This window comes from Buttiauxella sp. S19-1, assembly GCF_022134725.1.
Classification (GTDB): Bacteria; Pseudomonadota; Gammaproteobacteria; order Enterobacterales; family Enterobacteriaceae; genus Buttiauxella; species Buttiauxella ferragutiae.
This window is the reverse complement of sequence record NZ_JAHWLU010000021.1, coordinates 1-53,355: the sequence shown is the minus strand read 5'-3', so window position 1 is coordinate 53,355 and position 53,355 is coordinate 1. Positions and strand designations below refer to the sequence as shown.

The 53,355-nt window shown below is 50.9% G+C and carries 58 protein-coding genes and 3 pseudogenes; 28 read left to right on the top strand and 33 right to left on the bottom strand.

What is annotated here, in order from left to right; all coding sequences use genetic code 11:
* Window positions 1-443, bottom strand: a 443-nt coding sequence (locus tag MES37_RS07635; RefSeq protein ID WP_237930863.1) for a hypothetical protein, incomplete at its 3' end; no start/stop codon positions are given.
* Window positions 444-1,238: 795 nt separating this feature from the next.
* Between MES37_RS07635 and MES37_RS24925 the strand changes: the two genes are divergently transcribed.
* The 3 genes and pseudogenes from MES37_RS24925 to MES37_RS07625 all read left to right on the top strand — a co-directional run.
* Complete coding sequence (locus tag MES37_RS24925) at window positions 1,239-1,310, top strand: ash family protein (protein WP_121815748.1); 72 nt, start codon at window positions 1,239-1,241, stop codon at window positions 1,308-1,310.
* Between the two features lie 65 nt (window positions 1,311-1,375).
* On the top strand, window positions 1,376-1,666 hold the full coding sequence (locus MES37_RS07630; RefSeq protein ID WP_237930860.1) for a helix-turn-helix domain-containing protein: 291 nt from the start codon (window positions 1,376-1,378) through the stop codon (window positions 1,664-1,666).
* 85 nt (window positions 1,667-1,751) lie between these two features.
* Window positions 1,752-2,039: pseudogene (locus tag MES37_RS07625) on the top strand (tyrosine-type recombinase/integrase); the annotation flags it as partial.
* A gap of 30 nt (window positions 2,040-2,069) precedes the next feature.
* Here MES37_RS07625 and MES37_RS07620 read toward each other — a convergent pair.
* The 3 genes and pseudogenes from MES37_RS07620 to MES37_RS24920 all read right to left on the bottom strand — a co-directional run bounded on the left by MES37_RS07620 (window position 2,070) and on the right by MES37_RS24920 (window position 4,747).
* Window positions 2,070-4,157, bottom strand: a complete 2,088-nt coding sequence (locus MES37_RS07620) for a YecA family protein (RefSeq protein WP_237930857.1) — start codon at window positions 4,155-4,157, stop codon at window positions 2,070-2,072.
* A gap of 277 nt (window positions 4,158-4,434) precedes the next feature.
* Window positions 4,435-4,656 (bottom strand): annotated as a pseudogene (locus tag MES37_RS07615) (phage polarity suppression protein); the annotation flags it as partial.
* Entirely contained in the window at window positions 4,625-4,747 is a 123-nt protein-coding gene (locus tag MES37_RS24920) for a hypothetical protein (RefSeq protein WP_425266231.1), read from the bottom strand. The gene MES37_RS24920 and the pseudogene MES37_RS07615, both read right to left, overlap by 32 nt.
* A 154-nt stretch (window positions 4,748-4,901) precedes the next feature.
* Here MES37_RS24920 and MES37_RS07610 point away from each other — a divergent pair, with 154 nt between their 5' ends.
* The gene (locus tag MES37_RS07610; RefSeq protein WP_064544212.1) at window positions 4,902-5,303 is read left to right on the top strand and encodes a hypothetical protein; all 402 of its coding nucleotides are present in this window, start codon (window positions 4,902-4,904) and stop codon (window positions 5,301-5,303) included.
* A 478-nt stretch (window positions 5,304-5,781) separates the two neighbouring features.
* Here the strand turns inward: MES37_RS07610 and MES37_RS07605 are convergent.
* The 9 genes and pseudogenes from MES37_RS07605 to MES37_RS07565 form a co-directional block, all read right to left on the bottom strand.
* Window positions 5,782-5,922, bottom strand: a pseudogene (locus tag MES37_RS07605) (IS630 family transposase); the annotation flags it as partial.
* Between the two features lie 201 nt (window positions 5,923-6,123).
* Entirely contained in the window at window positions 6,124-6,822 is a 699-nt protein-coding gene (locus tag MES37_RS07600; RefSeq protein WP_064544210.1) for an acylneuraminate cytidylyltransferase family protein, read from the bottom strand.
* Window positions 6,823-7,878 carry a nucleotidyltransferase family protein gene (locus tag MES37_RS07595; protein ID WP_064544208.1) on the bottom strand — a complete coding sequence of 352 codons (1,056 nt, stop codon included), beginning with the start codon at window positions 7,876-7,878 and terminating at the stop codon, window positions 6,823-6,825.
* A gap of 7 nt (window positions 7,879-7,885) precedes the next feature.
* Complete coding sequence (locus MES37_RS07590) at window positions 7,886-8,536, bottom strand: acetyltransferase (RefSeq protein ID WP_064544206.1); 651 nt, start codon at window positions 8,534-8,536, stop codon at window positions 7,886-7,888.
* Window positions 8,529-9,602, bottom strand: a complete 1,074-nt coding sequence (neuB, locus tag MES37_RS07585) for an N-acetylneuraminate synthase (RefSeq protein WP_133522921.1) — start codon at window positions 9,600-9,602, stop codon at window positions 8,529-8,531. The genes MES37_RS07590 and neuB overlap by 8 nt, the downstream gene beginning before the upstream one ends.
* Complete coding sequence (gene neuC, locus MES37_RS07580; protein WP_237930854.1) at window positions 9,599-10,756, bottom strand: UDP-N-acetylglucosamine 2-epimerase; 1,158 nt, start codon at window positions 10,754-10,756, stop codon at window positions 9,599-9,601. Before neuC ends, neuB begins: the two co-directional genes overlap by 4 nt.
* A 4-nt stretch (window positions 10,757-10,760) precedes the next feature.
* Window positions 10,761-11,906, bottom strand: a complete 1,146-nt coding sequence (locus MES37_RS07575) for a LegC family aminotransferase (RefSeq protein ID WP_237930848.1) — start codon at window positions 11,904-11,906, stop codon at window positions 10,761-10,763.
* 10 nt (window positions 11,907-11,916) lie between these two features.
* Window positions 11,917-13,113 carry a UDP-N-acetylglucosamine 4,6-dehydratase gene (locus MES37_RS07570; RefSeq protein WP_064544199.1) on the bottom strand — a complete coding sequence of 399 codons (1,197 nt, stop codon included), beginning with the start codon at window positions 13,111-13,113 and terminating at the stop codon, window positions 11,917-11,919.
* 13 nt (window positions 13,114-13,126) lie between these two features.
* Window positions 13,127-14,950, bottom strand: a complete 1,824-nt coding sequence (locus MES37_RS07565) for a hypothetical protein (RefSeq protein ID WP_237930846.1) — start codon at window positions 14,948-14,950, stop codon at window positions 13,127-13,129.
* A 121-nt stretch (window positions 14,951-15,071) separates the two neighbouring features.
* Between MES37_RS07565 and MES37_RS07560 the strand changes: the two genes are divergently transcribed.
* From MES37_RS07560 to MES37_RS07520, 9 genes are all read left to right on the top strand, one after another.
* Window positions 15,072-15,908 carry a flagellin N-terminal helical domain-containing protein gene (locus tag MES37_RS07560; RefSeq protein WP_064544194.1) on the top strand — a complete coding sequence of 279 codons (837 nt, stop codon included), beginning with the start codon at window positions 15,072-15,074 and terminating at the stop codon, window positions 15,906-15,908.
* Window positions 15,909-16,055: 147 nt separating this feature from the next.
* On the top strand, window positions 16,056-17,318 hold the full coding sequence (gene fliD, locus MES37_RS07555; protein ID WP_064544192.1) for a flagellar filament capping protein FliD: 1,263 nt from the start codon (window positions 16,056-16,058) through the stop codon (window positions 17,316-17,318).
* Window positions 17,319-17,334: 16 nt separating this feature from the next.
* A complete protein-coding gene (gene fliS, locus MES37_RS07550; RefSeq protein WP_064544190.1) occupies window positions 17,335-17,715 on the top strand; it encodes a flagellar export chaperone FliS in 381 nt (126 codons plus the stop codon).
* On the top strand, window positions 17,712-18,023 hold the full coding sequence (locus tag MES37_RS07545; protein ID WP_064544188.1) for a hypothetical protein: 312 nt from the start codon (window positions 17,712-17,714) through the stop codon (window positions 18,021-18,023). Before fliS ends, MES37_RS07545 begins: the two co-directional genes overlap by 4 nt.
* Window positions 18,020-19,216, top strand: coding sequence for a flagellar hook-length control protein FliK (locus MES37_RS24855; protein ID WP_133522917.1), 1,197 nt, complete (start codon window positions 18,020-18,022; stop codon window positions 19,214-19,216). The genes MES37_RS07545 and MES37_RS24855 overlap by 4 nt, the downstream gene beginning before the upstream one ends.
* A gap of 28 nt (window positions 19,217-19,244) precedes the next feature.
* The gene (locus tag MES37_RS07535; RefSeq protein WP_064544185.1) at window positions 19,245-19,700 is read left to right on the top strand and encodes a flagellar basal body-associated FliL family protein; all 456 of its coding nucleotides are present in this window, start codon (window positions 19,245-19,247) and stop codon (window positions 19,698-19,700) included.
* Window positions 19,701-19,713: 13 nt separating this feature from the next.
* The gene (gene fliA / locus MES37_RS07530; RefSeq protein WP_133522916.1) at window positions 19,714-20,445 is read left to right on the top strand and encodes an RNA polymerase sigma factor FliA; all 732 of its coding nucleotides are present in this window, start codon (window positions 19,714-19,716) and stop codon (window positions 20,443-20,445) included.
* Window positions 20,445-21,302: a flagellar motor stator protein MotA gene (gene motA / locus MES37_RS07525; protein WP_064544183.1), complete on the top strand. Its 858-nt coding sequence runs from the start codon at window positions 20,445-20,447 to the stop codon at window positions 21,300-21,302. The genes fliA and motA overlap by 1 nt, the downstream gene beginning before the upstream one ends.
* Window positions 21,299-22,258, top strand: coding sequence for a flagellar motor protein MotB (locus MES37_RS07520; RefSeq protein ID WP_237930838.1), 960 nt, complete (start codon window positions 21,299-21,301; stop codon window positions 22,256-22,258). Before motA ends, MES37_RS07520 begins: the two co-directional genes overlap by 4 nt.
* Window positions 22,259-22,369: 111 nt before the next feature.
* On the opposite strand, the gene MES37_RS07515 is transcribed toward MES37_RS07520, so the two are convergent.
* The 12 genes from MES37_RS07515 to flgB are packed head-to-tail and all read right to left on the bottom strand — an operon-like array spanning window position 22,370 to window position 32,554.
* Complete coding sequence (locus tag MES37_RS07515; protein WP_237930835.1) at window positions 22,370-23,449, bottom strand: hypothetical protein; 1,080 nt, start codon at window positions 23,447-23,449, stop codon at window positions 22,370-22,372.
* A gap of 4 nt (window positions 23,450-23,453) precedes the next feature.
* Window positions 23,454-24,377, bottom strand: coding sequence for a flagellar hook-associated protein FlgL (gene flgL / locus MES37_RS07510; RefSeq protein WP_064544177.1), 924 nt, complete (start codon window positions 24,375-24,377; stop codon window positions 23,454-23,456).
* 60 nt (window positions 24,378-24,437) lie between these two features.
* Window positions 24,438-25,799 (bottom strand): flagellar hook-associated protein FlgK, encoded by a 1,362-nt coding sequence (flgK, locus tag MES37_RS07505; protein ID WP_064544175.1) that lies wholly within the window; start codon window positions 25,797-25,799, stop codon window positions 24,438-24,440.
* Window positions 25,800-25,813: 14 nt separating this feature from the next.
* A complete protein-coding gene (locus MES37_RS07500) occupies window positions 25,814-26,260 on the bottom strand; it encodes a rod-binding protein (protein WP_133522914.1) in 447 nt (148 codons plus the stop codon).
* Window positions 26,261-26,271: 11 nt separating this feature from the next.
* Window positions 26,272-27,363, bottom strand: coding sequence for a flagellar basal body P-ring protein FlgI (locus MES37_RS07495; RefSeq protein WP_337927075.1), 1,092 nt, complete (start codon window positions 27,361-27,363; stop codon window positions 26,272-26,274).
* A gap of 14 nt (window positions 27,364-27,377) precedes the next feature.
* On the bottom strand, window positions 27,378-28,061 hold the full coding sequence (flgH, locus tag MES37_RS07490) for a flagellar basal body L-ring protein FlgH (RefSeq protein ID WP_064544170.1): 684 nt from the start codon (window positions 28,059-28,061) through the stop codon (window positions 27,378-27,380).
* A gap of 8 nt (window positions 28,062-28,069) precedes the next feature.
* Entirely contained in the window at window positions 28,070-28,855 is a 786-nt protein-coding gene (gene flgG / locus MES37_RS07485) for a flagellar basal-body rod protein FlgG (RefSeq protein ID WP_064544168.1), read from the bottom strand.
* A gap of 22 nt (window positions 28,856-28,877) precedes the next feature.
* A complete protein-coding gene (flgF, locus tag MES37_RS07480; protein ID WP_064544166.1) occupies window positions 28,878-29,615 on the bottom strand; it encodes a flagellar basal-body rod protein FlgF in 738 nt (245 codons plus the stop codon).
* Window positions 29,615-30,838, bottom strand: coding sequence for a flagellar hook protein FlgE (gene flgE / locus MES37_RS07475; RefSeq protein ID WP_064544163.1), 1,224 nt, complete (start codon window positions 30,836-30,838; stop codon window positions 29,615-29,617). The genes flgF and flgE overlap by 1 nt, the downstream gene beginning before the upstream one ends.
* Window positions 30,835-31,695: a flagellar hook assembly protein FlgD gene (locus MES37_RS07470; protein WP_064544161.1), complete on the bottom strand. Its 861-nt coding sequence runs from the start codon at window positions 31,693-31,695 to the stop codon at window positions 30,835-30,837. Before MES37_RS07470 ends, flgE begins: the two co-directional genes overlap by 4 nt.
* Entirely contained in the window at window positions 31,695-32,126 is a 432-nt protein-coding gene (flgC, locus tag MES37_RS07465; protein WP_064544159.1) for a flagellar basal body rod protein FlgC, read from the bottom strand. The genes MES37_RS07470 and flgC overlap by 1 nt, the downstream gene beginning before the upstream one ends.
* Before the next feature lie 41 nt (window positions 32,127-32,167).
* Window positions 32,168-32,554, bottom strand: a complete 387-nt coding sequence (gene flgB, locus MES37_RS07460) for a flagellar basal body rod protein FlgB (RefSeq protein ID WP_064544156.1) — start codon at window positions 32,552-32,554, stop codon at window positions 32,168-32,170.
* A 103-nt stretch (window positions 32,555-32,657) separates the two neighbouring features.
* Here flgB and flgA point away from each other — a divergent pair, with 103 nt between their 5' ends.
* From flgA to MES37_RS07385, 15 genes are all read left to right on the top strand, one after another.
* A complete protein-coding gene (flgA, locus tag MES37_RS07455; protein ID WP_237930832.1) occupies window positions 32,658-33,449 on the top strand; it encodes a flagellar basal body P-ring formation chaperone FlgA in 792 nt (263 codons plus the stop codon).
* A 141-nt stretch (window positions 33,450-33,590) separates the two neighbouring features.
* The gene (locus MES37_RS07450; RefSeq protein WP_064544153.1) at window positions 33,591-34,871 is read left to right on the top strand and encodes a motility associated factor glycosyltransferase family protein; all 1,281 of its coding nucleotides are present in this window, start codon (window positions 33,591-33,593) and stop codon (window positions 34,869-34,871) included.
* The gene (locus MES37_RS07445; protein ID WP_237930830.1) at window positions 34,868-35,119 is read left to right on the top strand and encodes a hypothetical protein; all 252 of its coding nucleotides are present in this window, start codon (window positions 34,868-34,870) and stop codon (window positions 35,117-35,119) included. Before MES37_RS07450 ends, MES37_RS07445 begins: the two co-directional genes overlap by 4 nt.
* A gap of 161 nt (window positions 35,120-35,280) precedes the next feature.
* Window positions 35,281-35,679, top strand: a complete 399-nt coding sequence (locus MES37_RS07440) for a flagellar biosynthesis anti-sigma factor FlgM (protein ID WP_064544150.1) — start codon at window positions 35,281-35,283, stop codon at window positions 35,677-35,679.
* A gap of 6 nt (window positions 35,680-35,685) precedes the next feature.
* Entirely contained in the window at window positions 35,686-36,117 is a 432-nt protein-coding gene (locus tag MES37_RS07435; protein ID WP_064544147.1) for a flagellar protein FlgN, read from the top strand.
* Between the two features lie 293 nt (window positions 36,118-36,410).
* Window positions 36,411-37,085 (top strand): response regulator, encoded by a 675-nt coding sequence (locus tag MES37_RS07430; RefSeq protein WP_064544146.1) that lies wholly within the window; start codon window positions 36,411-36,413, stop codon window positions 37,083-37,085.
* Window positions 37,086-37,173: 88 nt separating this feature from the next.
* Entirely contained in the window at window positions 37,174-38,493 is a 1,320-nt protein-coding gene (locus MES37_RS07425; protein WP_237930828.1) for an ATP-binding protein, read from the top strand.
* Between the two features lie 273 nt (window positions 38,494-38,766).
* Entirely contained in the window at window positions 38,767-39,651 is an 885-nt protein-coding gene (locus MES37_RS07420; protein ID WP_133522908.1) for a FliM/FliN family flagellar motor switch protein, read from the top strand.
* A 20-nt stretch (window positions 39,652-39,671) separates the two neighbouring features.
* Window positions 39,672-40,052, top strand: a complete 381-nt coding sequence (locus MES37_RS07415; RefSeq protein WP_064544140.1) for a FliM/FliN family flagellar motor switch protein — start codon at window positions 39,672-39,674, stop codon at window positions 40,050-40,052.
* 4 nt (window positions 40,053-40,056) lie between these two features.
* Window positions 40,057-40,794, top strand: a complete 738-nt coding sequence (fliP, locus tag MES37_RS07410) for a flagellar type III secretion system pore protein FliP (RefSeq protein ID WP_064544138.1) — start codon at window positions 40,057-40,059, stop codon at window positions 40,792-40,794.
* Window positions 40,791-41,060: a flagellar biosynthetic protein FliQ gene (locus MES37_RS07405; protein WP_064544136.1), complete on the top strand. Its 270-nt coding sequence runs from the start codon at window positions 40,791-40,793 to the stop codon at window positions 41,058-41,060. The genes fliP and MES37_RS07405 overlap by 4 nt, the downstream gene beginning before the upstream one ends.
* A gap of 1 nt (window position 41,061) precedes the next feature.
* On the top strand, window positions 41,062-41,841 hold the full coding sequence (gene fliR / locus MES37_RS07400; protein ID WP_064544134.1) for a flagellar biosynthetic protein FliR: 780 nt from the start codon (window positions 41,062-41,064) through the stop codon (window positions 41,839-41,841).
* Complete coding sequence (gene flhB, locus MES37_RS07395) at window positions 41,838-42,953, top strand: flagellar biosynthesis protein FlhB (protein WP_133522907.1); 1,116 nt, start codon at window positions 41,838-41,840, stop codon at window positions 42,951-42,953. Before fliR ends, flhB begins: the two co-directional genes overlap by 4 nt.
* A 90-nt stretch (window positions 42,954-43,043) precedes the next feature.
* The gene (locus tag MES37_RS07390; protein ID WP_406531262.1) at window positions 43,044-45,053 is read left to right on the top strand and encodes a flagellar biosynthesis protein FlhA; all 2,010 of its coding nucleotides are present in this window, start codon (window positions 43,044-43,046) and stop codon (window positions 45,051-45,053) included.
* Window positions 45,016-46,194: a transglycosylase SLT domain-containing protein gene (locus MES37_RS07385; RefSeq protein WP_064544127.1), complete on the top strand. Its 1,179-nt coding sequence runs from the start codon at window positions 45,016-45,018 to the stop codon at window positions 46,192-46,194. The genes MES37_RS07390 and MES37_RS07385 overlap by 38 nt, the downstream gene beginning before the upstream one ends.
* An 11-nt stretch (window positions 46,195-46,205) precedes the next feature.
* Here MES37_RS07385 and MES37_RS07380 read toward each other — a convergent pair whose 3' ends face one another.
* The 8 genes from MES37_RS07380 to fliF form a co-directional block, all read right to left on the bottom strand.
* A complete protein-coding gene (locus MES37_RS07380; protein WP_064544125.1) occupies window positions 46,206-46,607 on the bottom strand; it encodes a FliO/MopB family protein in 402 nt (133 codons plus the stop codon).
* A 43-nt stretch (window positions 46,608-46,650) separates the two neighbouring features.
* The gene (locus MES37_RS07375; protein ID WP_237930820.1) at window positions 46,651-47,370 is read right to left on the bottom strand and encodes a hypothetical protein; all 720 of its coding nucleotides are present in this window, start codon (window positions 47,368-47,370) and stop codon (window positions 46,651-46,653) included.
* Window positions 47,363-48,406 (bottom strand): plasmid segregation protein ParM domain-containing protein, encoded by a 1,044-nt coding sequence (gene parM / locus MES37_RS07370; protein WP_064544121.1) that lies wholly within the window; start codon window positions 48,404-48,406, stop codon window positions 47,363-47,365. The genes MES37_RS07375 and parM overlap by 8 nt, the downstream gene beginning before the upstream one ends.
* 81 nt (window positions 48,407-48,487) lie before the next feature.
* Window positions 48,488-48,916 carry a flagellar export protein FliJ gene (locus tag MES37_RS07365; RefSeq protein ID WP_064544120.1) on the bottom strand — a complete coding sequence of 143 codons (429 nt, stop codon included), beginning with the start codon at window positions 48,914-48,916 and terminating at the stop codon, window positions 48,488-48,490.
* Entirely contained in the window at window positions 48,913-50,244 is a 1,332-nt protein-coding gene (locus tag MES37_RS07360) for a FliI/YscN family ATPase (protein ID WP_064544117.1), read from the bottom strand. Before MES37_RS07360 ends, MES37_RS07365 begins: the two co-directional genes overlap by 4 nt.
* Before the next feature lie 4 nt (window positions 50,245-50,248).
* Window positions 50,249-51,010, bottom strand: a complete 762-nt coding sequence (locus MES37_RS07355; protein WP_166642080.1) for a FliH/SctL family protein — start codon at window positions 51,008-51,010, stop codon at window positions 50,249-50,251.
* 102 nt (window positions 51,011-51,112) lie between these two features.
* Entirely contained in the window at window positions 51,113-52,147 is a 1,035-nt protein-coding gene (locus MES37_RS07350; protein WP_064544113.1) for a FliG C-terminal domain-containing protein, read from the bottom strand.
* A 9-nt stretch (window positions 52,148-52,156) separates the two neighbouring features.
* On the bottom strand, window positions 52,157-53,355 hold a 1,199-nt coding region (gene fliF, locus MES37_RS07345), incomplete at its 5' end, for a flagellar basal-body MS-ring/collar protein FliF (RefSeq protein WP_237930817.1).

Genomic DNA, 53,355 nt, shown 5'->3' with positions numbered 1-53,355 from the left:
TTTTTTATAGAGGTTTGTGCCAGCATGGCTTGCTCTGGAGAAAGAAAAATCCCAGCCAAATTATTGCCTCCATCTATTGCATAGAACTGCACATCAGTACCCATGAGCTGCTTATTAACAATAAGAAAAAGGAAATAGGTTGCCCGTCCCCAGCTTTCCTTCTCTGAACCACTTTCCTCTGCGGAATAGACAATGTACTCATCGCCGTTGCACTGAATTGTATAGGCCGGCAAATCGGCATCCAGAATCTCGAATAATTCAGCAGGGTGACCAACATGTTCTCTGAGTGCAGGTAGTATCTGCTGATAAGCATCAGCGATGCCCTGCTCCGCAAGGTTCTCAGCATCAAGCTGAATCAATTTGTCATAATCAAGAGAGCCTGGATTCCTTGTATAACTACCAGCGCCAGCCTTTGAGAAAAATTTTGAGAGTAGCGAAAACATCAGATTTCTCTTTATAAATAAGTGATAACGACAATTAATCATAAAACGATTGATGCTGTCAGAGGATTTGATACTACATATCTGTGACGGTGAACAATGGACTGTTCACCCTTCACCGTATGATCACCACCTAACACCATGATTTTAAATCATAAAAATGCATGGTGAACAGAGTGAACAGTTAAATGGAAAAAAAGATTTTTTTATTAATCTCAAAAATGAAACGCAATGAAAATGATTAAAAATCAAACAAGCAACCACCCATTCCCAATATGACATTCCATAATTGGTACACGTTTAGGTACACACCTGAAACTTGAATTAGGTATAATCAATTAAAAACAAACAGTTACATTAATCATTCAGATTCCCCCAGCCCACCAAAATTCTTTGTTGATGGTCACCAGAACCTGATATGAAGTCCTGAAAGCCCGCACGGCGCAAGCCCTGCGGGCTTTTTTGTGTCTGTTGATTCAGCCGAACAGCCCCCTCTCCTGTGCAGAAGGCGATCGCCGGACAGTCCCCTCTCCTGTGGGAGAGGGTTAGGGTGAGGGCGTCCCTCTTTTGCAACACCTGCAACTTAAGAAATATGTCTGGAAAACAACTCGCATTCCGCCTATTAGCGGGTTGGTTAACACTGCCGATTTACGTTATAGTCAGCGCCGCTGCGGCAAAATCCGCAGCCGGGATTTGCACCCTGGATATCACAACGTCGATTTATAAATTCAGTTTATACGTCGAGGCATGCGCACACCTGTTGCCTGTTACAATTCAATGTAATAACGCAATTTTTCAATGGTGGCTCAGGCGGGGCAGCCTTCGGGCTGGCCGGCATCCGTTGTGACCGGTAGTGCAAACTCCGTCTGAGCTACCACCCAAGAGATTTGCACCTCCGGTGGTAGCAATCATCGCTTGCAACGGAGAATGCGAATATGACACTTTCACACAACCCCACTTTCCTGCCTTTTCAACAAGACTGGCATCAAGCCGACATCATCGCGGCACTACGTAAAAAAGGCACCTCACTGGCAGCCGAATCCCGCGCCGCAGGTTTAAGTTCTTCAACTCTCGCCAACGCGCTGAGCCGCCCGTGGGCAAAAGGGGAACTGCTAATAAGCAAAGCCATTGGTGTACCCGCCGAAACCATCTGGCCGAGCCGCTACTTTGATCCTCAAACGCACAAGCCTGTCGTTCGGCTAATGCGCACCCGTCATCCGAAATAAACCATTAGCGTCATCTGCCAGAAACTCTGTACGGGTGACGCTGTAATTAGCTTGAATGATTCAAGTTGAAGGGATGAAGGTTAGCCGTGAACATGTTTTTCCAGGCAGAAATGATCCAAAGCAAGCAATGAATAGCCAGATGGCAAATGCCGCTTTAAAACGTTTTGGCTATGGCGGAAAACTTGTTGCTCATGGCCTACTCTCTATCGCACGTACTGCAATGAATGAAGCTGGTTTCAATTCAGATGTCATAGAGTCAACATTAGCTCATACTGATAGAAATGAAGTTAGAAGAGCCTACAATAGATCTACATATTTGGAACAAAGAGTAGCACTCATGAATTGGTGGGGATTGGTAGTAAAAGACTTATAATTGAAGACGCCTCTTAACGCGCCCTTTATTTTAACGTAAACAGCATTTTTTGTATTTCTTACCACTTCCACAAAAACATGGTTCATTTCTACCAGGGCATTTTGCTTGAGTCATAACACCATCAATATTGACTAAGGTATTTTGAATTCGGCTGGGTGTAATAACACTTTCAACTTCAGCTGAATACTCCCAGTCAAAGTCCAGCATAACCCCATAATTTACATCATATGTTTTAGGTCTAACATGTATGCCGATCCACTTTTTGCTTTTAGTTATATACTTTCTTTTTATACAATGCCCATGTAATTGTTTTTCTGCAGCATCTTTATCATAGTAATTACAATGAACGGTAAAGCCAATATCTCCAACCACAGTTGAAAAATCATGATGTTTTTTATCGATTGAAGATAAAAAAACTGTTTTCTTAGCCATCTGATTAATACCTTCAATAGAGTCACTATCTAAAGAAAGAAAAAGAAGACCTAATTCTACCGCCAACTTATGGTTTTCAGACTCTAATGACTTTATTATTTTCCTAACAAATCCATCTTGATGTAATGTTAAAATACCATCTGGAGTATGTTTCCCCGTAACTCCTTTCCTACGAGATAGCATCGCGATGTCGAGGTCAGCACATATATCGTCATGCAACATAAACATGTCACATTCATTATCAATCCATAGATTCTGTTTTAGATGCAACGAAAAAACGGTCAATTCATGAGAAGAAAATACTCTCATATTATATGTCGAACGACGATCAATGTAAGATAAAAAATACAGAGGCGTATCCAAAAACTCAGTTAGAACATCCAAAAGAAAAACATCCATTATAAATGGCGGGTAAATTTCACTTGTAATTGTAGTATTTAAGTACTGACGAACCTGAAAACTTAAAGATGGATAATGTTCAGATATAATTGGAACGATATAACATCTAGAAACAGAGGAGTTGAGATTAAACCTCTTGAAATTTTGATCCGCTAGACATACACCAGATATAATGAGTTGAGCACAGGAAACACCTTGATTATAAGCATCTTGTATTGCACCTTGAAAATCTTTTTGTATAGCATTTCCATTTCCTTTCCGAGCTTCAATAGTTAATTTTTTAGATTTTGCCTGGTAAATTATTACTGAATCAGAAAAGGATACCAATACATCTATTTCGCCTAACGTTTCATTGTTATCATTAACAATATATACATTTTTGAATACATTTTCAGCACCAAAAACCGAAGTCATCTTCCTATATACATAATCCTCTACAAATTGCCCTCTATGCTGTGCAGATATTGGTCTATATTTTTTATCGTCATTCATCCAAAAAAATGGAGTTTCGTATATAGATTGAGCTAGAGAATAGTCGGAAAAGCAATAATATTTATTCCCAACAAGTATTATCGGCTTAGCATTAAAAGCATTAAAATCACTCATGCTTTTAAAGCTTTCATTTGAGAGTCCAGTTGATGAAAACAAATCAATAATAGTTTTTACTTTACTATCACTCAAGCCCGTTTCGGTAACTATTAGATCAATTGGAAGTTCGTAGGCATTCAATACTTCATCATTTAGTATTCCATGACTGCGCCGTAAAAAGTCACTAACTTGCCTCCCAATTATGGACTCTATACATCGACCGACAGAAACCATATCGGCACATGTAAAGCCCATCTCTTCTAAGAACCATGCATCATCTAAAGAATACTTCTCCGCCGCCATATCTAAATACTGAAAATCATAAGCAGATTCAGCCGCATAAAAGATGCTCTCTTTTATCATCGCATTGTCGTATTCGCCATCCTTCTCAGCCGAAAACATAGCACTATGCAAAACAGCCAAGGATGTATTTACATCTTCATATAATTTAGACAATACATCTACACCGGGATAATCCGTTTTGATTTCAGACTTTAACAATAATCCTGCAACGGTAGAAATCTCAGTCCTTATTAATCGTTCTTTTTCGTAAAGATGTTGCATATCTTCAGAACTGATTTCCTCCTCATAGAGTGTTATATTATTCATGCAACTCAATAACGCCAAACCATGAATAAAGCCATGAGATGTACACAATGACTCCAACTCGGAAAAGACCTCTGACTCAGTTTTTTGCATTATAAACATCCTCCCCTACGCTCGATATTATTAGTTTCTTACTTCACCACATCATATGCTACTTTAAATCTTAACAATTTGATTCAATGTGCGCGCAATGCTATCCCCGTCACGCCTGCCCGCTTCATGGGTGGGTTTTAATGCAGATGCATGAACACCCCGGAGCCGCGCCAGCTCTGGGGTAATGAAGTGTGAAAAATACGGGGTTTTACATGCAAAACCATGCACCGTAATGCATGGTTTATTTTAATTAAATGACGGGATTTTCAGGTCGATTTTATGCGGGTGGTTGCTGGCTCAGTTCTGCCAGCCGGTGCGCGTAAACACGGTTCTGTACCGGTGTGTATTTTTGCTGATTATCTACCCGTGAAGCCGCATCAGGCCTGAATCCGATGGCCGTTAAAATGTCGCTGTTTTCAGCCGAGTAATTGATTTCATGACTTGCAGCCAGATACTCCCGTAGAGCTTCACCGATGTAATGTGTCGCTCGTCGTATCGCCATTTTCGGGTTTGATTTTTTCGCCATTGAGCCAGTCATGCAGATGACGGCGAACCGTTGTTTCATCAATAAGCTGAGACTTGGCGATCATGACGGTAGTCCAGTCCTCAGCGGCGAGAAGTACACATCGAATTCTGTCACGCATACGGCAATATACTTCTGACAAATAAAATTGATAGTGCATAATAAGCTAGCATCTGATGCCAAAACATATAGGTATTAATTAACTTTCAAAGGATATTACAATGAAAATATATTTATTGTTATTGTCACTTCTGGCAACTACAGGCGCGAATGCCGAATGCTGGATTGTTGACAACATGAAAGGCTACTCTGCTTTTAGCCAGGATGGATATAAATTTGAAGAGAATAGTATAGATGATGGGAAAATTTCTTTAGACATTAAGAACAAGAACATCACAGTTAAACAGATTGGGAATTCTAGCTTTGGTGAAGGAATAACGTATACGCCAGTTAATGATAATGCTTTTTCAGGACATAGCTCTTCTCTTGGCATGACGATAATCGAAAACTGGGTGATAACAAAAGAAAATAAAGTATTATTTAATCGGTCGGTACTTGACACAGATAACCCTGACATGACATCTACAACCGCACTGGTTGGCGATATTATAGGGAAATGCTAAATCATATTTGACTTCCTCCCCGGCAAAAGGTCGGGGACTCCTTAACTCTTGAGGTACTAATCTGGCACTTTGTTATTAAAATTGTGGTATAAATCATGGATGTTATTTCTTTAACTAGCAGATTATCAAATCGGTAGCAGTACATTTTCTATTTAGTAAACTCAAAATAAAAATGCGCAACACAAACGAATGCAACCACTAACCTTAAACACCTGACACCCTCCCCGTTACTTATTTTATCAAATTAATGAAAACAATTTCGTCTGTAGTTTTTAGACTTTTATTTCCGATCTTAACCGGTAAATTCTACAACACATAAAGACATTTATCATTTCTACTATTTCATATGAATTTTACTTTTCCACCTTACGGTGGGAGACATAAAAATAAATCAATACCCACTTATACACGGCTACGCAGCGAGTGGGGTCTACCGACAGTTGCCTGCCGCAGGCTAAAAGCAAAACTAACAGATGTTCGCCACATGGGACTGAGAGTCATCACAATGTAACATCAGCATGGCGATAAGCCGCCGGGCATGGTTTTTATCGGGTGTTTTCTGGATGATTTTCTGCATGTTGCGTCGTTCATTTCGGGGGATGGGTACTATGATCGGCATGACTCAGTCCGGTTGGAGGGTTTGTGATGCTTGGCGATTGATCAGATCGCTCAAACCGGATTGAGTTCCCTTCAGTGATCGACTATTACGCGCAGTTATTTAGCCGTTTTTTACACCTGAACATGCCAGGGTGGGCAATGGATTGTTCACCCTTCCCCTCTGCTCACCACCTAATTTATTGATGAGGTCTGGAGAGAATAATTACCTATCTGTGGAAATTTGAGTCTGTGACATCATAAGCTCCGCGAATGTAAAATCCAGTTGGTTATCAATATCGACAGACTCCTCTTGCCTCATGAGATAAGCATAAGATTTATCTCCATAGATATCGGCTAAAGCACCAACGAATTTCCGCTCAAAAATATAGATCGCGCCATTAATTCTGTAATAAGGCTCCAGCTCCTGGCCTCTCAGATTATTTTTCTTTTGAAGAAAGCCAGACATTGAGTGATCCGCAGGCAATTTATTGCATAGCTGAACAGGGTGTTCCATTTGGCAGACTGAAATGACACTGTTTGCCGCCATTTTTTCATATAACGTATGAGCTTCAACAATATTTACGGCTTTTCGTAAGGGAGAAGTTGGCTGTAACAGAGTAATATTACGGACCTTCCCCCATTTATTCTCGGCGATTTCCACCATATGTGAAATAACATCACAGGTCGTTGCCGTATCACTCGCCAGGACTGCAGGCCTTAAGCATGGGACAATTGCACCATATTGTTCTACTACGCAAGCAATCTCTTCGCAATCAGTACTCACCAACACCCGATCAAATAAATTACTGTCAATTGCCGCTTCAATAGACCAGGCAATCAAGGGTTTACCCGATAATATTTTTATATTCTTGCCAGGTAGCCGCTTGCTTCCCCCTCTGGCCGGTATAATGGCGATTCTCATTTACCACTCCAGTTGATATACATCGGCCTGGGCACGATGAAAATCATCCGGTCGGCCAATATCAAGCCAATATTCATGGATAGGGAACATTAAAACATCAGAGTCATCATTAATATTTGAATCAAGAAGTGTTGGCATATCAATTGATATACCCTTTGGCACACCTTTGAAAATTCGGGGACTTAATATATAAACGCCAGCATTTACAAAATAACGGTGAATGGGTTTTTCTGACATCCCAACTATTTTTTCGCCATCACAGTCAATGACCCCATATGGCACCTGGTATTCATATTGACGTACGCACATGGTTGCTGCTGGCGTATGTGTAGTATGGAAAAGCATGAGCCGCTCAAAATCAAGCGAGGTCAGTACATCACCGTTCATCATGATCAAGGGTAAATCAGGGATATTATCAGGTAACAAGCCCAATGCCCCTCCCGTTCCAAGAGGGACATCTTCGTGAACATATTCAATATTAACCCCCCAGCGCTGCCCATCCCCAAAGTAATCCATAATGACCTCTGGCAGATAATGGGTGGAAATATAGATATTTTTAAATCCTGTTTTTGCAAAACGCTCAACCAGAATTTCCAACATGGGTTTTCCGCCAATTTTTAACATCGGCTTAGGGCAATTGTCAGTCAGCGGTTTCAGACGGGTACCGAAACCGCCTGCCATAATAAAGACCGGATGCTCATAGCGGCGATGTGCTGAAGCCGATTCCCAGGTTTCCAGCCCGACCAGGCGGCCATTTTCGTCCACTACCGGAATAGAGAGAATACTGCGTCTCTTCATTTCTGCGAGAACTTCGCTCCGGCTACAATTAATAGGAGACGTCAGTGGATTGCAGTTCATGACGGCTTCAACGGCCGTATTCAGGCTGACATCAGCCAGAATTGCCCGTCGGATGTCCCCATCCGTCAACACTCCCAATAATCTCTCCTGCTCATCAACAACCAACGCCACGCGCAGCGCTTCCTCATTCACGATGGACAAAGCATCGCGCAGAGAATCCCTGGGGGATAACAAGATTTTTTTCCAGTCTTTGCTCATAGCAAACTTATCTCTGTTGATAACTCCGCTCAGCCAACCGAGCGCGAGCAGGAAAGACAATGTGATTTTTCGGCAAATGGCAGGTCAATGTCGCTCCGGCACCAACAACGGCCTCATCGCCAACCTGAATCCCCTGAACAACGACAGCCCCACAACCCACGAATACGTTTTTCCCCAGAGTCACGTTTCCACATAACACAGCACGTGGAGCGAGATGACCATTGTCGCCAACTGCGCTGTCGTGCTCGACAATGGCCCCTGAGTTGATCAGAGTGTTGTTACCGATGCGCGCACAGCTCTGCACAATGGCTCCCGGCATAATCTGTACCCCCTCGCCGAGAAATGCGTGGGGCGAGATAACGGCCTCTTGTGCTACTACGGATGCGAAGCGATAACCTTTTTCGGCATAGCGCGAGAATATCTTGGCCCTCAGATCGCTTCCGGCCACGAAACCGATGCCATTTACCAGCAAGCAGCTATCAGGGGAAGCATTCGTACTGAGTGTCTCTTCCTGCCACAGCGGTAATCCCGCCAATGCACCCTCGCCCAATGAATCAGGCGCAACCAGTGCCAAAATGGTCTGTCCCTGGCGGGTGAGAATGTCAGCCAGTACGGATGCATGCCCCCCCGCGCCTATCACTATCAGCGGTTTATTCATGAATCAGATCTCCCATCTGGTAAGCAACACTTGCGCGTTTCCCCTGAACATCCCACCAGGAATAAGGGCTCATGCCATTACCGGGCCGCTTGATTGTCACGTTATGCTCATCAAGCACAGCACCCAATGGAATGTCGCAGGCTGCAACCAGGCTCTTGCGGGCAACCGCTTTATTTTTCAGCTCACACGGGCGCGGGCTCTTAATGCCATTACCCAGCGCGGCCTCCACATTCCGAATACCCTGGACCATTGCGGCCAGCTCTTGCGGCTCCAGTGAGGCCTTGTGATCAGGCCCTTGCATGGTCTTGTCCAGTGTGAAGTGTTTTTCGATAAGACAGGCGCCACGGGCAACTGCCGCAACAGGCACGGTGACCCCCTCGCTATGGTCGGAATAACCGACCGGCAATCCGAAGGCATGAGCCAGGGTATCCATGGCTTTAAGGTTGATGTCAGGCATCGGTGCCGGATATTCGGTAGTGCAATGCAGCAACGTCACGTTGTTTCGCAGCGCCTCTTGCCCCTTCTCAGAGGCAAAGGCCGCCATAAAGGCCCCCATACTCGGCACGGCATCCAGCTCTTGGGTCATGCCAAAAGCGATCACGCCAAGGGCCGATTCCACCTCTGCCAGCGTCGCCATCCCCGTGGAAACGATCAGTTTGCAGCCGCTACGAGCATGCCTGAGGACAAAGGGGGCATTAGTCAATTCACCTGACGGGATCTTCAGGGTACGCAGTTTGAGCACTCGGACCAGAAACTCGAGACTTTCGTCATCAAAAGCCGTGGAAAGAAATGCGATTCCCAGCGCTTCACAGTGCCTGATAAGACTAAAGTGCGCCTCAAAAGGGAGCTCAAGCCTGGAGAGCATGGCAAGCTGGTTTTCTGCTTTACCAGTATTGACCGTCTGATAATCAGCTTGCTGGGCATGGCTCGTGACCAGGTTCGTAGCCTTGAAAGTTTGAAATTTCACAATATCGGCACCGGCCCGATGGGCGGCATCGACAAGCGCATGAGCAAGAGACTCATCACCGTTATGATTCACACCAGCCTCGGCGATAATGCTGATCATTGGGGCAAACTCCTGGTTAGATCATGAAAAATTTTGACCGATTCGAGCGGGCAGGTACGCAGTACATCCACAATGCGCTTGCTCACGTCTCCCATGCCATACGGGTTAGTAAAGGCATCGGTGGACAGCGGCAACAGCGCTTCTTTGATGGCTGAAGCGATAGATAAGCGTTCCGGCTGGCAATTCACCACACTGGCAGCAGCCATGCGGCCTTTCTGCCGTTGCCCGATATTCACCGTTGGCACCTTAAGTGAAGGGACTTCAATGATGCCGCTGGAAGAATTGCCAATAACGGCAGAGCAATGTTTTACCGCACTGAGGTAGCGCTTATAGCCCAGAGAAGCGATCGCCATGACTCGTTCAGGCTGAGAAGCTGCATAGTGCTCAAGCTCTGGGATGATTTGGCGCCCACCGTCATCAGCATTGGGATAAGTCACTATCACCTGATAATCAGGATAATCATCCAGTGCTTTCAGCAATGACCGAAAGCTTTCAACTGCTGGTTCAGAGGAGAGTGTGACGGGGTGATAAGTCACCACGAAAAAGGGATTGTCGAGCTTGAACCCAATGGAGGCCTTAAGTTCTTCCAAAGACATCAACGGTGTCTTGCTGATGTGGTCAAGGCCAACTGCCCCCGGATTAAAAACGCGATCGGGATGTTCCCCAAGCTGGATCACGCGCTGACGATAGCGTTCATTGGCGGTGAAATGGAGATAACTCAGCTTGGTGATGGCATGGCGAATGGCATCATCGTAAGCACCTTCCGTGATTTCACCACCGTGAATGTGAGCAATGGGAATACGCATGAGCATCGCCGACTGCGCCATCGCAAGTGCCTCGTAACGATCTCCGAGGATAACCAGCAGGTCCGGTTGCAGTCGGGATAATGCATCGGCCATCCCAATCAGTGCGACGCCCATACTTTTGATCACGCCTACCGCGGTATCAGAAGAGAGCAGCATTTCGATACGTTCATCGATCTGAAAACCGTCCTGCTCAATCTGCCGCCAGGTCATCCCGTATTCGGGTGACAGGTGAGCACCAGAGACAATGACTTTCAGCTCCAGGTCAGTGGCAGCCGAGATATCTTTCATCAACCAATAGAGCAAACCATATTCCGCCCGGGTGCCAGTAAACACTGCGATCCGTCTCATTTCATCAAACCTCAACCGGCGAGCTAGGCAAGTTGATCACCCGGCTTTCAAGCCACTCGGAAACCGTCAAATCCCCTCTATGTGCATGAGAAAACATGGGTAACCGATGCATAAGTTTCCAGACAGGACGCGTCATGACGCCAGCCGCATTGGTTTCTGTCAGTAGCGCGTCGCGCTGTACTTCGCTCTCGCAGATAATGGCGTTGAGCCAGTAATTGGAACGCGCGTAGCTGGGTTCCAGTACAAACTGGCAATCATGCTTACGGAAGAACTCAGCGTAATGCTGTGCTAACGCTCTTTTCTGTTTCAGGAAAGTCGGCAGAGCTTCCATCTGGGCGCACCCCAGCGCGGCATTGAGGTTCGGAAGGCGATAGTTAAAACCAGCCTCATCATGGTGGAATTCGTAAGGATGAGGCACCTTTGCCGTCGTGGTGAGGTGTTTGATGTGATCCCCTTGTTTCGCGGTCTGGCACAACACCATGCCACCGCCACCGGTAGTAATGATTTTATTGCCGTTGAAACTCAAGGCGGCGAATTCGCCCACGGTCCCGGTATGTTTGCCCTTGTAGAAAGAGCCAAGGCTCTCAGCTGCATCCTCAACCAGCGTCAGTCCCCATTGCTTGCACAGCAATAGCAGCTCATCCAGCTCGGCTGGGTGACCGAATGTGTGCATCGGTAATACGGCTTTAATACGCTGTCCGGTACCCTTGTGATAGCACCCCTGCCCAGTCAGTTTCGCGTGTTCGTATAAATACGCTTCAACCGCCTCTGGACACAGACTCAGGCTGGTTTTCGCAACATCGACCAATACTGGCTGAGCACCCATGTGGTAGAGCGTGTTGCAGGTGGCAACAAAAGTCAGGGCCTGGGTGATAACCAGGTCCCCTCGCTCAACGCCAGCCTGATGCAATGCGGCATGAAGTGCAGCTGTTCCATTGACGGTCGCGACAGCACGCGCACTCCCGGTATACGCCTCAATCTTGCGTTCAAACTCATCAACATATTTGCCCACGCTGGACACAAACGTACTCTCTAAGGTGTCGGCGACGTTTGCCTGCTCCTTTTCAGAAAAAGTCGGCGCATGTAGCGGGATGAACGCATTGGTTTTATAAATGTCACGAATAAACGCGACCAGCTGGGTTGATTGCATTTGATTCACCTTACATCTTTGCGTCGAGGTACTTGCCCGTCTCTTGATGGCCAAAATCGGGCAGCATTTCAAAGAAAAGGCTAACGATATCGTCCTTGCTCCATTTCCGGTCGCTTCTCAACGCATCGATTTTTTTCTCAAAGGCATCCAGTAATTCTGGCTGGTATAGGGGCGCATTTTTAATCACGCCAATACTATTGAAGCGCCCCATATCCAGCGTTTCTTCTTCGGTGAAAAACTCTTCGAAATCCTTTTCTCCGGTTGTATCACTGGTGGTGAACAGGCAAGGCCAGCTTCCCTGTGCCGGCAATATACTGGCGAGCTCACGCGCCTCATTTTCATCATGGCAAAGATACGGCTCGTAACCATGATGTCTGAGGTATCTGGTGGCGATATCAGCAAAAGAGATGAGATGCAGTGTTTCGCTCAATTTTGGGAAGAAGATGTCTCTATTTTCACCGAATATGCAGGACATCAAACAAAGCTCGCCCGACTCCTGCGGCGTAACGAAGTAGCGTTTAATATCATGAGGAGCAACCAGTGGCTGCCCCTTCTGCAAGCGCTGATTAAAACCATGCAACAGCGAACCATCGGAGAATGCGACATTGGCAAAACGCGCCGTCGACAGGGTGATTTGCTCACTTCTGCGCATCAGGAACATCTCCATGATCCGCTTAGAAGCGCCCATCATATTGACCGGATTAGCCGCCTTGTCGGTGGATACGCAAAAGTATTTTTTTACGCCTGCTGCAATAGACTGGCGAAGGGTCTTGTCGGTATTTAATACGTTGACATCGATCATTCTCATCAAAGTCCACGGGTCTTTTTCGCTGCGTACGTGCTTGAGTGCCGACAAATTCAGCACATAGTCATATTGGCCGTCAGCCTCAATAAAAGCATCATATTCGACCGAACCAATATCCAGCGCGAAGGTTTGAAAGTCCCCAGGGATATAACCAAACGAGCTGCGGATATCGCGCACCAGCTCGACCATGTTATTTTCACTAATATCAATAACATGCAACTTATTTGGCTGACGTTTGAAAATCTCTTTGGTGACCGCCTGCCCAATGGACCCCGCCCCTCCTAAAACCAAAAAGCGGGACTCAGACACGCGTTGATTCAGTTCTGAATCAACGCCAGCAAGGTCACAAGCAAACAAGGCGTCGCTGCGCCCAATAAGGGATAGCATCAAATGAGATTTCATCTATTACCTCTGCTCACACCAGGATCACATATTTCTTCTGGGCATTGATGATCCCGGTGATCAATTGGGGCTGAGAGCCCAGGCTACCGACGGGGCCATATTCCACCCAGTGATAACCATAGGCGCGCAGGTCATTCCGGCCTGCTGACGCCGCGAAGCAATCGAAACAAAACCCCGCCTCTTTGACTGCCGCCAAAGTGAAGGCTTGAAGATCATTGCGTGTCACAGTGCTCATGCGATCGCACACGGCGGCAAAATCGGGGCTTGTCTCATCAATGACCAGAGTGCACAGGAAGCCCATGCGGATCAGATCGTCGATGCTTTTTTCCAGCGCATTGAACTCATCCGGGTGACCGATATGAAAACCGAGTACCATTTTCTTCTGTGGCAACGCCAGGCCTGCCCCCCTCGCAATATCATTCATCGTCCTCTTACCCGCCAAAGACTGACTGGTGTAAGCATCCCAATATGGATAGGGGATTTCGCCGCGCCGATAGAGTTCGCTGTAAAGTACGATCTGCCGTTCATCAACAATCTCAAGCAGTAGAGCCAGACGGAGTAAAGGCCACTTGTGCAGCGCCACCTCACGAGGGACATTCTGCTCAGGAGGCGCGAGGATGAAAGGGATCTGCTCTTTGCACAAACTGAGGTGACTACTGGACATAAAGCCACAGATCCCACGGATCGGTGTTTTGAGCATCAGTAGTAATTCCATCGGCATTGACGCAGGCAATGGGATCAGTTTGGGGTTTTTCTGTTCAATAACGTCATTCACGACGTGTCCCGCCGGATGACCTTTAAACAGCAGACTGGGTTTGCCAGCAATATGAAGAGGAGAACCTGATTTGCGAATATGTTTAAGCAAATCGTGATGCAGCCGGATGATCCCCCTGGCTGCTAAGCCGCGTGCATCCTCAACGTTTTGCGAAGTCCCCAACACAATGACGGCATCCGTATGTTGAGCAAACAACGCTTCGATGGAGGCCCGTTCAACACCGACTGCGCGGAATAACCAGTCCTGTTGATGAGGAGCCAGAGAAGAAAAATCGTTCCAGTCCGTCCGCTCCAGCCAGGGCAGAATTTCCTCGGCCAACGTTTGTAAGGCAGGCAAGCGGGTCATAATGTCTGGTCGTACCATGTGGTAACGAGTGGGATAAAAACGGTGCCACCCCTGCCCGACAATTATTTTGTCCTGCCCTGGGACCGTAAACCCTACGCTGCGCGGCGTTTCATAGAGATAGCTACGCAGACGGGCCAGAACCGCCTCTCTCTGCACCAGGCGTTCCGGCTGATCATTGAGCTTGAGCAACTCGCAATAATCAAAGGTGCCATCTTCATAGAGATGAACCATCCGCACCGGATACTTGAGAAAGTGCAGCGCGTTAAGCAAGGGGGCCAACGCATCAGAGCTATAGATAAGGTTGGAATGGACCTCAACCTCGACGCTGCCATGCTGAGCACACAGCGCCATCAATCGTTCGTAGACCTCTCGCACCGGGGCAATGCCCTGTCGAAAATGTTGATGACGCGGATGTAGTTGTTGACCATCCTGCAATGTCGAGCGACCCCAGGTGGTGAGGGAGGTGGTGTTTTCCTCTTCACTGTGACGGCAAAAATGCAACAACTGTTGCAACATCGGCATCGTAAAGGGATCGAGATAAATCCGCACAAGATGAGGTTGAGGCTGGGTCATCACACTAAATTCTCTGTCTTCGTTTATGACACCAGAGAAATAGCAAATATCGTGCCAACTCGTTTTTAAGCCGATGTGGTTGGGCTTATCTACCAAATACGCATCAGAAAGGTTAACGCTCCCCTTCTGCAAAAAATGACGCAATAAAAAAATCTTTCAAATGCGTTTAAGTTGCCGCATCAACCTGTCGTTATTTCTCAGGGATGATGGAGAAGCACGGCTACCGGGCCCTCCACTTAAACTTATATACGTAAGGAGTCTTACCGTGGCTATTTCAATCCAGACTAACTATGCATCCCTTGTTGCCCAGAACTCCCTGGCTAAGTCTACTGAATCTCTGAACACTTCTATGGAGCGTTTAGGTACTGGTTACCGTATCAACAGCGCAAAAGATGACGCTGCAGGCCTGACTATCGCTAACCGTATGAACACCGATATGGTCGGTATGAACGCCGGTATCGGTAACATTGAGAAGACTCAGGACATGCTGCAAACCGCCGACCAGGCCATGGCCGAGCTGACCAGCATCACCGACCGTATGACCGAACTTGCTACTCAGGCATCGAACGGAACCAACTCAACCGCCGACCTTGAAGCTATGGACTCCGAGTTCCAGAAACTGGCAGATGAAGCGAACCGTATCGTTACCGATACCCAGTACGCTGGTAACAACCTGTTCGATACTCTGGCAGCGGGTTCTATTAATGTGCAGATTGGCCGTAACGGCTCTGCTGACTCCATCAGTGTTGATGTTTCCAGTGGAATCACAACCATGCGCAGCTCAATCACCGGTCTGACTTCCATGTCTCTGACTGGCTCTGGTAGCGCCCAGGCGAGCCTGAGTGGCCTGACCACAACTTCTGATGATATTTCTGCAGCCCGCTCTGAAACGGGTGCCTACATCAACTCCCTGGAACACACCAAGAGCAACTTGATGAACGTCGAGATGAACACCGAGGTGGCGAAAGGCAGGATCATGGATGCCGACTTCGCGGAAGAAGGGGCCAACATGTCCAAGCAAATGATGCTGCAACAATCCGGCACCATGGTTATGGCCAACGCCAAGTCTATGACTGGTCTGGCACTGAACCTGATCGGCTAATTACTTGGCTTATCGCTGCAAAAATGGACTGCCTCGGCAGTCCATTTTTTTGTGACAAATACGGTTGTGCTACCCAAAAATGACAATTTATAAAAACAGGCACGATTATTGCTTTAGACAACCCTCACCACGAGGCATGAACAGACTATGATTAACCCCTCTTATCTGGCTAATTACTTTACCGCGCTTGAGCGTGCTCCTTACGATGAGCGCTATCAGGCCCAAATGGCCGATGTCGACGGTCAGATAGCCGCCTGGGGCGAAATTGAAACCGCCATTACCAGCGTACAGACAGCGGCCAAAGCACTTTATGCTGATAACGACGGCTTTAACACCACCAAGGCATCCGTATTACCGGAAAACTCCGGTGCCACCGTCTCAACCGGCTCAGGTGCTATCCCGGGTCACCATGAACTCTATGTAGAGCAGGTAGCCAAGGCACAGCAGGAATCGCTCAACTTCGGTACCAGTGGCAACGTACCCGCAGGCACGCTGACTATCAGTGGCACCGATGCGGATGGCAATCCACTGACCCTGAGCATCGACACCAGCACCCTAAATCCACCTACCGTAGAGTCGCTGTCCAACGCTATTAACGCTCAGGGAGACGACCTGGGGGTATCAGCCTCAGTGCTCAAGGACGACACCGGCAGCTACAACCTGGTGGTGACCAGTGACGATACCGGGACAGATAATGCCTTTACCGTCAGCTTTAGCGATCCTTCTGTCACTCAGAAACAGCTAAGCCCACCGCAAAATGCCATTGTCTGGTACGGCGGCCAAAATACTGGCATCAAGTACGAATCAGCGAGCAATACCATCACTGATATGATCCCTGGCGTCACGATTAACGTCACCCAGCCGGGTCAAATTACGATTGATGTCGTACCGGACACCGAGGCGATCACTACCGACGTACAAGCTTTTGTCGACAGCTACAACGCCATGCTCGACGTATTCACCACCCATGTGAACACGCCTGATGGCGCGCTCTATGCCAACGGCTCGGCACGTGGCATCCAGAACAGCCTCAAACAAACCTTCTATACCGTGAGTCCGGACGGAATGATGATGGCCAACTACGGCATCACCTCGGACCCCTACACCGGCAAGCTGACGCTGGATACCGAAGAGCTGCAAACCGCGCTCACCGAAAACCCTGAAGATGTGGCGGCACTGTTCAAAGACGTGGCCACGCAGATCGACGACCTCGTTTACAACTACACGGCTACCAGCGGCACCATCTACAACGCTCAGCAAAGTCTGGACAAAGAAAAAGCCAGTATCCAGTCAGATATGGACGCGCTTGATCGCCGTATGGATAAGGTCTACCAGCAATACCTGAAAGAATTCACAGAGATGGTCGAGTACATGAACATCATGAATGCCACCTCGGCCATGTTCCAATAACCAGGCAGGAGTCGCCATGTTTAACAATGACAACCCGCTCATCGCTTATCGGCAGAATGCAGGTGCGGCGCGTATCGCCGCAGCCAGTCCACAACAACTGGTAGTCATATTACTCGAGCACCTGCTCGACGAGTTGGACTATATCGAAAACTACATCGCCACCATGCAGCTCAACCATAAAGGCGACAGTATCAGCAAATGTCTGGAGATCCTCCATGTGCTGGATGCCAGCCTGGATACCCAAAATGGAGGGGAGCTGGCGGAAAACCTGCACCAGCTCTACGACTTTTGCAGTCGCCGCCTTCTGACCGTCAACTTGCGCAATCAGCCAGAACCGCTGGCTGAAGTGCGCCGGGTCATTATCCCGCTCAAAGAAGGTTGGGAAGGTACTACGTGATTGACCTCATCAAACGGCATGGTGAGCAACTGCTTACCGCCATGGAAGATGCAGCATCCAAACGCCAATGGAAAACGTTGATTCGACTGGACGGCCAGCTTGCCGAGTTATTGCGCCGTCTAAATGAGCAACCCAAGCTCAAGGAGCAATTACCGATGGCCCTGTGGCAGGCTCGCCACCGGCAAATCATCAACCAGTTGGAAGCCCGCAAAGCCTGGCTGGGTGAACGGCTGCGTGGAGATAGCGAGTTGCGGGAAGGTAAACGAGCCTATCGCGAAGTTCAGTTGTACGGAGGAGAAAAACAGTGATTCAGCCTGCAGCAAGTCAATCCAGCGGAAGTCAGGCTTCCCCTGCATCCGGAAAAGTGACTTCCCCGACATTCGGAAACGTGACTTCCCCGGCTTCCGGAAGTTTCACTGCCCTGTCTCAGCCCGTACCGGAATCCTCCTCCAGTGCAAAGTCTCCTTCCGCCAACGAGTTGATAGCGAAGATTGAGCAATTGCGTCACATGCCAGGACAGCCATCTGACTGGCAAACCAGACTCGATAAGGTACTGGAGACGCTCCGTTCCCATGAACAGGGCGACAAAGCAGCCTCAGATACACTGATGGAAGCAGTCAGCCAGTTATGGCAACGACAGTCACAAGAGCCCGCGACGATGGAGCAAATGCAGCAGTTTTTAGCTGCACTACAAAAAACGTTGGCTGAACAGCCCAATAGCGAGCAGTTAATTTCGCAGCTTCGCGGTATGCAGGATATACGCCCTGTCCCCTTGGGGCAGCATGCCAGACTGACCGTTGGCGATCTCCAGAAGCAAGCCCCCCATCAGATTGGCAAAATCGCCAACGGTGCTCCGATGGCCCCTTTACAGGCACAGGCTCTTCTGACCCAACCCCAGATGGACGCCCAACTGCTCTCACAATTAACCACCGCAGCCCTCAATGGTGAACAGCTCAGCGAGCTGACTAATCTCGCTCAGTTGCGCCAGGCGCAGCCTCAACTGCCTGTAACAGCAGGAGCCATGAACCGCGCTATGCCGGGGACAGTCGGGCATGAATTTTCCCCTCTGACCCTCGACAAGCAAACGTCCATGTGGGCCGAGCAGATGCTGGCACCGCTTACGGAGCGCTTGCGGGTACAGAGCCAACTAGGAGTAAAGCAGGCGACCTTGCGGCTTGATCCACCCAATCTGGGCAAGCTCGACCTTCAAGTGCGGACGGAAGATGACAGGGTATTTATCCAGATTTCCGCCACCAATCCGATGGTCAGAGACCAGTTGCTGCAATTAAGCGATCGGCTGCGTCAGGATATCTTGCACGGCCAGGCCTACAGCCAGGTGAGTGTCGAAATCGGCCAACCCGGTGGTGAACAACCCGCAGGTCAGGGTCAGCACAACGGTGGCAACAATCAGAACATAACCCAGGCCATAGAAGGTCACGAGGAGCAGGAGTGGCGTTCACTCGCGACCACTTCTGACTATAACCTGGACACTTACGTCTAATTTCTCTTGTGGAATGAGATCTATACCCATGGCAAAAAATATCATCATTATCGTTCTCGTTGTCTTGCTGGCTGCCGTTGGGGGCTTTGTCGCCCTCGGCGGGAAGGAAGGAGTGCAAAAATTAATTGGCTCGTCTGAAACCAGCAAAAAAGAGCCAGCCCCCGAACTACAGATCTACAGCATTGAAAAGGTGCTGTTAACTCTGCCGGAACCAGGTCAAGCCAAGGTTCATCACGCTCAGGTTGATGTCGTGCTCACCAGTTTCGATCCTAAAGCCATCGAGACCTTCAAAAAACTGGACCCTTTGCTACGCAACATCATTATTGAAGTCTTCGCCGAAAAAACCTTCAGCCAGCTCAAGGACACGAAAAACTTTAGCGCGCTGCAAAGTGAAGTTCAGGCTGCTTTGACGGTGGCTCTGGTCAAGTACAAGATCGAAATCAAGCTGCTGGACGTGAAATTTAGCAAGATGGTTTTGCAATAAATAGGTTGCCACGATGCCGATGTTTGCCACCAGCAATACCGCGTTCTTTGAACAGCTCCAGGAACGCAAGAATATTGAGAGTAATCTGCTTCGGCAGTACCTCCCTCTCGTCCACAAGCTGGTCAATCAGCTACGCAGCCATGCGGGTCCCGTCATGGGGCGAGAGGATATGGTCCAGCTCGGTCTGATGGCGCTGCTGGATGCACTCCGTCGTTATCCAGGCCAGCTGGATGACGGTTTTATGATCTATTGCAAACAGAAAATACGAGGCTCCATCCTCGACGAGTTAAGGAGACTTGACTGGCGTTCACGTAGTGTCCGCCAGGAGGCTCATCGGCTTAATGACATCACCCGCCAACTCACCCAACGTCTTGGTCGTTCACCCAAACCGGATGAACTGGTCGAAGAAATGGGGATCACCGCTGATGAGTTGAGAACCCTGGAGCAGGATACTCACGCCAATACCCTGCAAAGCCTGGAAACCTTACTGGAGCAAGAGCCGCATTACCATCCAGCGGGCCGCGACACCACAGAAGTGCTGGATAAGCAACGCTGGCTAGGGCAGGCCCTTGCACAGTTGCCGGAGCCTGATCGTCTGGTACTAAGCCTTTACTACCAGCACGAACTCAACATGAAAGAAATTGCGGCCGTCATGCAGAGAACCGAAGCCCGTGTTTGCCAGTTGCACAAGCAGGCCGTATCCCGCCTGCAAGCAATATTACAAAATGAAATGGAGTTGAATTAATGTTAAAAATCATCGGTATCCTGGTGGTGCTGGTCACGGTCATCTGCGGCTATCTATTTGCGGGTGGTTCACTGCGCATGCTCTGGCAGCCGAGCGAATACGTCATTATTTTGGGTGCTGCAGCGGGTTCGATACTGCTGGCCAACGACAAAGAAGTGTTGCGAGACATCGGCTCCCAATGCAGGCGGGCCTTCGTGAAACATGATGATAGAGACCTGTACCAGCAGTTCATCCTGCTCACCATGGAAGTCTTAGAAAACACCAAGCGCCAGGGTCTCAAGTACCTGGACGAACATATCGAGAATCCTCAAGAGAGTACTCTCTTTGCCAAATATCCCCTGATCTTGAATGAACTCCAGTTGGTCACCTTTCTTACCGATAACCTGCGCCTACTTTCGATGGGAAAAATAGAAGGGTACGAACTGGAAGCGATTCTCGACAAAGAGATTGCCGCGATGGTGGAGACACGCCTCGCCGCCTCTGTGGCTGTCGGTGGTGTCGCCGAAGCTATGCCCGGTTTTGGTATCATGGCAGCCGTTCTGGCCATCGTCATCACCATGGGCAAAATCGATGCCGGTATCGTGGTTGTTGGCCTTAATGTCGCAGGTGCACTGATAGGAACCTTCTTCGGTATTTTTATGTGCTACGGCCTGCTCAGCCCGCTGTCAGAAGCGATGAAAGCCACGGTAGAACGCGATATGACCCTGCTGTATGCCTGTCGTGAAGTATTGATCAACTTCGCTGCTGGTAAGTCACCACTGATGTCTGTTGACGCCGGTCGCCGCATGATCCCAGAAAAATATAAACCGACCTTCTCCGTAATGGAAACCTGGATCGAAGAGGGCAAGGCGCAATGAGTGACATTGGCGATTCCGATAAGAAACGCAATGCTAACAATGGCGATTCCGAGAAGAAGCGCAAGAATTCGATCATTATCAAACGGGTGACCAAAGTGAACGGCAGCGTTCACAAAGGGGCCTGGAAAGTTGCATTCGCCGATTTCGCCATCTCCATGATGGCGCTGTTCCTGGTACTCTGGATCATGGGGGCAACCACAGAAGAACAGCGCCAACAGATGGCAAGTGCCGTGGAATCTAATGAAATTGTTGAATTTGATGGTGCCTCTTCGATATTAGAAGGGGCAGGCGGTAACACGCTGCAGGAGAAAACTGAGAGCGCTTCCTCGACTAAGAAAGAAGAAGAGAGCTCAACGGATGCGTCAGACGAGGAAAAAAAGGAAGCCCTCTCAAGGTTAGCCTCCTATTACGAATCACAGGCACAACTCGGCCAACTGGCCACAGAGTTAACCCAGACCATTCAGGAGATGAAGGTCAGCGACAGTGTCGTTATCGAGGTGGTTGAACAAGGGGTCAGAGTCCGTTTCCAGGATCAGGCTAAAAAGCCGCTATTCGACAGCGGCAGCCGTCAACTTAGCAACTATTTCGTTAAGATATTACGCAACCTTGCCCCTGCCTTCTCGAAGATCAACAACAAGGTGATGATCAGTGGCCACTCCGATGCTACGCCACTTAACAATGCCTTCTACTCCAACTGGGAACTGTCGACAGAGCGCGCGATTTCAGCACGACACATACTGGTGCAAAACGGCATGTTGTCTGATCGCGTACTTCAATTGGCTGGTTATGCCGACACCATGCCGCTTCAAGGCAAGGATCCGCTGGACCCGGTCAACCGTCGAATAGAGATATTAATCCTGACCGAGAAGGGAGAAAAGGAGCTGAAAAATATGTTCAAACAGGGCCCAGCGTCTGAGCCATCTGCTCCTGCCACATCAGCCCCACCAGCGAGCTAAGTGGTTCAGTGTTGTCGGATGACGCTGCGCTAATCCGACCTACGAAGGAAGTTTGTCATTCAGACTGAGACAAAAAAGGGAACCGGTTACGGTTCCCTTTTTATATCAACATCAATACTCTTCTTGCCGCTCATCCGCTGTTGCCAGAATACTTTGTACTGTGCCGCGCGGCACATTGGCCTGAGTCGTGAACAGCATCAGAGGGTGAGATGATTCTTTGACAAAACAGGCTATAACTTGGTCCATCAGGCCATCAAGTTCCCTGGTGCCCAGATCGTTGGGTTGAACCTGAAGTTGCCCCATCCATTGTCTCTGCATTTGTTGCAGCATGAAGAAATGCGACTCAATCTCGCGATCAAGATTCACGATCCGGCTCTCCGCCAGTGCGATATCCTCTTCATTGCCCAACTTCCACAGACCCACTTCGCGCCAGGAGATATCAGGCTCCAGTTGTAGCTTGATGGGTTCACCGGTCGGGATGCGAACGCCACCACCTCGGATATAAAGCTGCCCGTTGACCTTCTTCCACTGCTCAATCGGCACGCTAAACGCCATCCCGCTCTTTTCACTGGCTCGAGATCGGATGCCAACTCGGGCAAAAGCACGCCCGACCTGACGAACTCGCGCATCCTGGAGCGAATCCCCTTTGATGCTTAGACCCGCCCGGACCGGGCGTCCTCCCAGTAATATCAATTCAAGGTGTTCATCCCGTCCAGCAGGAGCCAACAGGTTCAGACCCGCGATTGAAAACTCACGAATATCCTGATAACCGAGCAATGCCGGGCGGAACTCCTGGGTCAACAGACGCAGGTTACTGTAGTGGGTCTGAAAAGGGATCCTGGCCACTAACCGCTTCTGCTCTTGCAGTTGGGTTGTCCATCCCTTGAATGAGCCTGACTCTCTGATACCAACGAAGAGTCGCATCAAGTCGCGCAACCCTTGCCTGACTAACAACAGAGCGCGGAGCGTAATCTGCACAGCCGTTGCTTGCTGCTGCAAAGAACCTACCTGAGCCCAAAAACGATGTAAGTCATAGCGCCCAGGGAGAGGACGCAATAATGGAGGCGGTAGCTGCTCCAGTTCGAGCGTTTTTCCTGCGTCAACGGAGGAAGAGCTCGGAGGCGTCGCAAAACGCCTCCTCTGAAGCCCATCGAGAGTACCGAGGCGCTGGGAAGAATTAACAACCTTCATATCATTACATCATCTGGAATAAATTCATCTGAGACATGTCCAGATAAGTTTTCTGTATGGCCTGAAGAGCAACCGCTGACTCAGAGAGATCCATCGCCGCCTGAGCATAATCCAGATCACCAAACTGCCCTTGCAACTGCTGATTGAACATCAGGACATCAGTGTGAGAAAGCTGTACATCATCGACCATGTTCATGCGGCCACCCAGTTCAGCCAACTGCATGTTGACGGCATCCTGGAATTCGCCAACGGAGACCAGCAGTTCATCAGAAGCCTGAGCAATCTGTTCAGGTGTAGAGTTAGGATCACGCAGAATATCGACGGTATCATCAATGGTATTGAAGATGTCGTCGCCCGTACCAAACAGGTCAGCAAACGGGCTGAAGGCTGATTCGATAGTTGTGCCTTCACCGATCGGTACCGGGCGTGAGCCAGTGTCGCCCTGGTAGACCCAAGTGGTATCACCGGTGACCGGATCTGTTTCCTCGACGATTGGCGGCTTATCAGTGACATTGCCACCAAACATATAAAAACCGGTCGGTGAAGTGCCATTGCATTGCAGCGCCAGTGCTTCATTAAGTTCACTCAACTCGGCAGCATAGGCTTCCAGTTCTTCGGGCGAGGCTGTACCAGAACCAATGTTGATCGCAATCTCGGTAATACGATCGCAGATGGAGTTCATCTGGGTCAGATAGCTGTCGGCCGACATGAAAATAGACTCAAGGTTATTGAGATTATCCATGTAAGTATTGATCTGGTTTTCACTGTGACGCAGATCCTGAATGGCTCGTGCGGCCAGAGGATCATCGGATGGGCGCAACATGCGGTTACCCGTTGCCATCTTGGCTGCCGTCTCATAGTAACTGACGTTTGACTTGACCATTGCGGAGTACATGGTCGTGTTCATCATGTTGGAACTTACACGCATAGGAATTTCTCACAAGATTGTCAGACCCTCTCCCCCGCCAAAAGGCCGGAGAGACAGTCGTTAGAACATGTTCATGACGGTGGCAAACAGCTCATCGCTCGTCGCAATAACTTGAGCGTTGGCGACATAGTTCTGTTGGTAAGTCATCAGGCTCATCGCTTCCTCATCCATGTTAACCCCACTCACTGATGACCAGGAGTAATAGGCCTGCTCCATGGTGGACATTGCCATCTCGTAGGCCTCACGCGCACTAGATGCCGCACTTGCAACATGGCTATAAACAGCGTTATAGCTGTCGTTTAAGCTGAAAGAACCGCCGCCAAGTGAGTCGAACACGAAGGATTGATTCTGCACGTTAAGCATGTTTTGCAGATTACTGTTGTCACCCGCGCCACCAGTCGGCGAAGAGGCAAAAGCCAGATCGGCGTTGGTAAAGCCATCGGCCACCTCGATGGTGCCAGCCGGATCCGCTGGGTCGTAGGTGAACATCGGTTTACCTGGGTTGCCATTGAGATCATAGCCGACCACCTGCCAGCTGTTCATGGCATCCGCGAACTCTTGTGCAAACTCGTCGACGTAGGCCTGCGCTGGGATCAACTCTTCCTGATAGTATTCGTAGGTCGCGCCGAGTGCGCCACCGATATCCGGATTAAGATAGTAAACATCATCACCGAATTGTAATTCCAGCTTGCCATCTGAAGGCTGCGTACCTGAACTGAAACCGAGGGTAGCGGCCTCTCCCTGACTCACCAGCGGTTGTCCCTGTGGCAAAGTGACCTGAATAGTGCCGTCACCACAGTCGATCACGCTGACATCAAGCATTTCGGAAAGCTGGAGTACTGCCACATCACGCTGATCCTGTAAGGCACTGACATCCTGCCCTGAGGTCATCCCTTCCTGGATCTGCATGTTCAAATCTGCAATCTGCTTGGTCAGGGAGTTCACTTCCTGCACCATGGCCTGCATCGACTTGTTGACCTGATCAATCTGGTTTTCCAGGTTGCCGTCAATGTTAGTCATCTGGTTGCACAGCTCGCGAGCCGTGTTGAGTACGTCCTCGCGCAAGGCGGTGTTGCCCGGATCAGCCATGCAAGAACTGAGTGCGGCAAAATAACCATCCAGCCCCATCCCCAGATTGCCACCATCGGTCGCAAAGGTGTTTTCCAGAGCCAGCATATAGCCTGCATAGGCACCGGTGTAGCCCACTTCAGTACCCGCATCCCATGCCTGAGCCACCAGGTATTGGTCGGAAATTCGTTGTACGCCATCGATACTCACCGTGCCGTCGGCGTTGGTGGTTGTCATCAGCGAGTGCCGGCTGTAACCCGGCGTGTTGGCATTGGCGATGTTACTGGCAGTCACGTTCAGCCAGGCCTGCGATGCCTGCAAGCCAGACATCCCTATCTGCGACATATTACTCATGTATTTTACTCTCGCTACACACTCGATTGATGAGGGTTATTGTCCTGGCTGGCATAGGCTTTTAGCCCTTCTTCTAACTCAGCTCTACCAGACGTGTTCTCCTTCTCATTAAGAGCGACCTTATTCCCCTCAGGCTTAAATGTATTTTCCTGAGGTTGTGTCTGGCCAAATTGCTTGACCAGCATATGGGCCAGACCGAATGAGCCCTGGGCACTCAACCGCTGAGCGAGTTGTTCATCGCCCAGTTCACGATAGAAACGCTGAGTATCACTGGAAAACGGTGAATCTTCGGACGCCAGTGCATCGGTGGCATCGCGCATGTGCTTGAGTACTGTCTTGAGAAAGTGCGTCTCAAACAAGGAAGCCGCTTGCTCCAGCGCCTCCTGAGGGTTCTCCAGCTTGATATTGTTGAGGGATTGCAAATCGTAATAGGCTCTCTCTGGCCGATCGACAGGCTTCATTTCATTCCCCTTTATATGACGATAAGGTCAGCATCCAGCGCACCCGCTTCATCTAACGCTTGCAAAATAGACATCAGATCGCTGGGTGTAGCGCCCAATTCGTTCAATGACTTGACGATTTTATCCAGCGAGGTTCCTTCAGGCATGACGGTGATCCGCGGCTTTGCTTCAGACATGTTCACCGTGGAGCGTCGCACTTTCTCCGTGGTCCCTTCCGCCAGAGCATTCGGTTGGCTGATCTGGGTATTTTCAGTTATGGCTACCGTCAGGTTGCCGTGCGTTACTGCCGCTTTTCTCACATAGACAGTGTCGCTCATCACCACGGTGCCCGTGCGGCTGTTCAGTACGATACGCGGGCGCACACGGCCCTCCTGAATCTTTACCTCTTCGAGCATCGCGATGAAATTCACCCGTTGGCTGGGATCGGATGGTGCTCTGACCCGCACTGAGCCCGCGCTATAGGCTGAGGCAACACCGGCGCCAAACCGGGCGGTGATAGCCTGTTCAATATTGCGTGACAAATTGAAGCTAGGTGTTTTGAGGTTCAGGTTGACATAGCCATTATTGGCGGGTTGAGAAGGGACGGCCTTCTCTACGACTGCACCACCCGGGATCCTGCCCACCGTCGGTACGTTCACGGTGACACTGGAACCGTCACTCCCTTCGGCTGAGGCACCTCCCACCACCAGGTTACCCTGGGCGAAAGCGTAGACTTCGCCATCCACCCCATACAGAGGTGCCAGCAATAGAGTTCCTCCTCGTAGGCTCTTGGCATCGCCCACTGAAGAGACAGTGATATCAATGATTTGACCTGGGGAGGTCACATTACTGATCTCGGCATGGATGGAGACTGCCGCGACGTTCTTGGTTTTGGCCTGATTCTCCTCCTGAATGCCGAACTGGCGCAGCATGTTGCTCATCGACTGCGCCGTGAAGGTCACTTGGTTGCGATCGCCCGAACCATCCAGACCAACAACCAGTCCATAGCCGACTAATTGGTTCTTTCGCTCTCCGCCGATCTCCACCAGGTTAAGCAGTGGCGTCGCCTTAGACTGCACAAATGCAGGCCACAGAACCAGCCAACATATCAACATAATGCGCATGCTTTGCCTCATGGTTAGATTGGACTCCAGGGACTGTAGAAGAACTTGGTCAACCAACCTGGATTGTTACTATTGGCCATCGTGCCTCGCCCGGTATAACTGATGCGGGCATCCGCCAGACGCTGGGAAGAGACACGGTTTAGACCGTCAATGTCTTCAACGCGTACCAACCCACTCAAACGGATATACTCATCGCCCTGGTTAAGCTTGAGCCACTTCTCCCCCTTGACCTGTAAGTTGCCGTTAGGCAGCACACTGGCGACCACCACGGTGATGGCCCCTTGCAATGAGTTATTCTGAGAGCTCTGGGCACTACCATCGAAGTTGCGGTCCGCGCTGACGCTGCCCGATCCCTGCTTCGTCGTCCCTGAACTTCCTGTCGAATCCCCATTTGCAGAAGCATCACTGCTCTTGCCGTAACTGGTGTCAGCTTTCTTGCTGGAGGATGTTTTCTCATCCAGGGTGATCGTCAGCATGTCGCCAACCCGGTAAGCACGCCGATCCTGGAACAGGGTCATGACGTAACTACGGTTGTACAGGGTACCCTGGCTCGCATAGGTGACCGGCTGGGATTCCAGTTGCGGAGGGGCAAAACTCTCCTCTTCCGGCTGGCCTTGCGAGTCTGAGGAAGGCGATGAGCATCCCTGTATCAACAACCCCATTACCACCAGAGCGCACCATTTAGACCCTTTGTTCATGTTAATCCTTACAGCATCCGGTTGAGTGTCTGCAGCATCTCATCGGCCGCTGTCATCACCTTGGCATTCATCTCGTAGGCACGCTGAGTCGCAATCATGTCTACCATCTCTTGTGCCACGTTGACGTTAGCCCCTTCCAGCGTTCCTTGCTTGATGGTGCCGAAATAGTCTTCACCGGGGACACCCTCGTTAGGTGCACCGGATCCCTGCGTTTCCAGGAAGAGGTTACCGCCGATAGGTTCCAGCCCCCCGGTGTTGATGAAACTGGCCAATGTAATGTTGCCCAGCTCTTCCGGTTCTGCTGAACCTGCAACCACGGCAGAAACCGTCCCGTCTGTGCCAATGCTGAGGCCCGTCGCATTTTCAGGGATAGTGATCTGGGGAATCAGTGGCAAACCAGCGGCATTCACCAGTGTACCGTCGCTGTTAACATGGAATTGGCCATCACGGGTATAGGCCGTGGTACCGTCTGGCATCTCTATCTGAAAGAAGCCCTTACCGACGATGGAGGCATCGGTCTCCGCTCCGGTTGTGAGGGCACTGCCCTGCAGAAACATCTTCTGGGTGCCCACCACCTGGACACCAGTGCCGATTTGCAAACCGCTTGGACGCTGGTTCTGAGCATCCATCTGGGCACCAGCCTGAAACTGCTTCTGATAGAAGAGATCGTTGAATGCCACACGATCTTTTTTAAAGGCAATGGTGTTAACGTTGGCCAGGTTGTTGGAGATAACCGTCATCTTGGCGTCTTGAGCAGTCAGACCTGTCTGACTAACAAAAAGGGTACCTTGCATTACTTTCTCACTTCATTAATTATCAGGCTGGGCGGATCAAACGGGTGGAAGCCTGGCTAAGCTCTTCCGCGGTTTTCATCATCTTTACCTGGAGTTCAAACTGTCGGCTGGTGTTAAGGATGGCGACCATCTCTTCAACCGGATTCACGTTACTGGCCTCCAGGAAACCGCTCGCCACAGGTACGGAATCATCCGCCGGCAAGGGAGCATTGCCGATTCTGGCCTGGAAAAAACCATCCGCATCTTTGACCAGGTTTGTCAGCTCGGGCTTCACCCTCTTGAGTGTTGCCACCTCCAGCAGCACCTCCCCCCCTGAGTCGGGAACCACGCTGACTCGCCCTTGTTCGGTGATGTTGAGCGATCGGTGATCGGGGATTTCAATCTGCTGACCATCCATGTCGAGCACCGGGTACTGGCCCATCATCAAGATGCCGTTCTCATCGATATGCATAGCGCCAGCGCGGGTGTAGCGCTCCTGGCCATTCACCTGCACAGCCAGCATGCCTTCTCCACGAATACCGATATCCAGTTCATTGCCGGTATTTTCCAGCGGACCTGGCGCAAACTTGCTGCCCGTCCCCTGAGGGACGGCCATATGTCGGGTAGCCAGGCCATCGCCACCAACCGCATAGCTGCGGGCACGCTCATAGTCGGCACGAAAACCGGTGGTATTCACATTCGCAAGGTTGTTGGCATGTACCTGTTGGGAAAGCATGCTGCGATTAGCGCCGCTCATGGCGGTGTAAATCAGCTTATCCATCAGATGGCCTGCATCAGTACTTGATCAAGCTGACTCTGCACTGCGATAGCTTTGGTGTTGGCCTGGTAGTTACGCTGCACTTCCATCATGTAAACCATTTCGCCCGTCACGTCGGTAGTGGAGTTTTGCAACGACTGGGACTCAATTCCGCCATAGACGCCAGTCCCCGGGGTACCATAGAGTGGCTGACCGGAGGTTGAGGTCTGGGTCCAACTGGTGTTGTCCGCCACTGCCAGAGCTTCCGGGTTCGGGAAGGTCGCTAACACAACTTGCCCTTGCAGCATCGTCTCGCCGTTGGAGTAAGTCGCATAGATATTGCCGTACTCATCCACCGTCACACCGGTCTGATCGCCCGCGGGGTAACCATTGGATGAGTTAAGTTGGTTACTGAACGGCACCGCATACTGAGTGGTTTGGGTCAGATCAACCTCAATGCTCATGGCGCCAGCGCCCTGAAGCAGAGGATCATTTAGCGGAATGTCCAGGGTAAAATTGCCGCCGGAAACTAAGTTGCCGTCAGTGTCAAACTGCAAAGTCTGCGGACCCGGAGGGGTGCAATAACCGTTTGCAGGCTGACCATCCATATAAACCTGTACTTCCCAGGAACCATCCGCCGTTTTGGTGTAGTACTGGGAAACGGTGTGCTGGTTGCCCATAGAGTCATAGACCACAGTCGAGTTAGTGCTGTGATAGCTGTTTGGGTCAGATGGATCAAAAGTCGTGGTTGTGCGGTCAATAATCTCTGCGTTCTGATCGAGGTTCATTCCCAGATCCACGTCGCTGGTCTCCATCGGCGGCATGGAACCGTTATCTAATTGCAGATCGTCCAGTTGCCCGCTCATGATGTTGCCGTTTTCATCGACCGGATAACCTTGTACGCGGTTACCGTTGCTATCGACGATATAGCCATCTTCATCCTGGTGGAAGTTGCCAGCACGAGTGTAATAGGTCTGGCCGTCGGCACCCTGGGTGATAAAGAAACCATCCCCGGTGATCGCCATGTCCAGGTCACGTCCGGTGAAGGTCGTGGTACCTAACGCAGAAAAGTTTTGCGTGGTATAGCCTGACGATACCCCTGCTGCCTGGCCGCCTGCATAGAGGGCCGAGAAGGTCGTCGTGGACTCCATATATCCAACCGTTGCCGAGTTGGCAATATCCATGCTGATGGTATTGAGGCTTTGGCTGGCGGCGTTCAGGCCACTTACCGAAATTGCGTAACTCATAGTTTCGTTTCCTCTGTGGTATCGTCCCCTCCTTGGGATGGAGGAGCGCTAATTTTCGAAATATCAAACAACGGCACCATGCCAACCCCTTCAACATCCAGCATCAAGCCCTCTTGTCCTTTAAGGGTCACGGAGTTCACAACCCCGCTGAAATAGGTTGGTGTTGTGCCTATTTCGTCGCCAATGACAGTCTCGGCCTCAATGCGATACTCACCTTCAGGCAAGCCAAGCGTCTTGCCATCCAATACAAAAGCAACCTCGCCGGCCGTCTGCGGCCCGAGCGTTACCGTGCCCACTTCAGCGTCAAATTCGTCATAGATCCGGATGCTGACGTTGTCGTAGTCCTTATCCAGCAGCAGTTCCCCTTCCAGAACGGTTTCGGGGCCCAGCGTGACCGAGTCATCAGGTGCGGTGACCGTATTGCCGATCAGCTGCTCGGTTGATACAACCAGGTTGTTTTCCGCTACGGCATAAAGCGCATTCATCGTCATGCGCATGTATTCCATACTCGTCACCTGGGCGAACATCGCCATCTGGGTGACGAATTCGGTACTATCGACGGGGTTGGTGGGGTCCTGATAGGTCAACTGCGCCAACATCAGATCGACAAAGACGTTGGCAACCTGGGGAGGGGCTTCCCCTGTTTCGGAACCATCGGTGGGCTCCTCTGGCTCCTCTGTGGACGTGCTTGTCGTCGTGGCAGTAGGGGTTCCCGCTGCCGACGGTGTTGCCTTTGCCTGAGTAGCCATGGCGCTCATTGGAGCCACCATGCCGTTAATCTGAGACAGCATGTTCTGTGATCCCGGCAGGCGATTACCCGGATAGGTGTTCACAGGGTTAAGAGCCGCCGTTTTCATCAGACCCGGTCTCCCATACGCAACAGGCTCTGCTGCATGCTCTTAGCCTGATTCAGGATCTCGACGTTGGCCTCGTAGTTACGAGAAGCTGACAGCATGTCGGCCATCTCTTCCACCACATTGACGTTGGAGTAGTAGACATAGCCTTCAGCGTCTGCCAGTGGGTTATCCGGCTCGTGACGCTTCTGCACAGGCTGATCCGTCTGGACAATTCCCTGAACGGCTACCCCAGCTGAAGCAGCACGCTCGGTGGCGCTCAGGGTCGGATCATTGTAAATAGTGCTAAATACGGGCTTCAGAGCACGATAGGCTTCTGCTTCGCTACCGCTGATCGAATCGGCGTTGGCCAGATTGCTCGAGATGGTGTTGAGTCTCAGGCTATTCGCGTTGATGGCGGTACCGGCGATGTCATAAATTTTTCCGAAGGACATGGCGTGTTTCTATCTCGTCTTGTCTGTCTAATGTTGAGTGATTACTTACCGTCAATCGCAGTGGCAAGCCCGTTGAACTTGCTGTTGAGAAATTTCAGGCTGGTTTGGAAATCCATCGTATTCTCGGCAACCCTTGCTTGTTCGATGCCCGCTTCTACCGTGTTACCGTCACGAGTCACCTGATGGGGGTTGCGATATTTCAGGTTCAATCCAGCCTGAGTCATGCTCATTGCCGGGATAGGAGCGACGATGTCGTCAGGAGAGGAAACACTTCCTTCGGGAACAGCGGATCGAAATTCCAGATCTCGTGCGGCATAGTTCGGTGTATCGGCATTGGCTAGATTACTGGCCAAGACCCTGCTACGCTCCACGCGAAAGTCGAGCGCTTCCGGGTGAATTCCAAGCGCCTTTTCGAAACTGATTCCCATCTACCCTCCTCCTAATAGTTCAGTAGAGATGAAACGACACACAGCCAAAGCAATTTCCATGCCAATAATTTCCACTCATCTAATTGAGGGGAGATCGGCGCGCTTGTCGAGTCTGTGCCTCGCCGCCACACTATTGCTGTTTTGCGCCAACAGTCTTGCTTCGAGCACACCTGCAACAGAGGCCCCAGCACCTGTTGGGGCGGCAGTATCCCCCCCGGGGGTCGATCCCGCTGCACTGAAGCTATTTGTCCACAACTACTGGCAACAGCGCTTCAAACAACACGCTGAACGCGTCAACTGGCGTGATTATCAATGGCAAATTGAAATAACTGTGCCTGAGGCGATCGGTAAACTTCCGCCCTGCCAGCAGCCCTATCAGGCGGAAGACTCTCAGAGTAAATTGCCGATTGGACGACAACCTCTGCGAGTGCGTTGCCCGGACTCTCCAGGATGGATGGTGACGACCCGCAGCCAAATCTCGGTATTGATGCCCGTGCTTGTTACAAGGACAGCTCTCTCGCCAGAACACTATTTGCAGGCAAGCGATCTCGCGGTCACCCAGACCCTGCTGACGGCTCATCAGGACGATGTACTAATCGATCCCGCACAGGCTATTGGCCGCCAGCCTCTGAGACCATTGCGGGCCGGTCAACCTGTGCGTAATAAGATGCTCGCCGCGGCTCTGCTGGTGCGCAAAGGCGATAATGTGCGCCTGACAATGAACGATGGGACGATGTCTATTTCCATGGAGGGGACAGCCCTGCAAAACGGGCAGAGGGGGGAAATCATCAGTGTCAAAAATGGAACTAGCGGAAAAATTATTTCCGCCTCGGTAACAGGTCCCGGCCAGTTACTCATTCAGACTGAGTCAGTGGTTGAAGACCCTGACAAATAAAACGGCATGTATATTGCATAATTAATGATTCTCGAACCAACGGTACATTAACGAGTGCCGCCTGCGCTGTATTCACCCCGAGTCGCCTTACCTGTGTCTGGAGCGAATCAGTGAACGCAGTTTCATTAAGAGCAATAAACGATGTCTGAAGCGCACCTGACCCAACACCTCGCTATCATTGCCCGCCGCTGGCCTGCTTTGGCAGAATCCCTCAACCAGATATCCCCACTGTCAGCGGCGAATGTGATGGAAGGGCATTGCGGCACTCTGTTGATCGATGGGGTTCAACTGACCAGCCGCCACAACCGGCTGGCTGAGGCACAGGTTCAGGCCAATTGCCTACCAGAAGTGGCACAGCTCAATGTCTACGGTGTTGGACTGGGTGACTTGCCGCGCGTACTACTTCTGCGTTCCACTCTGGAATGCCTTCATGTTTTCATCATGAACCGCGCCCTGTTTCTGCTCTCCCTTTCTGTCATGGAGCAACAGGACTGGCTGCAAGACTCCAGGGTATGTCTGGCGCTGGCCGACAGCGAAGAGGAGATCCGTCTGCCCTTCTTTGCCTTACCCGCCGAGTTGCATCTGGCTGAAGACAAGGCAAACCGGATACGGGATCGCCTCACCAGGGAAATAACGCTTCCGCATACCAACCGTCGTTACCAACAGCATTTCCCCATGCTACGACAACGGATCGCCGACAATAAACGGTTGCTGAAACGGGATGGTGATGTCGCTTCGCTCTTCAATAGCGCGGTAGGTTGCCAGGCGTTAGTCATTGGGGCCGGCCCAACCCTGGAGTCACATATCCCCCGCTTACAGGTGCTGCAACACCATGCGGATCGCCCGCTGCTGATTGCCGTCGATACCGCATGCCGGGCGCTGTTTGCTCACAATATCCGGCCTGATTGGGTTGTCTCTATCGACCATCTTATTGATGAAGAAAAACTTCCGCCCTCAGACTGTGGGCTAATCTATTTCCCCCTGGTCCCCACCCGAACACTGATGGCCTGGCGTGGAAAGCGCCTCGCGGCGTATTCCAGCAGCCCGCTCTACCAACCGCTGCGCAAGGTGCTACCAAAAGCACTGCTTAATTCAGGAGGAAGCGTTATCCATCCAGCCATTGATCTGGCCGTACGAATGGGTTGCGGTGAGATTACCTTGCTGGGTGCGGACTTTGCTTTCCCGGGAGGGAAAACCCATACCGGTTGGGACGTTGGCGCACTGAATACCACGCTTGAGCAAGCGAAGCATTGGGTGCTCAATGGACACGATCAACGCATCAGCACCAACGTGAGTTTCACAGGCTACCGTATTCAGCTTGAGCGTTATATCGCTACTCATCCCGAGGTCAGTTTCTGGAATGGTAGTCGCGAAGGTGCTGCCATTTCGGGTTGCCGCTATCATCCGGAGTTCACCTCATGACTATTTCGACCCGGCTCATTACGCTTGCAGGACAATTCCGTCTGGGATTGGCTCTGGATGCGGCATTGGAACTTCCGCCCCTGATGAAGTCGCTGCTTCCTCTACTGCCTACTCTCCCACCAGCGACACAACAGCAGTTACCGCAAATAATGTCGGCGATACTCGCCTGTCAGGAACGGGAAGATTGGCTCGGTCTTGCCGATTGGTTGGAATATGAACTACTTCATCTTCTTTCAGATCAGGTGTAGTGCGATGAAAAGCAGCACTTTGAAGATTTTTATTAAAAAAATGCAATGATAGTTAAAGTCTGACCTTACAACGGTCGCTTATCTAATCTTAGAAAGTGCTGATTTGGCATCGCGGTGCCAGGCAGTATGTCATTTTGTCAGTTTGTTCGAGTGGTTTAATTATGAATATTACGTCACTAGGTAGCCTTGCCGAGAGTTCGCTACAAAGTACTTACGCTAAGCAAACTCAGACTGTCGCCTCTGAGATCGCAGCGAGTGAAAACAACAAACCCCTGCAGGTCAATGCGCCGGCAGAAGCCCCTATCGATCAAAAAACTAATTCGAAGGACGCTAATAAAGAACCGTATACGCTGCCGCCTTCAGAGTTTCCGGCCGAAGTACCGATTAATGTCCCCGTGTCCGCAGCGCTGACCCAAGCACTTGCCAGTGAAGTTAACCAATTTCCCGATATTGACCATTCTAAAGTGGCCAACGTCATGGAAATGATCCGTGATGGCAAAATGGCCATAGACAGTGACGACCTGGCGGGAGCCATGATGGACTTTTACCAAGGGAGATAAACCGTTTTGAGTAATGCGAACGCTCGAGTCCGCCAGCTGATTGTCGATATTCATCAGGATGTTGTTTCCTATCAACAGATGGAACTGTTGCTCAAGGAACAAAACAGCAATCTTATTCGGCGCAATAACCCGGCAATCAAGCACAACAATGAACAACAGGTTCAACTGTTACATACCTTGCGTATGAGGGCCAATCAGCGTGTTCAACTGCTGCACTCTTTTGGATTGCAGGCCAATAGTGACGATCTGAAACGGCTGGCCTGCAAACTGCCAACCGCTATATCAGACAAAATGATGGCCCAATGGCAGCAACTGGAAGCCAGTGTCATTCGCTGCAAAAAGCTCAATGACCACAATGGCCGGCTGCTGGCCAATCAACAGTTGTTGATACGAAAACTGCTTAACACCGAGGAAAATTTTTACCAACCAGCAACCTGATGTCCGGCCAGCTCTTTTATTTCCGGCGCTACAACAGTAGCCAACCACTAGCTTGCTAAATAAGCGATACTGGTCACAGACAGGAACATATTCTTTACAACATCACAACTGTAGCGAAGTTGAGTGGAACGATTAACTAGCGGCAGTCAATTCAGCCAAAAAGCCCACAGGCAATAGTATATCCATGCTTTTTAAGTGGTATTGCTTGCTCCAGACTTAACTCAAATTCTGGATTGACACCTCCCATTTTAACCTTTTAAATTGTTAACAATATTCCTTATGTTTTGTGTCATATGAAAATTCTCCTGGTCGAAGACGACAAGTTGCTTAATCATCACCTCACCACCTTGTTGACCGAAACCAGCAACCAGGTCCACAGCACTGGCAGTGCTCAGGTTGCATTGCATTATGCGGCAGACTACCCAATCGATGTGGGCATCGTTGATCTCGGTTTGCCCGGAATGGACGGCTTGCAACTCATCAGAGAAGTGAGAGCGCTCAAGATTTCATTCCCCATCATTGTGTTGACTGCCCGTGGCACCTGGCAAGACAAAGTGGAAGGCCTGCAAGCCGGGGCTGACGACTATCTGGTCAAACCTTTCCAAAAAGAAGAACTATTGGCGCGGCTCAACGCCCTGGTTCGGCGCAGTGCCGGTTTCATCTCTCCTAAGGTCAAGGCTGGTGATTATGAGTTGGATCTCTCCCGCAAGGAACTGAGCATCGCCGGTCAACTGACGATACTGACAAGCTTCGAGTATCAGATTCTGGAGTATATGATGCGCAACGCCCGCCAGGTGGTTTCCAAGCAACTGTTGCTTGACCAACTGTACGGAGATGGTGAAGGGGATCCAAACATCGTAGAGGTGATGGTGAGCCGGGTACGCAAAAAGCTGGATCCAGAGGGAACCATCCAACCGATCTCCACTATCCGTCGTCAGGGTTATATCTTTAATCTCCCATGCAACTAAGCACAGCAGCCAGGCACCCTAACTCACCGCCAAGAACGCTATGAGGCTGAACCTCCGGTCCCTGCATATCAAGTTGATGCTAAGCACGATGCTTACCATTGCGATCATCATGTCCTTCTCGGTCTACATCCTCTATCAAGCTCACGTGGAAGAGCAGTCCCTGAAAGCCAGCACTCGTATGCAGGAGAACCTCGCCAGGATGCTCTCCTACGAACTACCGAACTCCCATGACAACACAGACTTCAACAACATCTCGCCAGAATCTATATCTCTGAATCTGGACACCTTAATCTGTCGCGCTGACGGCCAGTTAAGCTGGTCGAGCCTGAGTATTCCAGAGTTGATCAAGTCCAGCGGCACTCTCTGCCAGGATTTGAATAAGTATCTCAAGGACGTGGATCAAGACTACTTTTTTAAACGTCATACCACTAAAAGCGGCGAGAGTTACTTCATCTCCAGACTGCGTTTCATGCGCAACCATAACGCAATCCCCACCACTTATTATGTGGTCATGGTCGACTCCACCTCGTTCTACAAGGCAGAGGCTCTCACCTACCTCTACTGGTGCATTCGTCAGGCTCTGTTGTCCTATATAATACTGGGCCTGCTGCTGTTGCTCACCACTTTCTGGAGTCTCAGTTCGCTGCGCACCATCGCACGCCAAATCAACGATATCCGGGAAGGAAAACGGGATGCGCTGTCCAGTGAGTTCGAACGGGAATTACAGCCGCTGACGCTGTCGGTTAACCAGTTGCTGGAGAACGAGCGGCAACAGACTCAGCGCTACCAGCACGCTTTGAACGATCTGGCCCATAGTCTGAAAACTCGATTGGCCCTAATCCAGATAACCGCTCAGGAATTCCAGGTCCACCACGAAATCGACGAACAAATCATCACCATGGATCAGATAATCCAGTATCAACTGCGCCGTGCTGTCGCCGGACGCAAGTGCCTCGCCAGCAAGGGAACGGAACCTGTGCCACTGATAGAAAAGCTGCTGGCGAGTCTCACCCGAATTTACCGCCACAAGAAACTACAGACTCGTTTCAAATTCGATGACGATGTGTTCTTTGCCGGTGAGCAAGATGATCTAATGGAGTTGATGGGCAACTTGCTGGACAACGCCTTCAAATTTGCCATTAGTGAGATTACTGTGACGATGAGCCATAACCATGACCGGTTGCATATTGTTATCGAGGACGATGGTCCCGGTGTCCCACCAGAAGAGTCACAGCAGATCTTCCAGCGCGGAAGACGAGCCGACAGCTCACCCGGCCAGGGGATTGGCCTCGCCGTGGTGACCGAGATAGCCCACAGCTACAACGGCCAGATAAGCGTTGATAATTCCCCAATGGGTGGCGCTCGTTTTACTCTGAACCTTCCCTGGTCGCCTTTTCTGGCCCGATAATTTTGCTGTGCTGTACAGCCCCTGTATAGCATTTGTACTTTATAGTCACGGCAACTTAAATCCAGTCAATTACATTCAATGTAATGTGTGATTTTTAGGTGTTTTATTATTTATTGCTGTTCGGCTATATAGCATTTTTATATTCAGAATATTAAGCGTTAAAGATAATTTAAAAAAAACAAACAGTCTGCCGGATAAAACAGAAACGTCTTACCCGCTATATTCCTGCATTTCTATATTGAACTCTCATTGTTATTGAGTCATTTAAATTTCATGGTTAACCAGAAAAAATCATATAAAAGCCGCGTTATTGCTCCTGAGCAAGGCAAGCTTTATCCCACAATGGAATTGGGGCAAGAACAAGAGATCCGCTTGTTGCAAGTTTATGTCGACAGCGCGATGGAACGCATCTCAATTATGCTGGGGCAATTTCTGCGGTCAGTGGGCTGCATTCGCGTCGAGCCGCTGGAGCTGGAGTTTCGCGAATTGTCGCCCGTGGAACAGAAACAATGGATTTGGTGCGCTGCTTTGGCTCCACTCGGTGGCCGCGCCAGCAAAATGTTCCGATTTGGCATGCACCGGGCCACTTCCGCATTCCTGACGGAATCAGCCCTGGGACTCAAACCCGCTAACCCGGCGGATACAAACAACGATCAGCCTCCGAGTGAAACAGAGCTACGTTTTTTGAATTTGTTGGGAAATACCCTGACTCAAGGCGTCATTGCGGAAAACCCTTATTTGCAGGAATTGAGCTGGCAGCAACAGCCTTCAGACTCTCCGGAAAGAAAGGGGCTATGTATGACGATGCAACTGGTTTTCCACGAGCACACCTGGCCACTCACTCTCCACTGGCATACAGAGTTTGCTGAACTACTGGATAAGGGAAGTGACCAGACACCGGTTGCACCACCCATCACCAGGCACCAGCTCGAAGAGTCGTTAAGAAAAATTCCTGTCCAGCTTAAGACGACATTGTTCAGCCGCAAACTGACGATACTCGAGCTGGAACAACTGCTGCAAGGCGAGCTCCTTCCCATTGTGCTGCAAGAGCGGGTGACTTTGGGTTGCGGAGGCTTTTCTATGGGTGTAGGTCGGATTTATGACCGTAATGGACACCTGGCATTTCAACTGCACGATGTTTCTCAACAGACATCTTGAATACCATTTGGAGGTTTTAAATGGCCAAAGAAAAGAATATGGACCTGGATATGTCTGGCCTGGATGTCGAGGGGTTTGACGATCTATTTGCCAACGAGGAAGAAATTCTCGACGAGAGCGAACCGAAAGCGACAGTTGTTGAAAAACGTCCCTTATCCTTCTTCCACCGTCTGCCCGTCAACTTGTCTCTGGAAGTTGCCAGCACAGAAATTCCGCTAGAAGAGTTAATGACTCTGGCCGAAGGTGCTGTGGTCCAGATGAACAAACTGAGCCACCAGCCTTTGGATGTAAAGGTCAACGGCATTTTGATCGGTGCTGCCGAGGTGGTTATCGTTGATGGTCAGTATGGGTTGCGTATGACCGAGGTGTTTGACGACATCAACTGGTCAAAGCTGGCCTGATGTGATGAGTGCAGTATTCCTTTTTCTGCTGCTCGGCTTGATGCCGGCAGTAGCATTTGCCAGCGACGTCCCACTCTTGAGCATTACCAATGGAGAGGGGCAACAGGACTATTCAGTCAAGTTGCAGGTTCTGTTGCTAATGACCATGTTGGGGTTACTCCCCTCCATGCTATTGCTGATGACCTGTTTCACCAGGATCATCATCGTCCTGGGGATACTGCGTCAAGCGATAGGCTTACAGAGTTCTCCATCCAACCGTCTGCTGATCTCCATTGCACTCAGTATGACAATGCTGCTGATGAAACCCATCTGGCAGGATATTTATCAGAATGCCTTTGTCCCTTATGACGAAGACAAGATCACGCTGCTACAAGCGGTTTCCCGGGCAGAACAGCCGATTCGAAAATTTATGCTAGCGCAGACAAGAAAAACCGATCTGGATCTGATGATCAGGGTCGCGGGAGAGCCACGTACCACCTCCGCGCAGGAAGTGAGTTTTTCCATCCTGATGCCTGCATTTGTGCTGAGCGAGCTGAAAACGGCATTCCAGATAGGGTTCATGCTATTCATTCCGTTTGTGGTCATCGACATGGTGGTAGCGACCGTGTTGATGTCGATGGGGATGATGATGCTTTCTCCGGTGATCATTTCACTGCCGATAAAGCTGATGGTGTTTGTCCTTGCTGATGGCTGGAGCATGGTCGTCAACACCCTCGCCATGAGTTTTGGGGGCATTCAATGACCCCTGATAATCTGATGGCAATGATGGTGGAAGTGACCTACACCATCATCATGCTGGTCTGTATCCTCGTCCTGCCAGGTATGCTGGTGGGGCTACTGGTGAGTATTATTCAGGCGGTGACCCAAATTCAGGAACAGACTCTGAGTTTCCTGCCCCGCTTCGTCGTCACCATGCTGGTTATCATTTTCGCGGGACAGTGGATGGTCAAACAGATGCTGGAGCTTTTCAACAGCATCAATCAGTACATCCTCTCTTCAATGCACTGATATGTTAGAAATTACTGCCGCTGAATTATTGCAGGCCTATGGGCGCGTCTGGTGGCCCTTCCTGCGCATAGGGAGTGCCTTCGCCGTCCTGCCGTTATTGGGATATCCGCTGATCCCGATACAGGTTCGGGTCATGCTGGCGCTGCTTATCGCCGTACTAGCAGCCCCTATGCTACCCGCGATGCCTGCGGTCGATCCCCTATCGCTGCACGCTGTCTTTCTGAGCATTGAGCAAATCGTCCTGGGTGCGATGATGGCGCTGTTTCCGGTTTGCTTAATCCAAGTGCTGGTGCTGGTCGGTGAACTGCTCTCCATGCAGATGGGCCTGAGCATGGCGCGGATGAATGACCCGGTTAATGGTCTTGCTATCCCTGTGTTAGGCAGCTTTTTTAGCAATATGGGACTACTGCTCTACGCCAGCATGAACGGTCATCTGGTGATGCTGGAGATTCTGGTGGAGAGTTTCAGGATCTGGACGGTGGGTGATGGCCTGTTCAATGTGAATTCATCCAACCTGATCCAGCTGTTTTCTTGGGTACTGGCAGCCTCTCTGATGTTGTCATTGCCTGCCATGGTCGCCATGTATTTGGTCAACCTCACCTTTGGGGTGCTTTCCAGGGTCGCTCCGTCACTCAATATTTTTGTATTGGGTTTTCCCATGGCTCTGGTGTGCGGATTGTTTTGTATTTTGCTCACTATCAGTGGATTACCTGATCGGTTCGCCGACCTGGCGCAGGATATTTTCCTGAGTGCTCGCGGTTACTATGGAGGCGCAAAATGAGTACGGAAAAGACCGAAAAACCCTCATCCCACCGACTTGATAAAGCGCGAGCAAAAGGGCAGATCCCCAGGGCTAAGGATTTGGCCATGGCCATCAGTCTGGTCGCTATCTCTTCTTTTGCATTGCCCCTTTTTACCCAGATTGGCGAGGCACTAAAGCAGATAATGGCCTTTAACTTGTCGTTGACCCGTGAGGAAATAACCGATCCCGCGCAGATGGCCAGGCACCTGGGGCATAGCCTCTTTGAGGCACTACTGGCCTTGCTACCGTTGGCGGGGTTCATCGTTATTCTTGGCATCGTGGCGCACATTATGATGGGGGGCTGGAATTTTTCACTGGACCCGCTGCTCCCCCGCTTCTCTAAGATAAGCCCCATGACCGGGTTTAAACGAATCTTTGGCGTGCAGTCTCTGGTCGAGTTTGCCAAGTCGGTAATGAAGATAGTGTTAATTACTGCCACGGTATTGATCTATACCAGCTCAGTCATGGCCGCAATTACCGCTCTCTATTACACCGGGCTGAAAGATGCTACCCAACTGGGCATTAAGATCCTGGTGGATGGCATGTTCTATATGGCTCTGGCGATGTTGGTTATCGGTATGTTCGATGCCCCCTATCAGTTATGGAACCATCTGCGCGGGCTTCGTATGAGCAAGCAAGAGCTGAAGGAAGAGCATAAGAATTTGCAGGGAAATCCGGAAATAAAGGGGCGCATTCGCCGTATTCAAATGTCGATGGCGATGCGTTCAATGCGCCGCGCCTTGCCCGAGGCCAATGTTGTACTAACTAACCCGACACACTATGCAGTAGCGATCAAATACGATCCTGAAAAATGTGATGCCCCCTTTGTCATTGCCAAAGGTGAAGACCATATGGCGCTACAGATGCGCTCTCTGGCTCAGTCGCTGGGAGTGGAAGTGCTGGAGATACCCGCGCTGGCCCGTTCAGTCTATTACACAACTCGTGTGAATCAGCAGGTCCCTCCCGGCCTTTACGTCATCATGGCGCAAATACTGCACCATGTGTTGCGTCTGAAGGCCTTTCGTCTCGGCAAGGGCGACCAGCCGGCTCCGCTCTCGTCAGTCGAGATCCCTGATTCATTAAGATATTGATGGTGACCCGTGAAATTTTTGAACACCCTTTTTGCAGGTACCTCGCGTAGCTTCATCGCGATTCCTCTGCTGATCTTGTCGCTATTGGCGATGATAGTGCTGCCATTGCCGGCATTTATGCTGGATGGCTTCTTCACTTTCAACATCGTGCTTTCCATGATAGTTCTGTTGGTCGCCCTCTCTATCCGGCGTCCACTGGACTTCTCTATCTTCCCGACCGTGCTGCTGATCGCCACGTTGCTGCGTTTGTGTATGAACGTCGCCTCCACCCGTGTGGTATTGCAGTTCGGTCACGAGTCACCCGATGCGGCCGGTAAGGTCGTTGAGTCCTTCGGTAAAGTCGTTATCGGGGGTAACTATGTGGTGGGGATGGTGGTGTTCCTCATCCTGATGATCATCAACTTCATCGTTATCACCAAGGGTAGTGAACGTATCTCGGAAGTCGCCGCGCGCTTTACCCTCGACGCCTTGCCCGGCAAACAGATGGCCATCGATGCCGATTTGAACGCTGGCATGATTGACCAGCGTCAGGCCAAGGAGCGCCGTGACGAGATAGCCCTGGAAGCCGATTTCTATGGCTCAATGGATGGTGCATCCAAGTTCGTTAAAGGGGATGCGATCGCCGGCCTTCTGATCCTGTTTATCAACCTCTTCGGTGGCGTGGCCATCGGTGTCTTCCAGCATGGACTCAGTTTCTCTGAAGCTATGTCGGTGTATAGCCTGCTCTCCATCGGTGACGGCCTGGTCGCCCAGATCCCTTCACTGATGCTTGCAGTGTCTGCAGCCATCGTCGTTACCCGAGTTTCAGACTCTGACGACGATATCACCATCCAGTTCCGCGACCAGTTGATGGCCTCTCCGCCGGTTATCTTTACCGCTGCTATCGTCATGTTGGTGATGGGGCTGGTACCGGGTATGCCAACCCTGGTCTTCCTGATTTTTGCCGGTATTCTTGCCTGGGCTGCCTGGAAAACCCGACAACATAAAGCTGAAAAGGTCGCGCCAGCTGATCAGGATCAGATGGAGCGCTTTACCCGCCCGCTGGAAAATGAACTGAAGTGGAGCGATATCCCCTACACCGATCTGCTCAGGCTGGAACTGGGTTATCAGTTGATTTACCTCGTCGATCGCGACAAGGGGGCTGAATTGCTCCAACGTCTGCGCGGTGTGCGTCAGACCCTTTCCGAACAGGCCGGATTTCTACTGCCAGAAGTACGGGTCAGAGACAATATGGGGCTCAAACCAAACCAGTACGCCATCTACCTTAACGGCGTCAAGGTGGCCGTAGCGGACGTCATGCTGGACAGGCTCATGGCAATTAACTCAGGTGAACTGTTGGGGGAGATCCCTGGATTCCTGACCAAGGAACCGGTTTATGGAATGGACGCCGTTTGGATTCAACCCGCAGACAAGGCTAAGGCACTCAACCTCGGTTACTCCGTCGTCGATGTGGCCACCATCATAGGGACACACATCAGCAAGGTCATCCGCAGCAATATTGGTGCGCTCCTGCAACTCGACGATGTGCACCAATTGCAACTGCGTCTGAGCCAGTTGGCTCCAAAACTGGCCGACGAGCTCACCGCAAAATTAACCGCTAACCAACAGTTGAAGGTCTACCGCAACTTGCTGACAGATCAGGTTTCCCTGATGGACGTACGGACGATGGCTCAGAGTCTGGTGGATGGTGCCGAGCTCACCAAAGATCCTTTGCTACTTGCAGCCGAAGCCCGCTGTGCCATGCGCCACACCATTCTGCATGGATTGATCGGCAATGCGACCACAGTACAAGTGTTCACCCTCTCCGATGAGCTGGAGAACATGCTACTCAACGCCGCCACCCAGGCACAACGCAACGGTGGTGTACCGGCCGACAGCTTCCCGATTGAGCCTCAGTTGCTGGCACAGTTACAAAACCGTATGCCAAGCGTTAAAGAGCAAATGTCCTTACAAGGCTGGTCACCGATCCTACTGGTGCTGCCGCAACTGCGTCCACTGCTCGCCCGCTATTCCCGTACCTTTGCCAAGGGTCTGCACGTTCTTTCATTCAATGAGGTTCCTGATGAGCTCCATATCGAAGTCAAAGGAATTCTGGGTTAAGGCGCTACTGGCGGGGTCTTTGCTGGCCATGCCAGCACCACTCTTGTCGCAGGATGCCCTCACTGGGGCAAAAAAAAGCGCCATGTCCTGGAAGGCTCGTCATCCGGATGTGGCGTTTCATGAGAGCTTCTACAACGAAAAACTCACTAAAATCCAGGGGATGATGAATCGTTCAGCCCCTTCTATTCGCTACATCGTCACCCAACTCCAGCGGCGCAAAATGCCGCTGGAACTGATGTTCGTCCCGCTGATCGAGAGCGGCTACAACCCCTACGCAATTTCACCGGTTGGGGCCACCGGCCCCTGGCAGTTGATGCCAAAAACTGCGCAACAATATGGTGTTATCAAGCAAGACTGGTACGACGGACGCAAAGATTTGATGGCCTCTACGCGCGGGGCACTCAATTATCTGAACTATCTGTACAATTTGTTTGAACGTGACTGGCTACTCGCTCTGGCCGCCTACAATGCTGGAGAAGGGACGGTTCGCTCAGCCATGGAGCAAAACAGTGCCAAAGGCCGACAGACCGACTTCTGGTCCCTGTCGCTACCGGAAGAAACCAAAAAGTATGTGCCAAAAATACTGGCACTGGTACGGCTTTACCGGGATGGAAAAATCAAGTTGCCGACGGTACCGGAGGAGTCTCGCCTGATAGCCCTGCATGTCAAAGATGGCGTCAGTCTGGCCTGGCTTGCCAGGCAACTGGGGCGCACCGCTGATGAGCTAAGTTTTTACAATGCGGGTCTGGAAAATGCGGTCGCCCCTCGTGGCAGTCGGGTCGTTTTGATGATGCCAGCAGGCTGGGGAAGACGGGCTCATCAAGTCCTCGGGACAGGCAACAGCATGCAGTTCATGGAGAAAGAACCCCCGGCACTTCCCCTCCTGATAGCCGAGCGACGAGCACTTTCTGACAATGAGCTGAAAAGCCTGGGATGGGGAGTCGGACTGGTGCAGAAGACGCCAGGATCAGCGGATCTTTATTCTGAGCGAACAACGACAAGCCAGAAAAGTGCTCCAGAAAAAAGTAAGGAGCAGGAGAAAGCATCGCAAGATATCAAACCGCAGTGGCGTGCAAAAATAGATCCTCTGAGCCAGTGGAATCAGCCTAAGACGGAGCAGCCACCCCGCTCAGGGTCTTGAGGCACTCTGTATTATTTTCGCTCCTCGCCTGATGGCTCAGGTGTCCTGGTTGTCTCAAACAGTGGCGTAAAAGCCGTAGGCGTTTCTTGCTGCTGATTTTGCCCGGTCAGGTTGCTGATTAGAGTGATCTGATGTTGAGTGACCCCCAACAGTAAGCGTTGATTTTCTACCTGAACCAGCACAAGTTTCTCCTTCAAGCCCATCGAAAGCACCGACTGAACTCGCATTTCCCCCCCGCTACGCCAGGAAGTACGCGATTTCTTCTTTGCCAGCAGAAATACCACTCCGCCTACCAGAAGCACAACCACGCAGGTAATAAGCCATGACTTGAAACTGGAGATGTCCTGACGCAAAGGACTGGCCAGGGTGGACAGTGGCAACATGAGCATGAACAAGCTGAGCAGATACTTCATTGGGATACTCCGGATCAGATTTGAGCGAACATGGGGCCAGGCGTCAGAAGACACCTTTTGCCCTGACCTTGCGTACCTTCGCCGCCGTTTCCGAAAGGTCATGCAGCTGACCCCCACCGAGTGCCTGGTTAGCTTGAGTACTTTGAGTTGTCTGGTTGGCCTGAGCTGCTGGACTGGACTGAGTGACTGGAGTGGCCGGATGCATGCTTGCTGTAGACTCAGACAGGCTTGCCGCACCAGCTGATGCCAGTATGTCGAGTAGATTCGCCTGCTGCTGTAAAAGGCGGCTCTGCTCCTGCAACTGTTTCAGCATATTTGCCTGCGTCTGCAACTGTCCACTTGGCTCATTGAAGCCAGCCGCCTCATCTTTCACGCTGAGTAGAGGATAAAGTTGATCGGCAATGCGCGTAGCCAAATCGTCGGGGGCTAATGAGTCAAGCGGATTGGCCGTCGGTTTCCCGGCCCCTGGTGTTAACTGATGTTCCTCAAGAGTTTTATAGAGGAACTCAGGGTCCAGGCGGTGCAGTTGCAGATTTTGGGAGAGGGATTTGACCAGGTTGGGATCCAGCAGACTCAGGAACAACCCCGACAGGTAAATGTCTTTGTGCATCTGCAACTGGAAGAAATCAAAGGCGTCATTATCACTATTGAGCATTTTACCACGCTGATACCAGCGCTGTAATGACGCCAGAGCCAGGCGATCACTCGCCTGGCTTGAATCCAGCTTGAGGGTAATCTGAACCTCACTGACTGGATTAGACATGGCCAACCTCTAGCATGACGGGGGCTTCGCTGAACACCTCATCCTCATCGCTGATATAGAGACAGATTTCGCGAGAGAGTGCAGACTGGGAGTCTTCAACTAAAATGACACGCTCACCCAGGGTCGAGTAACTGGCCTGAATAGTAGGGTAGATAAGAGCAGCACCACCGCCGACCAGATACACTCGGTTAGGATTACGGGCAAATTTCTTTGCTTCTTCCGCTACAAAATGACCCAGTTCTTCAATTTTACGCTCAAGTTTCTCAAGAATGCGCGCGATCTGGGACTCGTCGTTGATCACCTCACGCACAAAGTTAGCATCATGTCGGCGTTTAATAAGTTCGTTAGCGACCAAATAGCTAGACTCGCTGTCGGCGGCAGCCAGTGCGGTGCGCGCAGCATCAGTCACTAAAGAAACGCCAAGCGCACGGTTGCCGTAAACCTCAGAGATCTCGTCAAATTCACCGACGATAAGCCCCATATCCAGCGTCGTGCCACCGCAGTCGATGACCAGCGTTTTGGTATAAGGGTTCACACCAGAGTTCATCAGACGGGTCAGTACGGCTGGCAGGCTTTCAGGCATCACATCGACGCTGACAATGTTAAACAACTCGCCTTTGTTCAGGCTGATAGGTCGCATCAAGTTTTGCTTTTTGCGTTCGATGTTCGCGTCATTACGCTGGCAGTCATCCTGCTGATAGTACTCGGTGATAGGCAGGGTCACGGTAATAGCCACATCGCAAGGAGGAAGACCGGTCTGCAACAAAGCGTGATGCACCGCCAGCAGATTCAGATCACCATATTGGTAGTCAATATGCGTGGTGGAAAGAGACTTCTCCGAGGTCGGGTCATAGGTGTACTTGTTAATCCCGATTTCATAGTTGTAGACCTGCTTACTCCGCAGCAAGGCAGCGCTCTTCCAGTCCTTACGAAAAGAGTTAGGAGAAATGATGCTCTTAAGGGTCTTATTGGCTATCCAGCTTGCCTTGACGTTGGTTGAACCGTCGTCGATAGCAATTTTAAGCGGCTTAGTCATGATGTTGTGCCTCACTCTAATTCAAAAAGGTTATGTATTTAGAAGGTTGTGTATGCAAAAAGATGGTGATGAGGCCGAGTATTACCACCCGTCCAGGGTGACAAGCCGTGCCCGGTTGAGGGCCAGCTCATCGAGTATATTTTGCTCTCGCCTCTGCGCCTCAAGAGCCTGGCGAGCCTGTAGTCGCTCCAGCATGATTTCACTGCTTTTTCTGGCGACGAAGGCATTCAGCACTTCCTTCTTTTGCTGAACAATTGAGAGCTTGAGCGCAACCTGCTCGTCGTGCTGCTTATCGATCAGATCGCCCAGTTGACGATGCATGATGCTGCGGTTATGCAGAGAAAAGGCCGGGTTATAATCAGGCAGGCGCGACATTTCGCGGCGATATTGCCCCAACGCGTCCAGCGAGCGTTGTGCCTCGACTCTGCGAGTTTCAAGCGTGGCAAGCTCCCTGCTCTCTTTGTCCAGTTTGCGGCTCTGTATGCCGTGCAGTTGGTTGAGGGCTTTCATTTATTACCCGCTTCCATCAGTTCCTGTAACAAAGCCTGGGTCTGCTGCAAATTCGCCCCCTGCCGGGAAGACTGTTGCAAATATTCGAGCATCTGCGGGAATAGCGTGACAGCTTTGTCCATCTCCTCATCATGCCCCGCCTGATACCCCCCCAGCGGGATCAACTCGCGTACCTGTTGGTACAGGCTGTAGTAGCGACGAAACTGTTGAATCTGCCGGATCTGCGCGGCACTACAAATCAACGGTATGACACGACTGGCCGAGGCGGATACATCTATTGCTGGGTAAATGCCCTGCTCTGCGATATCGCGCCGCAAAACAATGTGACCATCAAGGATGGCCCGCGCCGCATCAGCGATGGGGTCATTGTGGTCATCCCCTTCCACCAATACGGTGTAGATAGCACTGAGGCTACCTTCCGAGTTATAACCATTGCCTGCCCTCTCCACCAGTTGCGGTAGTTGGGTGAATACTGATGGCGGATATCCCTTGGTTGCAGGTGGTTCACCCAGCGACAGAGCAATTTCCCTCTGCGCGATGGCATAGCGGGTCAGGGAATCCATCAACAACAACACATGCTTACCCCGGTCCCGGAAACTCTCGGCAATACGGTGGCACACCTGGGAGGCCCGGAGCCTGAGCAGAGGTGAAACATCAGCTGGAGCAACCACAACGACAGCCTTGCGACGTCCTTCTTCACCCAACGTATGTTGTAAGAACTCAGCAACCTCACGTCCACGTTCCCCGATAAGGCCAACCACAACCACGTCAGCATCGGTAAATCGAGTCATCATGCTGAGCAGGACACTCTTACCCACCCCGCTGCCAGCAAACAGTCCGATACGCTGGCCACGACCGAGCGGCAATATGCCATTGATCGCCTTGACGCCAACATCGAGCGGGGTCTTGATCGGTTGCCGTTCAAGCGGATTCAAAGGCGGTTGATGCAAGGAAATACGCTCCCCTTCCAAAGGACCCAGACCGTCCAGAGGACGACCCAGACCATCCAGAATACGGCCCAGCAGTGCTGGCCCTACAACCAGCTCACTATCACCTTCTTGTGGGGAAACTCTGGCACCGGGGAACAAGCCAGTGACCTGTTCAAGGGGCATCAAAAAGGTGCGATCTTGATTGAACCCCACCACTTCAGTTTCAAGCCAGGACTCCTTACCCACTTCAACGAGTGCCCTTTGGCCAATAGATAGAGGGCATCCCGTCACCTCCAGCAGCAAACCAGTGACACGCACCAACTTCCCGTAGATCTGTGCAGGAGGAACCCGGTATTCATCAAGTTCTAGCCGATTGAGCAAGGAGTTCAGAGAGCGCATAGGATCAACCCCTGAAGTCATCGTCGCTAAGCTTGTCCACAGGCAACGAAAGATCGGACACCATGTCCTCCTTGCGCCATGGCGAGTTATGCGGCGAGATGGTACAAGGCTCCACGTTGGATGCCTCCAGCCCATTCAGTTCAGTGGTATCGGCCAGTTGGTTACGCAACTGATCGACGCAAAGGTCAAGGCGATCGTCTAACTTGCTCTCAGCTTCAGCCAACCCAGTCTGGATATGGAAGCTGCCAGGTGACAGCTGAGGATCCGGCTGCAACGCCCAACGCTCCAGCGATTCCGGTGCATATTCCTTAAGCAAATCGTGAGTAGCGGGATCCAATTGAATCGAGACCGAACCCTGTGGCTTAGGCAGCAACGCCAGTGTCTCTTCAATAAGCGGCAGGATCTGGGTTGGTTTCTGGGTAAGCTCGGTTCGCAATACCTGACGGCAGACCTGTGAAACCAGGCGGCAGAGGCTTTCTCTTTGCCAGTCCAGCGTTTCCTGCAACGCGGACTCGAGGGAATTGTAGATCTGTTCTACTTTATCCAGCGCGGCATCCAGATTGGGTTTGCATTCCTGGTAGGCTTGCTGAAGCCCGGCCTCACGCCCTTCCTTCATCCCAGCCTGTAAACCATGCTCCAGGCCCTGTAGCTTCCCTTGTTCAAGCCCACTACGTACCCCTTCGGCAAAACCCGCCTCATGCCCCTCTTCCATCAAAGCCTGATATTTCGCCGTGACCTGTTGTGGCGAGTCGTATAGCTGCTCCACAGGCGTAGAGACCGGCAGTGAGGACTGCTGGGATATGTTAGGAAAATGGTAGCGATGGACACTGCGCGGGGGCCCGTCTTTTTTGCTGTGCAGTGGCATGAGTTACTCCAAAACCTTCTCTTCGAAGAGGCGAAACTCGAACTTCTCGCCATCTTCTGCGTCTTCATTCTCTGCGATAAGCTCACGCACCCGGGTCATGATCTCAGCTTCAGCCGCTCTGACCACACTGGCAGGAAGCCCCCCCAGAACTCGCATTTGATCCTGGATTGCATTGGCCTGTCGTTTCGGCAGACAACGCAAAATGGCCTGACGCAGGGACGGAGTTGCTCCCTTTATTGCCTTAGCCCAGACATCAGGTTCAACTTCCTGGCACAGCCGCACTATCGTGGCCTCAGGCTGACGCTCCAAAATAGAGAACCGATACATGTTGTTTTCTATTTCCTCGGCCAATCCTTGATCATGCTCACGCACGTTCTCCAGCAATTGGGCGCTGTTGCCGTGATAGCGGGAAATCAGACCTGCAGCCTGTTCAATACCGCTCACTGATGTTTGAACACCCTGCTGAACCATGGTCAGGCACTTCTGAATGATCTTCTCCAGCTCAGCAACCATGTTCTGATTAATTTCACGCAGGTTAGCCATGTTCAAGATCAGCCGATTATGCTGTGCCTGTGGCAAGAATTTCATGACCTCAGCAGAGACTTCCTGCGGTAATAAAGCCAGGAAGGTCGCCTGCAACGGCAGCATCTCATGTTGCAAGTTGGAGGCGATCAGAGCCGGGGAAATCCACTGTAATTGATGCATGTTTTCCCTGATCTGCTCGCCATAGACGTCATTGATCACCCCTTTAGCCAACTCAGGGCCAAGGGCGACGTCCAGGGTGCGCTCAAGAAAACCACGGGAGGCACGGGAGATACCGCTAAGCTCGCGATAGTCAACAAACAGGCGAGACAGCACCTTTTCCAGGTGCTGATTCTTAACATGACCCACTTCGGTCATCGCCCGGACTATCTCCTGAACATGCTCGCGGCTCAGGCTACGCAAAATATTACCGGCCTGGTGCTCACTGAGCGTCAACAGTAACAGCCCGGCCTGCTCAGCATTTTTAAGCGGTTGTTGTTCGATCTCTTCACTCATGGCTAATCATCATCTGGTATTCATCCACTGTTCCAACACTTCCGCTACCCGTTTAGGATCATGGTCCGCCAATAGCTGCAAGTGGGCCAATTTATCCCGCAGAGGCGAGTTGGTGTCAGGAAGTTCAGTCAGGTTATCAAACTCAATGTTACGGTTATGTTTCCTGAAATATTCATCCTCTTCTTTCGCTTTCCCGCTGCCACCCGATTCGCCACTGTCGATAGACGCGGTTCCGGTCGCAGCAGTAGCGCTAACCGGGCTACGCTGTATCAGATGCTGCATTAGCTTGCGGATGACGAAGAAGATCAGACACAGGCCGAGGATGGTTCCTATCAGATAGCGGGCGTAGATCAGCAAGACTGGGTCCTGCCACCACTTACTATCCAATGACGGATTGATGCCATCTTCCGAGAAGGGGAATACATTGAGGCTGAACTGGTCACCACGCTCTTTATCAAAGCCCACGGCATCCAGAGACATTTGACGGATATTGGTCAATTGCTCGGCGCTCCAGCCTTTTTCCGGTGACACCGTCTGGTTGAGTACCACCGACACACTGAGGTTATTCAGACGGCCCTGCTGATACTTGGTGTGAGTGATGGTGCGACCAACGTCGTAGCGGCGCTGTTGCTCATCACGATCATTCGTCATACGCCCAGCCGACGCTGGCTGGTTTGGCTGCTGATTGCCCTGCTGTTGTGGATCGGTGACCGGAGGGCGGTTGCTCAGCGCACCAGGGATACCGTTCAGTTGCCCCCCCTGGGACGAGTCTTTCTGCACACGTTCTTCGCGTATGACCGGGCTCTCATCAAGGGCTTCTCGGGTTTCTTCTACCGCATCGAAGGTCAGCTGTGCCGTAACTTGTACCTTGTAGTTGTTGTTCCCCAGCACAGGACGTAGCATTTCGCTGACACGGCGCTCGTAGTTACGCTCAACCTGCTTCTGGTAATCCAACTGATGGACGGTTAACTTGGCACCAGAGAGTTCATCGTTCAGATCCTGCGTGAGCAAATTGCCATATTGGTCGATGACGGAGATGTCTTTGGTAGCAAGATTGGAGATACTTCCCTTGATCAGGTTTACGATAGCCAGAACTTGCCCAGCCTCCATCCGAGTAGAGGGTTCCAGTTCGAGCATGACGGAAGCAGAAGGAAGCTCTTCGTTATTGCGCAGAAAGATTTGTTTCTCAGGAATAGCCAGATGCACCC

Bases quoted from the DNA above. Each gene is read 5' to 3' on its own strand.
- MES37_RS07630 (WP_237930860.1), top strand. From the start codon at position 1,376: ATGACACTTTCACACAACCCCACTTTCCTGCCTTTTCAACAAGACTGG.
- MES37_RS07620 (WP_237930857.1), bottom strand. From the start codon at position 4,157: ATGCAAAAAACTGAGTCAGAGGTCTTTTCCGAGTTGGAGTCATTGTGT.
- MES37_RS24920 (WP_425266231.1), bottom strand. From the start codon at position 4,747: ATGATCGCCAAGTCTCAGCTTATTGATGAAACAACGGTTCGCCGTCAT.
- MES37_RS07610 (WP_064544212.1), top strand. From the start codon at position 4,902: ATGAAAATATATTTATTGTTATTGTCACTTCTGGCAACTACAGGCGCG.
- MES37_RS07600 (WP_064544210.1), bottom strand. From the start codon at position 6,822: ATGAGAATCGCCATTATACCGGCCAGAGGGGGAAGCAAGCGGCTACCT.
- MES37_RS07595 (WP_064544208.1), bottom strand. From the start codon at position 7,878: ATGAGCAAAGACTGGAAAAAAATCTTGTTATCCCCCAGGGATTCTCTG.
- MES37_RS07590 (WP_064544206.1), bottom strand. From the start codon at position 8,536: ATGAATAAACCGCTGATAGTGATAGGCGCGGGGGGGCATGCATCCGTA.
- neuB (WP_133522921.1), bottom strand. From the start codon at position 9,602: ATGATCAGCATTATCGCCGAGGCTGGTGTGAATCATAACGGTGATGAG.
- neuC (WP_237930854.1), bottom strand. From the start codon at position 10,756: ATGAGACGGATCGCAGTGTTTACTGGCACCCGGGCGGAATATGGTTTG.
- MES37_RS07575 (WP_237930848.1), bottom strand. From the start codon at position 11,906: ATGCAATCAACCCAGCTGGTCGCGTTTATTCGTGACATTTATAAAACC.
- MES37_RS07570 (WP_064544199.1), bottom strand. From the start codon at position 13,113: ATGAAATCTCATTTGATGCTATCCCTTATTGGGCGCAGCGACGCCTTG.
- fliD (WP_064544192.1), top strand. From the start codon at position 16,056: ATGATTAACCCCTCTTATCTGGCTAATTACTTTACCGCGCTTGAGCGT.
- fliS (WP_064544190.1), top strand. From the start codon at position 17,335: ATGTTTAACAATGACAACCCGCTCATCGCTTATCGGCAGAATGCAGGT.
- MES37_RS07535 (WP_064544185.1), top strand. From the start codon at position 19,245: ATGGCAAAAAATATCATCATTATCGTTCTCGTTGTCTTGCTGGCTGCC.
- fliA (WP_133522916.1), top strand. From the start codon at position 19,714: ATGCCGATGTTTGCCACCAGCAATACCGCGTTCTTTGAACAGCTCCAG.
- motA (WP_064544183.1), top strand. From the start codon at position 20,445: ATGTTAAAAATCATCGGTATCCTGGTGGTGCTGGTCACGGTCATCTGC.
- MES37_RS07520 (WP_237930838.1), top strand. From the start codon at position 21,299: ATGAGTGACATTGGCGATTCCGATAAGAAACGCAATGCTAACAATGGC.
- MES37_RS07515 (WP_237930835.1), bottom strand. From the start codon at position 23,449: ATGAAGGTTGTTAATTCTTCCCAGCGCCTCGGTACTCTCGATGGGCTT.
- flgL (WP_064544177.1), bottom strand. From the start codon at position 24,377: ATGCGTGTAAGTTCCAACATGATGAACACGACCATGTACTCCGCAATG.
- flgK (WP_064544175.1), bottom strand. From the start codon at position 25,799: ATGAGTAATATGTCGCAGATAGGGATGTCTGGCTTGCAGGCATCGCAG.
- MES37_RS07500 (WP_133522914.1), bottom strand. From the start codon at position 26,260: ATGAAGCCTGTCGATCGGCCAGAGAGAGCCTATTACGATTTGCAATCC.
- MES37_RS07495 (WP_337927075.1), bottom strand. From the start codon at position 27,363: ATGCGCATTATGTTGATATGTTGGCTGGTTCTGTGGCCTGCATTTGTG.
- flgH (WP_064544170.1), bottom strand. From the start codon at position 28,061: ATGAACAAAGGGTCTAAATGGTGCGCTCTGGTGGTAATGGGGTTGTTG.
- flgG (WP_064544168.1), bottom strand. From the start codon at position 28,855: ATGCAAGGTACCCTTTTTGTTAGTCAGACAGGTCTGACTGCTCAAGAC.
- flgF (WP_064544166.1), bottom strand. From the start codon at position 29,615: ATGGATAAGCTGATTTACACCGCCATGAGCGGCGCTAATCGCAGCATG.
- flgE (WP_064544163.1), bottom strand. From the start codon at position 30,838: ATGAGTTACGCAATTTCGGTAAGTGGCCTGAACGCCGCCAGCCAAAGC.
- MES37_RS07470 (WP_064544161.1), bottom strand. From the start codon at position 31,695: ATGAAAACGGCGGCTCTTAACCCTGTGAACACCTATCCGGGTAATCGC.
- flgC (WP_064544159.1), bottom strand. From the start codon at position 32,126: ATGTCCTTCGGAAAAATTTATGACATCGCCGGTACCGCCATCAACGCG.
- flgB (WP_064544156.1), bottom strand. From the start codon at position 32,554: ATGGGAATCAGTTTCGAAAAGGCGCTTGGAATTCACCCGGAAGCGCTC.
- MES37_RS07450 (WP_064544153.1), top strand. From the start codon at position 33,591: ATGTCTGAAGCGCACCTGACCCAACACCTCGCTATCATTGCCCGCCGC.
- MES37_RS07445 (WP_237930830.1), top strand. From the start codon at position 34,868: ATGACTATTTCGACCCGGCTCATTACGCTTGCAGGACAATTCCGTCTG.
- MES37_RS07440 (WP_064544150.1), top strand. From the start codon at position 35,281: ATGAATATTACGTCACTAGGTAGCCTTGCCGAGAGTTCGCTACAAAGT.
- MES37_RS07430 (WP_064544146.1), top strand. From the start codon at position 36,411: ATGAAAATTCTCCTGGTCGAAGACGACAAGTTGCTTAATCATCACCTC.
- MES37_RS07425 (WP_237930828.1), top strand. From the start codon at position 37,174: ATGCTTACCATTGCGATCATCATGTCCTTCTCGGTCTACATCCTCTAT.
- MES37_RS07420 (WP_133522908.1), top strand. From the start codon at position 38,767: ATGGTTAACCAGAAAAAATCATATAAAAGCCGCGTTATTGCTCCTGAG.
- MES37_RS07415 (WP_064544140.1), top strand. From the start codon at position 39,672: ATGGCCAAAGAAAAGAATATGGACCTGGATATGTCTGGCCTGGATGTC.
- fliP (WP_064544138.1), top strand. From the start codon at position 40,057: ATGAGTGCAGTATTCCTTTTTCTGCTGCTCGGCTTGATGCCGGCAGTA.
- MES37_RS07405 (WP_064544136.1), top strand. From the start codon at position 40,791: ATGACCCCTGATAATCTGATGGCAATGATGGTGGAAGTGACCTACACC.
- fliR (WP_064544134.1), top strand. From the start codon at position 41,062: ATGTTAGAAATTACTGCCGCTGAATTATTGCAGGCCTATGGGCGCGTC.
- flhB (WP_133522907.1), top strand. From the start codon at position 41,838: ATGAGTACGGAAAAGACCGAAAAACCCTCATCCCACCGACTTGATAAA.
- MES37_RS07390 (WP_406531262.1), top strand. From the start codon at position 43,044: ATGATAGTGCTGCCATTGCCGGCATTTATGCTGGATGGCTTCTTCACT.
- MES37_RS07385 (WP_064544127.1), top strand. From the start codon at position 45,016: ATGAGCTCCATATCGAAGTCAAAGGAATTCTGGGTTAAGGCGCTACTG.
- MES37_RS07380 (WP_064544125.1), bottom strand. From the start codon at position 46,607: ATGAAGTATCTGCTCAGCTTGTTCATGCTCATGTTGCCACTGTCCACC.
- MES37_RS07375 (WP_237930820.1), bottom strand. From the start codon at position 47,370: ATGTCTAATCCAGTCAGTGAGGTTCAGATTACCCTCAAGCTGGATTCA.
- parM (WP_064544121.1), bottom strand. From the start codon at position 48,406: ATGACTAAGCCGCTTAAAATTGCTATCGACGACGGTTCAACCAACGTC.
- MES37_RS07365 (WP_064544120.1), bottom strand. From the start codon at position 48,916: ATGAAAGCCCTCAACCAACTGCACGGCATACAGAGCCGCAAACTGGAC.
- MES37_RS07360 (WP_064544117.1), bottom strand. From the start codon at position 50,244: ATGCGCTCTCTGAACTCCTTGCTCAATCGGCTAGAACTTGATGAATAC.
- MES37_RS07350 (WP_064544113.1), bottom strand. From the start codon at position 52,147: ATGAGTGAAGAGATCGAACAACAACCGCTTAAAAATGCTGAGCAGGCC.